The 57,671-nt window shown below is 42.5% G+C and carries 50 protein-coding genes and 4 pseudogenes; 39 read left to right on the forward strand and 15 right to left on the reverse strand.

Annotated features, from left to right (window positions below; all coding sequences use genetic code 11):
- Positions 1-64: 64 nt before the first annotated feature.
- Positions 65-382, forward strand: coding sequence for a P-loop NTPase (locus HWQ44_RS01820; protein WP_292714179.1), 318 nt, complete (start codon positions 65-67; stop codon positions 380-382).
- Here HWQ44_RS01820 and HWQ44_RS01825 read toward each other — a convergent pair.
- The 3 genes from HWQ44_RS01825 to HWQ44_RS01835 all read right to left on the reverse strand — a co-directional run bounded on the left by HWQ44_RS01825 (position 360) and on the right by HWQ44_RS01835 (position 2,670).
- Positions 360-941 (reverse strand): carbonic anhydrase, encoded by a 582-nt coding sequence (locus HWQ44_RS01825; RefSeq protein ID WP_292713992.1) that lies wholly within the window; start codon positions 939-941, stop codon positions 360-362. The two genes, HWQ44_RS01820 and HWQ44_RS01825, sit on opposite strands and share 23 nt — an antisense overlap.
- A gap of 142 nt (positions 942-1,083) precedes the next feature.
- Positions 1,084-1,950: a CmcJ/NvfI family oxidoreductase gene (locus HWQ44_RS01830; RefSeq protein WP_292713994.1), complete on the reverse strand. Its 867-nt coding sequence runs from the start codon at positions 1,948-1,950 to the stop codon at positions 1,084-1,086.
- Positions 1,951-1,998: 48 nt separating this feature from the next.
- Positions 1,999-2,670: a glutathione S-transferase family protein gene (locus HWQ44_RS01835; protein WP_292713996.1), complete on the reverse strand. Its 672-nt coding sequence runs from the start codon at positions 2,668-2,670 to the stop codon at positions 1,999-2,001.
- Between the two features lie 449 nt (positions 2,671-3,119).
- Here HWQ44_RS01835 and namA point away from each other — a divergent pair, with 449 nt between their 5' ends.
- The 3 genes from namA to HWQ44_RS01850 all read left to right on the forward strand — a co-directional run bounded on the left by namA (position 3,120) and on the right by HWQ44_RS01850 (position 5,280).
- Positions 3,120-4,187, forward strand: coding sequence for an NADPH dehydrogenase NamA (gene namA, locus HWQ44_RS01840; protein ID WP_292713998.1), 1,068 nt, complete (start codon positions 3,120-3,122; stop codon positions 4,185-4,187).
- A 137-nt stretch (positions 4,188-4,324) separates the two neighbouring features.
- Complete coding sequence (locus tag HWQ44_RS01845) at positions 4,325-4,447, forward strand: hypothetical protein (RefSeq protein WP_292713999.1); 123 nt, start codon at positions 4,325-4,327, stop codon at positions 4,445-4,447.
- A gap of 548 nt (positions 4,448-4,995) precedes the next feature.
- Positions 4,996-5,280 carry a hypothetical protein gene (locus HWQ44_RS01850; RefSeq protein ID WP_292714000.1) on the forward strand — a complete coding sequence of 95 codons (285 nt, stop codon included), beginning with the start codon at positions 4,996-4,998 and terminating at the stop codon, positions 5,278-5,280.
- A gap of 21 nt (positions 5,281-5,301) precedes the next feature.
- On the opposite strand, the gene HWQ44_RS01855 is transcribed toward HWQ44_RS01850, so the two are convergent.
- Positions 5,302-5,556, reverse strand: coding sequence for a tetratricopeptide repeat protein (locus HWQ44_RS01855; protein ID WP_292714002.1), 255 nt, complete (start codon positions 5,554-5,556; stop codon positions 5,302-5,304).
- Positions 5,557-5,660: 104 nt separating this feature from the next.
- Here HWQ44_RS01855 and HWQ44_RS01860 point away from each other — a divergent pair.
- The 8 genes and pseudogenes from HWQ44_RS01860 to HWQ44_RS01895 all read left to right on the forward strand — a co-directional run.
- A pseudogene (locus HWQ44_RS01860) lies at positions 5,661-6,038 on the forward strand (cytochrome ubiquinol oxidase subunit I); the annotation flags it as partial.
- Positions 6,039-6,248: 210 nt separating this feature from the next.
- Entirely contained in the window at positions 6,249-7,262 is a 1,014-nt protein-coding gene (gene cydB / locus HWQ44_RS01865) for a cytochrome d ubiquinol oxidase subunit II (protein ID WP_292714004.1), read from the forward strand.
- 157 nt (positions 7,263-7,419) lie between these two features.
- A complete protein-coding gene (locus HWQ44_RS01870; protein ID WP_292714005.1) occupies positions 7,420-7,665 on the forward strand; it encodes a hypothetical protein in 246 nt (81 codons plus the stop codon).
- A gap of 146 nt (positions 7,666-7,811) precedes the next feature.
- Positions 7,812-8,660 (forward strand): prohibitin family protein, encoded by an 849-nt coding sequence (locus HWQ44_RS01875; protein WP_292714007.1) that lies wholly within the window; start codon positions 7,812-7,814, stop codon positions 8,658-8,660.
- A gap of 350 nt (positions 8,661-9,010) precedes the next feature.
- Positions 9,011-9,427 (forward strand): DUF1824 family protein, encoded by a 417-nt coding sequence (locus HWQ44_RS01880; RefSeq protein ID WP_292714009.1) that lies wholly within the window; start codon positions 9,011-9,013, stop codon positions 9,425-9,427.
- Positions 9,428-9,498: 71 nt separating this feature from the next.
- Positions 9,499-11,427: an ABC-F family ATP-binding cassette domain-containing protein gene (locus HWQ44_RS01885; protein ID WP_292714011.1), complete on the forward strand. Its 1,929-nt coding sequence runs from the start codon at positions 9,499-9,501 to the stop codon at positions 11,425-11,427.
- Between the two features lie 525 nt (positions 11,428-11,952).
- Positions 11,953-12,630 (forward strand): response regulator transcription factor, encoded by a 678-nt coding sequence (locus HWQ44_RS01890; RefSeq protein WP_292714013.1) that lies wholly within the window; start codon positions 11,953-11,955, stop codon positions 12,628-12,630.
- A 4-nt stretch (positions 12,631-12,634) separates the two neighbouring features.
- Positions 12,635-13,924 carry an ATP-binding protein gene (locus HWQ44_RS01895; RefSeq protein ID WP_292714015.1) on the forward strand — a complete coding sequence of 430 codons (1,290 nt, stop codon included), beginning with the start codon at positions 12,635-12,637 and terminating at the stop codon, positions 13,922-13,924.
- Position 13,925: 1 nt separating this feature from the next.
- On the opposite strand, the gene HWQ44_RS01900 is transcribed toward HWQ44_RS01895, so the two are convergent.
- Entirely contained in the window at positions 13,926-14,210 is a 285-nt protein-coding gene (locus tag HWQ44_RS01900) for a peptidase (RefSeq protein ID WP_174708855.1), read from the reverse strand.
- Between the two features lie 412 nt (positions 14,211-14,622).
- Here HWQ44_RS01900 and HWQ44_RS01905 point away from each other — a divergent pair, with 412 nt between their 5' ends.
- Entirely contained in the window at positions 14,623-15,117 is a 495-nt protein-coding gene (locus HWQ44_RS01905; protein ID WP_292714020.1) for a DUF4363 domain-containing protein, read from the forward strand.
- A 556-nt stretch (positions 15,118-15,673) separates the two neighbouring features.
- Positions 15,674-17,374, forward strand: coding sequence for an iron uptake porin (locus HWQ44_RS01910; protein ID WP_292714022.1), 1,701 nt, complete (start codon positions 15,674-15,676; stop codon positions 17,372-17,374).
- Between the two features lie 233 nt (positions 17,375-17,607).
- Here HWQ44_RS01910 and HWQ44_RS01915 read toward each other — a convergent pair whose 3' ends face one another.
- The gene (locus HWQ44_RS01915; protein ID WP_292714025.1) at positions 17,608-17,829 is read right to left on the reverse strand and encodes a hypothetical protein; all 222 of its coding nucleotides are present in this window, start codon (positions 17,827-17,829) and stop codon (positions 17,608-17,610) included.
- 169 nt (positions 17,830-17,998) lie between these two features.
- Between HWQ44_RS01915 and HWQ44_RS01920 the strand changes: the two genes are divergently transcribed.
- On the forward strand, positions 17,999-20,200 hold the full coding sequence (locus tag HWQ44_RS01920; protein ID WP_292714027.1) for an NB-ARC domain-containing protein: 2,202 nt from the start codon (positions 17,999-18,001) through the stop codon (positions 20,198-20,200).
- 257 nt (positions 20,201-20,457) lie between these two features.
- Here HWQ44_RS01920 and HWQ44_RS01925 read toward each other — a convergent pair whose 3' ends face one another.
- On the reverse strand, positions 20,458-20,760 hold the full coding sequence (locus HWQ44_RS01925) for a helix-turn-helix transcriptional regulator (RefSeq protein ID WP_292714028.1): 303 nt from the start codon (positions 20,758-20,760) through the stop codon (positions 20,458-20,460).
- Complete coding sequence (locus HWQ44_RS01930; RefSeq protein WP_292714030.1) at positions 20,747-21,151, reverse strand: type II toxin-antitoxin system RelE/ParE family toxin; 405 nt, start codon at positions 21,149-21,151, stop codon at positions 20,747-20,749. Before HWQ44_RS01930 ends, HWQ44_RS01925 begins: the two co-directional genes overlap by 14 nt.
- Positions 21,152-21,378: 227 nt before the next feature.
- Between HWQ44_RS01930 and HWQ44_RS01935 the strand changes: the two genes are divergently transcribed.
- From HWQ44_RS01935 to HWQ44_RS01945, 3 genes are all read left to right on the forward strand, one after another.
- Positions 21,379-21,663: a hypothetical protein gene (locus HWQ44_RS01935; protein WP_292714032.1), complete on the forward strand. Its 285-nt coding sequence runs from the start codon at positions 21,379-21,381 to the stop codon at positions 21,661-21,663.
- 60 nt (positions 21,664-21,723) lie between these two features.
- Positions 21,724-22,119 (forward strand): hypothetical protein, encoded by a 396-nt coding sequence (locus tag HWQ44_RS01940; protein ID WP_292714034.1) that lies wholly within the window; start codon positions 21,724-21,726, stop codon positions 22,117-22,119.
- Positions 22,120-23,017: 898 nt separating this feature from the next.
- A complete protein-coding gene (locus HWQ44_RS01945) occupies positions 23,018-23,383 on the forward strand; it encodes a hypothetical protein (protein WP_292714036.1) in 366 nt (121 codons plus the stop codon).
- Between the two features lie 227 nt (positions 23,384-23,610).
- On the opposite strand, the gene HWQ44_RS01950 is transcribed toward HWQ44_RS01945, so the two are convergent.
- The gene (locus HWQ44_RS01950; protein WP_292714038.1) at positions 23,611-23,964 is read right to left on the reverse strand and encodes a Spx/MgsR family RNA polymerase-binding regulatory protein; all 354 of its coding nucleotides are present in this window, start codon (positions 23,962-23,964) and stop codon (positions 23,611-23,613) included.
- Positions 23,965-24,236: 272 nt separating this feature from the next.
- Here HWQ44_RS01950 and HWQ44_RS01955 point away from each other — a divergent pair, with 272 nt between their 5' ends.
- The 5 genes from HWQ44_RS01955 (at position 24,237) to HWQ44_RS01975 (ending at position 28,526) form a co-directional block, all read left to right on the forward strand.
- Positions 24,237-24,995 (forward strand): ATP-binding cassette domain-containing protein, encoded by a 759-nt coding sequence (locus HWQ44_RS01955; RefSeq protein ID WP_292714182.1) that lies wholly within the window; start codon positions 24,237-24,239, stop codon positions 24,993-24,995.
- Entirely contained in the window at positions 24,992-25,624 is a 633-nt protein-coding gene (locus HWQ44_RS01960) for an ABC transporter permease (protein WP_292714040.1), read from the forward strand. Before HWQ44_RS01955 ends, HWQ44_RS01960 begins: the two co-directional genes overlap by 4 nt.
- Complete coding sequence (locus tag HWQ44_RS01965) at positions 25,624-26,526, forward strand: glycine betaine ABC transporter substrate-binding protein (protein ID WP_292714042.1); 903 nt, start codon at positions 25,624-25,626, stop codon at positions 26,524-26,526. Before HWQ44_RS01960 ends, HWQ44_RS01965 begins: the two co-directional genes overlap by 1 nt.
- 742 nt (positions 26,527-27,268) lie before the next feature.
- A complete protein-coding gene (locus HWQ44_RS01970) occupies positions 27,269-28,210 on the forward strand; it encodes an XDD3 family exosortase-dependent surface protein (RefSeq protein WP_292714044.1) in 942 nt (313 codons plus the stop codon).
- A 187-nt stretch (positions 28,211-28,397) separates the two neighbouring features.
- Positions 28,398-28,526, forward strand: a complete 129-nt coding sequence (locus HWQ44_RS01975) for a hypothetical protein (protein WP_292714046.1) — start codon at positions 28,398-28,400, stop codon at positions 28,524-28,526.
- A 122-nt stretch (positions 28,527-28,648) separates the two neighbouring features.
- Here the strand turns inward: HWQ44_RS01975 and metK are convergent, their stop codons facing one another.
- Both metK and HWQ44_RS01985 read right to left on the reverse strand, forming a co-directional pair.
- Positions 28,649-29,923, reverse strand: a complete 1,275-nt coding sequence (gene metK, locus HWQ44_RS01980; protein WP_292714048.1) for a methionine adenosyltransferase — start codon at positions 29,921-29,923, stop codon at positions 28,649-28,651.
- A 263-nt stretch (positions 29,924-30,186) separates the two neighbouring features.
- Entirely contained in the window at positions 30,187-31,191 is a 1,005-nt protein-coding gene (locus HWQ44_RS01985) for a phosphoribulokinase (RefSeq protein WP_292714050.1), read from the reverse strand.
- A gap of 1,413 nt (positions 31,192-32,604) precedes the next feature.
- Between HWQ44_RS01985 and petH the strand changes: the two genes are divergently transcribed.
- From petH to HWQ44_RS02000, 3 genes and pseudogenes are all read left to right on the forward strand, one after another.
- Positions 32,605-33,951, forward strand: a complete 1,347-nt coding sequence (gene petH, locus HWQ44_RS01990; RefSeq protein ID WP_292714185.1) for a ferredoxin--NADP reductase — start codon at positions 32,605-32,607, stop codon at positions 33,949-33,951.
- Between the two features lie 231 nt (positions 33,952-34,182).
- A complete protein-coding gene (locus HWQ44_RS01995) occupies positions 34,183-35,469 on the forward strand; it encodes a homoserine dehydrogenase (RefSeq protein ID WP_292714052.1) in 1,287 nt (428 codons plus the stop codon).
- 162 nt (positions 35,470-35,631) lie between these two features.
- A pseudogene (locus HWQ44_RS02000) lies at positions 35,632-36,351 on the forward strand (Uma2 family endonuclease).
- 37 nt (positions 36,352-36,388) lie between these two features.
- Here the strand turns inward: HWQ44_RS02000 and HWQ44_RS02005 are convergent.
- The 3 genes from HWQ44_RS02005 to HWQ44_RS02015 all read right to left on the reverse strand — a co-directional run bounded on the left by HWQ44_RS02005 (position 36,389) and on the right by HWQ44_RS02015 (position 41,122).
- Positions 36,389-37,519 (reverse strand): CO2 hydration protein, encoded by a 1,131-nt coding sequence (locus HWQ44_RS02005; protein ID WP_292714054.1) that lies wholly within the window; start codon positions 37,517-37,519, stop codon positions 36,389-36,391.
- A gap of 129 nt (positions 37,520-37,648) precedes the next feature.
- The gene (locus HWQ44_RS02010) at positions 37,649-39,154 is read right to left on the reverse strand and encodes an NADH-quinone oxidoreductase subunit M (RefSeq protein ID WP_292714056.1); all 1,506 of its coding nucleotides are present in this window, start codon (positions 39,152-39,154) and stop codon (positions 37,649-37,651) included.
- A 111-nt stretch (positions 39,155-39,265) separates the two neighbouring features.
- A complete protein-coding gene (locus tag HWQ44_RS02015) occupies positions 39,266-41,122 on the reverse strand; it encodes an NAD(P)H-quinone oxidoreductase subunit F (protein WP_292714058.1) in 1,857 nt (618 codons plus the stop codon).
- A gap of 659 nt (positions 41,123-41,781) precedes the next feature.
- On the opposite strand from HWQ44_RS02015, the gene HWQ44_RS02020 reads away from it, so the two are divergent.
- The 12 genes and pseudogenes from HWQ44_RS02020 to HWQ44_RS02075 all read left to right on the forward strand — a co-directional run bounded on the left by HWQ44_RS02020 (position 41,782) and on the right by HWQ44_RS02075 (position 51,901).
- Positions 41,782-42,090 (forward strand): carbon dioxide-concentrating mechanism protein CcmK, encoded by a 309-nt coding sequence (locus tag HWQ44_RS02020; protein WP_012410633.1) that lies wholly within the window; start codon positions 41,782-41,784, stop codon positions 42,088-42,090.
- Between the two features lie 93 nt (positions 42,091-42,183).
- Positions 42,184-42,528 (forward strand): carbon dioxide-concentrating mechanism protein CcmK, encoded by a 345-nt coding sequence (locus HWQ44_RS02025; protein ID WP_010995041.1) that lies wholly within the window; start codon positions 42,184-42,186, stop codon positions 42,526-42,528.
- Between the two features lie 6 nt (positions 42,529-42,534).
- The gene (locus HWQ44_RS02030; RefSeq protein WP_094327600.1) at positions 42,535-42,837 is read left to right on the forward strand and encodes a EutN/CcmL family microcompartment protein; all 303 of its coding nucleotides are present in this window, start codon (positions 42,535-42,537) and stop codon (positions 42,835-42,837) included.
- Between the two features lie 95 nt (positions 42,838-42,932).
- Positions 42,933-44,939: a ribulose bisphosphate carboxylase small subunit gene (locus HWQ44_RS02035; RefSeq protein WP_292714187.1), complete on the forward strand. Its 2,007-nt coding sequence runs from the start codon at positions 42,933-42,935 to the stop codon at positions 44,937-44,939.
- A 148-nt stretch (positions 44,940-45,087) separates the two neighbouring features.
- Positions 45,088-45,864, forward strand: a complete 777-nt coding sequence (locus tag HWQ44_RS02040; protein ID WP_292714062.1) for a transferase — start codon at positions 45,088-45,090, stop codon at positions 45,862-45,864.
- A gap of 56 nt (positions 45,865-45,920) precedes the next feature.
- A complete protein-coding gene (locus tag HWQ44_RS02045) occupies positions 45,921-46,709 on the forward strand; it encodes a BMC domain-containing protein (protein WP_292714064.1) in 789 nt (262 codons plus the stop codon).
- A gap of 252 nt (positions 46,710-46,961) precedes the next feature.
- Positions 46,962-47,903, forward strand: coding sequence for a LysR family transcriptional regulator (locus HWQ44_RS02050; RefSeq protein ID WP_292714065.1), 942 nt, complete (start codon positions 46,962-46,964; stop codon positions 47,901-47,903).
- Positions 47,904-48,010: 107 nt separating this feature from the next.
- Positions 48,011-49,642 (forward strand): mucoidy inhibitor MuiA family protein, encoded by a 1,632-nt coding sequence (locus HWQ44_RS02055; protein ID WP_292714067.1) that lies wholly within the window; start codon positions 48,011-48,013, stop codon positions 49,640-49,642.
- Positions 49,643-49,901: 259 nt separating this feature from the next.
- Positions 49,902-50,072, forward strand: a complete 171-nt coding sequence (locus tag HWQ44_RS02060) for a ssl1498 family light-harvesting-like protein (protein WP_292714069.1) — start codon at positions 49,902-49,904, stop codon at positions 50,070-50,072.
- A 218-nt stretch (positions 50,073-50,290) separates the two neighbouring features.
- A pseudogene (locus tag HWQ44_RS02065) lies at positions 50,291-50,717 on the forward strand (hypothetical protein).
- A gap of 57 nt (positions 50,718-50,774) precedes the next feature.
- A pseudogene (locus HWQ44_RS02070) lies at positions 50,775-51,050 on the forward strand (peptidase M48 Ste24p); the annotation flags it as partial.
- A 68-nt stretch (positions 51,051-51,118) separates the two neighbouring features.
- Positions 51,119-51,901, forward strand: coding sequence for a COP23 domain-containing protein (locus HWQ44_RS02075; protein WP_292714071.1), 783 nt, complete (start codon positions 51,119-51,121; stop codon positions 51,899-51,901).
- 192 nt (positions 51,902-52,093) lie between these two features.
- Here HWQ44_RS02075 and HWQ44_RS02080 read toward each other — a convergent pair whose 3' ends face one another.
- Entirely contained in the window at positions 52,094-52,303 is a 210-nt protein-coding gene (locus HWQ44_RS02080) for a hypothetical protein (RefSeq protein WP_292714073.1), read from the reverse strand.
- 145 nt (positions 52,304-52,448) lie between these two features.
- Between HWQ44_RS02080 and HWQ44_RS02085 the strand changes: the two genes are divergently transcribed.
- Positions 52,449-57,494 (forward strand): CARDB domain-containing protein, encoded by a 5,046-nt coding sequence (locus tag HWQ44_RS02085; RefSeq protein WP_292714075.1) that lies wholly within the window; start codon positions 52,449-52,451, stop codon positions 57,492-57,494.
- Positions 57,495-57,671: the final 177 nt, after the last annotated feature.

The following is a 57,671-nucleotide window of genomic DNA, read 5'->3' on the forward strand; positions in this document are numbered from 1 at the left end:
TTCTACTACTTAACTTTTCGTTACATAGCTGTAAATTTTTCCGCCCACCTACTTACGACGTAATATATATATGTTTCGCCAAGTGGGTGTTCCTGTCCTTGGCATCATTGAAAATATGAGTTATTTAATTTGTGGTGATTGTGGTTCACGCACACCAATTTTTGGTAGTGGTGGGGGCGAACAATTAGCCACAGAATTACAAGCGCCTCTGTTGGGACAAATTCCCATTGACCCCCGCATTTGTAGCGGTAGTGATACTGGAAATCCGATTGCGATAAGCGAATACATTTCACCAGCAAAGGAGGTTTTTACACAAATAGCTATTTCATTAAATACTATTTTTACGTTACACAATAAAACTACGCAGCTTGACCAAGCTTAGTAGCTTCAGGAACTTCAATCAATTGCCCTGTTTTGATATCGTAGATATAGCCATAGATAGGAATTTCATTCGGAACTAATGGATGCAAACGAATCCGTTGGACATCTGTATAGACACTTTTGGCTTGGTCATCAATAGTCAACCAATTGATAAACTTGCCTTCGCTTGATCCAGATCCAGATCCAATATCTGACCAACCTCTTTCATCTAGCTTGGCTGTTTTGAGGCTACTAGAAAGTAAATTACTGATGATTTCATTAGTGAAGGTTTCCATCCCGCAATTAGTGTGATGAATTACAAACCATTCACGCGTACCAAGTAATTTATAAGAAATCACTAAAGAGCGAATTGCATCATCGCTAGCACGTCCACCTGCATTACGAATTACATGGGCATCTCCTTCAGCTAGTCCAGCAAATTTAGCTGGATCAAGCCGAGCATCCATGCACGTGAGAATTGCAAACCGGCGAGATGGGGGTATGGTGAGATTACCTTTATCACCGAATTTATCAGTGTAACTAAGATTAGCTGCCAGAACTTCTTCTACAATTTGGCTCATTTTGAGTTTATGTGGGCGATCGCTAGTAGGGGCACAAGGCCTTGCGCCCCTACGAACGGTGTGGTTCAAATACATGAAAACTGCTGTAAATTGTTTTACGCAGAGGCGCAGAGAGTAGGAGTTTGAGACAAGTTTTTGCGATCTATGCGGGGTAAAAGACCAATGTTCGGAGTTCGATGCTTTCTCGTGGGGGAGCGTTGGCTGGGCTGGTGGGGTCTTCAAAGGCTGTATGGGCCGCAAAACGGGCGTATCCGTCTTCTGCGGAGTCGAAGCATTTGATAAATAGTGCTTCGTCTCTGTGCATTTGCGGAAAGTAGAACCATTTATGTTGGGAGTTATACGTGACACCGTATGTCTCACCAACCCGATCGCGGTACACAAGATCGCCAGCTACAAGGTCTGTGGGTGCGATACTTTGCGCGTCACACAGTGCTAATGGTGACTCTTGAATTGGTTGTGCGATCGCTCGCCAAACATTGATGATGGCAAATCGTTGTTTTAATAGTGCATCAATGTCATCTATTCCCCGTGCTGCTAGTTCCAAACGGGCGCGAGTATAGCCTGATTTGGCGGTGAAGTCGTTATGCACACGCTTTGCGGGTTCTTTAATATTATTCTCACCTGGCTTTGACTGACCAGCATTACGCAAGGTGTGATCGAATATCACTACCTTAGTTCCGCCCGTCACCTCTTTTAATAATTGCTCGGCTTCTGGATAGTAGACGCGGCGTACTTCGTCTTCATCGTAAAAGTTGCGAACATTAGTATTATGTCCAGTAAAGGCGAATCCTTCTCGATCTAACGATATGTTCTCTGAGATAGAACGAGCATTGTAAATTGGCAGTTTGTATGTCTGATAAGTTGCATTCGTGCGGGGAATCCCGGCTGGCGGTTCGTAAGTATAGTTAACAGGTTTTTCTGCCGTTGGAATCAGGTAAGTGAGGTTAGCCTCTACGGATGGCAGATCCAGGGAAATCGGTCTGTCTATAACTTGATTATTTAAGCTCATAGGTTATCCCATTTTGGATTTTGGTTAATTTCTGTCAATCTATACGTCCTATTTTTGAGATGCACCAACGGGAACAGGTTCACCGAGAACTTTGGCGAATCTTTCCAAATAGAAGTCCACAGGGTTTGCTACTGCTTGGATTGAGGAGCGATCGCCTACCAGATTCCACCATGTCTGCAAACGAGGTGTTTCGGCTGGTAATGTGAATTTGCGGAAGTGTTCTAAGAGTGGTAAACGTTCAAACCAAGGATAGAAGCTGATATCAACTAGGCTAAACTGATCTCCTAATAAATAATCACCTTTGCCTAATCCTTCTTGTTCAATATATAGAAGTGCTTCTGTGAACTCCTTTCGTCCTTGTTCTTGTTCCTGACTATCTTTACCGCGTAAGAATTTGTTAAAAGCTGGGACAAAGCGAGTATTAGCGTAGTCTATCCAAATCCGAGCGATCGCTTTAGCTGCGGGATCGCGGGGTAATAAAGCTGGTTCTGGAAAAACTTCATCTAGATATTCATTGATAATGGCGGACTCGTAAATTTCCACATCCCCATGTTTGATAGCCGGAACTTTACCATAGCCCGAAATCTGCGTGTACCCGTCTGGTTTATTTTGTAAGTCAATTTCTATCGGAGTGAAGTCAATACCTTTTTCCAGTAAGACGACGCGAGTCCGTTGAGAGAAGGTAGAGGCTTTGGCGAAGTATAGTTGGATGTTGCTCATGAAATCTTTTCCTTGTAATAATCGTGACATGCAGACTATTTGAGATTGCACAACTCAACCTAAAGCAATAAAACAGAAGCTGTTCATGAGCGATCGCCCACTATGGATGAAAGAAAGCATTCTGTTTTCTGATTAGTGTAGTTAAATAATTGACTTGCAGGTATGTACGTCAGTTAGATGATATACTACAGTTTATCGGTCGATTTAATGTACTTTAAATAGTATACAGTCTTTATGAAAATATGCATACCTAATTATTAGTGTAACTAAATAAATAGCTAGACATAATCGGGTGTTTGTGCTGTGGGACTATTTTTGTTGGCTGTGGCGTTTATCACTCATTTCAGTGTGCGGAAGAGAAAATCTCCAGTTGTTTAATGCAAAATAGAATTCATGCTGCAAATCTCTCCCCAATTTATTTTACGTAGCAAGAGAAGGAATCAAGATTAATGGCACATCTGTTTGAACCATTCAAGATTCGTGAAGTTGTTTTTCGCAACCGCATTGCCGTTTCACCGATGTGTCAATATTCCAGTACAAATGGATATGCTAATGATTGGCACGTTATTCATCTAGCCTCTCGCGCAGTTGGCGGTGCAGGTATAGTGTTCACAGAGGCGGCAGCTGTAGAGCCGCGTGGACGCATTAGCCCCCAAGATTTGGGAATTTGGTCAGATTCACATATCGAAACTTTAGCCAAGATTGTGGCATTAATTCATAACTTTGGCGCTGTTGCAGGTATTCAACTTGCTCATGCAGGTAGAAAGGCCAGCACTGCCAAACCGAGTAAAGGAGGGAAAGCGCTGGATGAATCTCAGGAAGGTTGGCGTCCCTTAGTTTCGAGTAGTGCGATCGCTTTTAGCCAAGATAGCCCAGTTCCAGAAGCCCTCGGTCTTGAGGGAATTCAAGAAGTTATTAACGCCTTTGTCGAAGCTGCCAAACGTTCTCTACAAGCTGGTTTTAAGGTAGTTGAAATCCATGCTGCTCACGGTTATCTACTGCACCAATTTCTCTCACCCCTTTCTAACCAGCGTCAAGATGATTATGGTGGTAGCTTTGAAAACCGGACTCGTCTCCTTAGAGAAGTAGTTCAAGCAGTCCGAGAAGTTTGGCCCCAGACACATCCGCTTTGGGTACGCATCTCCGCCACCGATTGGGCAGACAATGGCTGGGACGTTGAGCAAAGTATCGCTTTAAGTGACAAACTCAAGTCTTTAGGAGTTGATCTCATCGATACTTCATCAGGTGGTATTATACCGGGCGTTAATATCCCAATTAAACCTGGTTATCAGACTCAGTTTGCCGAACGCATCCGCCGCGAAGCTAATATTCATACAGGAGCCGTGGGCTTAATTACATCCCCGGAACAAGCTGACGAGATTATTCGTACAGAAGTCGCTGATATAGTGCTGTTAGGACGTGAACTACTCCGCAATCCTTACTGGCCGCATCTGGCAGCCAAACAACTTGGACACGATAAACTCTGGCCTGTTCAATACGATCGCGCTTGGCTGTGATCTAATTACCAGCGATCGCTCTTGCTCATATTGGGGAATAGCACTAAGAAAAGCTATAAACTATGCTGCATAAGCATTAATGCGTTAATAGCAGTGGACGCTTGGCTGCGATCGCTATTTTTTGTAGGGGCTGTGAAATGGAAGCGCTAACGGTGGAGGGTTGCCCAGCTTATGAAATTGCTACCTTGGATTTGCGAGGACTAGAAAAAACAGAAGTAGAGAGCAAGTTATATCGTGTCCGGTTCAAGACTTATCATTAAGATGGCAGGGGAGCAGGGGACAGGGAGCAGAGGGAAAGAGGGTTTCCTGGTTTTTGCACAGATGCGGGAATTATAACTAATTAGGCGGACATGATATTAGCAGCCATTCGATAAAAATTATCTCACAAAATTTTACCTTCTCAACAATGGACTTGCTTTGATATTCGAGCAACTTATTTAGATAATCAACGCATCCGCATTCACATCAGTATAGACTTATTAATTGTGGAGCGAGTATTCGCATTGTATTTTAAAAGTGGAATAAACTTATATCACAAACCTGATTTATTATTATCACCACTAGATTTATCTTTTCGTGATTATGTAATTAATAAAAACACCTTATACCAATTTAATGTGAAGTTGCATATATCTCGAACCCCCTAAATCCCCCGATAAATTGGGGGACTTTGATAGATTTTTTTCCGGTTCCCCCCTTAATAAGAGGAGCCAGCGCGGTCTTCTCCCAAGGGGAGACGGGAGACGCCAGTCGCTCATGGAGGAAACCCCCATGAGCGACTGGCGTGGGCTAGGGGGGATCTAATTCTATGCAGCTTCATAAAAAATTGGTATTACAAGATTTAGAATTAATCAAGCAGTTCCAAGATTATTGGTTTAGTTGTTTAGACACTTTATCACCAGCACAACTAAAGCAACGAATTGCTGTGAATGCGACAGATAAACCAATCCCTGAAACAGCTTTACTGCATACTTTGGTTTTTGAACAAGTATCTTTGCGTCTAGAGCAGATGGCTGTAATTACTAGCGATCGCACTTTAACATATCTTGAAGTAGGCGATCGCGCAATTAATTTAGCACATCATCTGCAATAACTACGTGTTTATCCTAATCAATTAGTAGCAATTATGATGGATAAAGGCTGGGAGCAAGTTGTGCCTACTTTGGGCATCGTGGCTGCTGGTGCTATCTACCCATTGATCCTGGACGGCTCTAAAATCATTAGGTTTGAGAGCGATTACTTGATTATTGTCCGCATAGGCGTAGCCCAACCTAGGCATCGCTGCTTGATAATCCCCTTGTCTGTAGTATGCTAGTCCCCGATTGAAGTGTGCTTCAACATTGTTGGGGTTCAGCCAGGATACGTGCAAATTGGGACATTGTGAAAGGGTAGAAATGTTCCGTTACCATTCGGCTATGACCCAAAGATGCTTGCAGTGCAAATAAATATTTAAACAAATTCAGAGGTTAGTTGATGGATTTTCTCTCGGACACCGTTGTTCTATCGCGGATGCAGTTTGCACTGACGGCGATCTTTCACATGCTATGGCCTGTTCTCACCACTGGAATGGGGATTTATCTAGTCATCGTCGAAGGAATGTGGCTTAAAACACGCAATCCTGATTACTATCACCATGCTCGTTTCTGGGCAAAACTATATGTGTTGAATTTCGGCATTGGTGTAGCATCTGGCTTGCCGATGGAGTTTCAATTTGGCACGAACTGGGCACCATTTTCCGAAGCGGTAGGCGACTTTTTTGGCAGCATTTTAGGCTTTGAGGCTTCGATGGCATTCATGCTAGAAGCCGGATTTTTGGGGATTATGCTGTTTGGCTGGGAACGAGTAAATCCAGTGCGTCAAGGCCCTAACCTAGAGCTTTCGGTTCCAGGCATTGACACCCAACCTCCCGCAGAAACTACTCCGGCTGAATTTGTTCCAGATCAACGTCCTGTTGAAGCAGAGCAATGATGAGTGCTGTTAGCGGTAACGGGGCTTTAGCCAGTAATTTTTCTTCCCTACGGGACGCTACGCGAACACTCAGCACTATCAATAGATAATTGTATGGAGAATCTAGAACACTTTTTAGCACAAGTTTGGTTTGTCATTTTGGCTCTGTTTTTATTTCTCTACGTAATGTTAGACGGGTTTGATCTAGGCGTAGGCATCTTATCGCTAACCAGTTCCAATGACGACCGACGCGACATTTTAATGACGAGTTTGGGTAATATTTGGGATGCTAATGAAACCTGGTTGGTGTTGATGGGTGGTGCGTTGTTTGGGGCATTTCCTCTCGCTTATGGCACTATTCTGAATGCGCTCTACATTCCCATTTTTGGGATGATCTTTGGCTTGATTTTTCGGGCTGTGGCCTTTGAGTTTCGAGAACATTCTACAAACAAAGTGTTTTGGAATGTGGCGTTTGGAGTCGGTAGTTTTATGGCGGCGCTATTTCAAGGATTTGCCTTGGGCACCATTTTAGAAGGCATTAAGGTGGATGAAGCGGGTCACTTTATCGGCGGTATGTGGGATTGGTTCGATTGGCGATCGCTCCTAGTTGCTTTGACATTGATCCAGGGTTATGTATTAATTGGCTCCACCTATCTCATCTTAAAAACTGAGGGAGAACTGCAAACATCCCATTACCGCACAGCAAAACTCGCTGCTTGGACAACGCTTTTAGGTGCAATTTTAATCACGATCGCCACCCCTGTTGTGTATGAAAATGCCAGGGCAAAGTTATTTCACCAGCCAGAAGTATATTTATTTTCAGTCATTCCAGTGCTAGGTGTGCTGCTGATTGGGTTATTGATTCAAAGCCTGAACCGCAAAGCAGAAACTACCCCCCTAGTTTGGACTGTGCTGCTTTTTCTGCTTACCTTTGTGGGGTTAGGATTAGTTGTCTTTCCCTATATCATCCCCCCAGGTATCACCATTTATCAGGCAGCCGCAGCACCTAGCGCATTAGTCTTCATGATTATCTTCATTGGATTTCTGATTCCCATTATGTTGTTCTACAACATCTACAATTACATTGTCTTTCGCGGGAAAGTGGCAGACACACATTATGGAGAATAGGTGATACTAATTTGAGAAATGATTGTTGATTTTTGTCCAAAGTCCAAGATGGTAGTTTCTTCCCATCTAATTCTGGGGTAAGTTCTGGCTTTAACTATTATTTGGCGTTCGTTGTTCGCGCAGCCTCTCGCAGAAAAGAGAAGACATACCGAGTAAAATGCTTTCTCAGACAGCATTCAAGCGTTACATGAGCGTGTTTGATCGGTTCAGGTTTGGGCTACGAGTGCGATCGCGTTTACTTACCAGAATCTACCCATTTAAGTCATTTTTGGGTGTCAACGGTAAACCCGTGGTTGAATACGAAGTGCGGGAGGTAAGGCGAACCGAGCGCGATGCCTACGGCGGCAAGCTACGCAAAAATGGAGAAACCACCGTGAGGCGATTAGCCAATGAAGGGTTTTGAAATCTTGAAACTTTCAGTTACCCTGAAACTTAAACTAGTAACTGAGTTTATTCAAAGACTGGGGACTGAGGAGCAGAGAGAGAATAAGAAATAACTAATGACAAATGACTAATGACTAATGACTAACTCAGATTGGAGAGAGAAATTTGAAAAATCAGCAATTGGGTAATTGGCAAACCACAGTTTTTGGAATTGTGTTAGCAATACTAGTGATTATTGGGCTAAATTCCTTTATCATTATTAACCCAGGACAAGCAGGAGTAATCAGCATCTTGGGTAAAGCGAGAGATGGCGCTTTATTGGAAGGTATTCACCTGAAACCGCCTTTTATCACTGTGATAGATGTGTATGATTTAACAGTGCAAAAATTTGAAGTACCAGCGGAGAGTTCCACTAAAGATTTGCAAAATTTATCTGCGAGATTTGCAATTAACTTTCGCCTCGATCCGATAAAGGTAGTTGAAGTTAGAAGAAAACAAGGAACATTAGAGAATATTGTCTCAAAAATCATTGCTCCTCAGACACAAGAAGCATTTAAAATTGCCGCAGCCAGAAGAACAGTAGAAGAAGCGATTACTAAACGAAGTGAATTGAAAGAAGACTTCGATCAAGCGTTAGGCGATCGCTTAGACAAATATGGAATAATTGTGTTAGATACTAGCGTAGTTGATTTAGCATTCTCGCCAGAATTTGCCAGAGCAGTCGAAGAAAAACAAATTGCTGAACAACGAGCGCAAAGAGCCGTTTATGTAGCACGGGAAGCTGAACAAGAAGCACAAGCAGACATTAATCGCGCCAAAGGTAGAGCAGAAGCTCAAAGACTCTTAGCAGAGACACTCAAAGCCCAAGGAGGGCAGTTAGTTCTGCAAAAAGAAGCCATTGAAGCTTGGAAGACTGGCGGCGCTCAGATGCCCAAAGTCCTGGTTATGGGTAGTGACTCAAAAAACGGCGTACCCTTCATATTCAACCTTGGGAATGTCCAAAATCAACCGTAAAAGGGAAGTGGGCATGAGATAACAAGGTCTAAAATTATAGCATTTGCTCTGACCTCAGACAAATTTTACAATACATTGGAAGATTGCCAATCCCTTCTCCTGTCGGAGAGGCTGCACGCTCCTACGTCGCTAACGCTTCTCTACGAGACGCTGCGCGAACGCCAACAGCAGTAACTTATGGGGTAAAGCCCCAAGCAATCGTTCGCGTAGCGTGTCCTAGACAAGACTCGCTAGCGCCAAGTAAGAAAACCGCGTTGGCTTCACCAAAATCCCAAATCCCAAATGGTATAAGTTAGGCTAGCCCCAACTCAAACACAACAGAAAAATCAACAAAATCATAGTCGAAGTTTATGTCAATCCCCAATCCTCAGAATCTCACCGCCGAAGAAGCGAAAAAATTACTGAACAAATTCAACTGTCTAGACATTGCTCCTATCGTCAACTCATCAGAAAAAGTTGGAGTTCGTAATGCCTTAATTTTGCTCACCAAGCTTACTGATTACCAAATTTTAGGAATTTGTGCTGATACAGCAGAAGAAGGAATATTGGCGATGAAAACCTATTCTCTGGCTTTGGGTTATGAACCACCAAACAATTTACTTACACCCGAAGGCCCAGTTTATATCAAATTAAATGGTAAAAATGGCTTGTGTTATCTTGATTCCTATGATGGACATCATCGTGGTGTATTAGTATCTTGCCAGTCTTACGACGAAGATGGAATCAACGAAATGTATGGACACCTTCCCTTGGACTTATTTGTATAGAATTCGGTAATGTAGGTAAGGTATTTGCCTTGCCTACTCACTAATGAAAAATAATTAATGACTTCAATCTTATGAGTATTATTACACTACAATCAGTAAAAAAAGACTTTGGCATCAAGGAAATTTTAAAAGATGCTAGCTTTAGCCTTGATGCTACCGATAAAGTTGGATTAATTGGTACTAACGGTTCTGGTAAATCAACTCTATTAAAAATGATCGCTGGCTTAGAATCCATTGATAGCGGTCAAATTTTAACTAACTCCGGTTCTAAAATCATCTACTTACCTCAGCAGCCAGATTTAGATGAAAATCACACAGTTTTAGAGCAAGTTTTCGCTGACAGTGGCGAACATATTGCTATAGTGCGTGAGTATGAAGAACTTTCTAATAAATTGGCTCACTATCCAGATGATAGCCAACTGATGTCTCGCCTTTCTGTGGTGATGCAACAGATGGATACGAGTGATGCTTGGGAACTAGAAACTAATGCCAAAATCATCCTGACAAAATTAGGAATTTCTGACTTTGATGCCAAGATAGGCACTTTATCTGGAGGCTATCGCAAGCGCATTGCTTTAGCATCAGCTTTGCTATCAGAACCAGATGTTTTGCTTATGGATGAGCCGACAAACCATCTAGATGCTCTTTCTGTAGAGTGGTTACAAAGTTATTTAAATCGCTATCGCGGCGCATTGTTTTTGATTACTCACGATCGCTATTTTCTAGATCGCGTTACCAATCGGATCGTGGAAATCGACCGAGGCGACATTTACACTTATACAGGTAACTACTCATATTACCTCGAAAAGAAAGCTTTAGCTGAAGAATCTGCTGTAAGTAGTCAACGCAAACACCAAGGCTTGTTGCGCCGCGAGTTGGAATGGCTCAAAAAAGGACCGAAAGCCAGAAGTACTAAGCAAAAAGCTAGAATTGACCGCGCTCACGCTCTGCGGGATACTGAATTTAAACAAGTTCAGGGTAAAGTTGATATTTCGACAGTTGGTCGTCGCATTGGGAAAAAAGTTATTGAATTAGATAACGTTTCTAAGGCATACAATGGACGCACTCTAATTAATAACTTCACCTACGAATTTAGTCCAGAAGACCGCATCGGCATTATTGGCGCTAACGGTGCTGGTAAATCGACTTTAATGGATATTATTACTGGACAGGTTAAGCCAGATTCCGGCATTGCAGAAATTGGTACTACAATTCACATCGGTTATTTTGACCAACATTCGGAAGAATTGCTCACAGCATTGAACGAAAATCAGCGCGTGATTGACTACATCAAAGAAGAAGGTGAATTTATCAAAATTACCGATGGGACTCAGATTACTGCTTCGCAAATGTTGGAGCGGTTTTTGTTTCCTGGTAATCAGCAGTATGCCCCAATTAGTAAACTTTCGGGTGGGGAAAAACGCCGTTTATTTCTGTTGCGGGTTTTGATGGGTGCGCCCAATGTCTTAATTTTAGATGAACCGACAAATGATTTAGATGTTCAGACCTTGGCAGTATTAGAGGATTATTTAGAAGATTTTGCCGGGTGTGTAATTGTAGTTTCTCACGATCGCTACTTTCTCGATCGCACCATCGACACAGTATTTTCCTTTGAGGAAGGCGGTAATCTGCGGCAATATCCAGGTAATTACTCGATTTATCTGGACTATAAGAAGGCTGAAGAGGCGCAGCAACAAGCCGCTAATGCTAAGGAGAAGCCCAAAAATGTTGAAACCCAAAATGGTGCGGCTTCATCCAAGGATGGAGAGAATACCAAGCGGCGCAGATTATCCAATTGGGAGAAAAAGGAATTTGAGCAGTTGGAAGGTAAAATTGCCGAGTTAGAGGCTGAGAAAGCGGAAACAGAGAAAAAATTAGCGAATGTCTCACCGGGTAATTATAGCGAAGTGCAGAAATTGTACGATCGTGTAGAAAAGCTCAAGCACGCGATCGATGTGGCGACTGAACGCTGGTTAGAATTAGCAGAGATGGAGTCTTGAAATTACTAGCTAGTAGTCTGTCAAGCTAGTAATGAAAAGTTTGTAGTATAGCGGTTCTCGTTTTCGTGAGGTACACCCGTAGGGGCACAGCATGCCCATAGGTGTCAACTTAGGCATCATGTAAAAATAAGTTGTACAAATTTAATTTGGAATAAGCTGTCAGCCTTACTTTCCAATTAAAAGTGTTCAAGTTATTTTTGCGTGACTCCTTAACGTGAAACCGCTTGTCCGCCAGGAATTGAAATTCCCTGCTCATAGCTAAAGTCATCTAAAGATGACTAAATATCACCAAAAATCTTTAGTCTACTTGAGTAGACTTTCGCTATTAGCCTGGGAATTCATTCCCAGGCGGGCAAGGAGGCCAAGGGTCAAGCTATTTTTTGCTTAAGTTGACACCAATGGGCATGCCGTGCCCCTACACCTTGCGATATGATGTTGTACCGCATCTGAGTGGGAACCTTTATAAGCACTAAGGTAGGGAAGGGTGACTTTTGACTTCCGCTTTGCGGTACTAGTGGGGTAGTTATGAAAATCCTTTTAGTAGAAGATGAATATCGGATTGCAAAAGCACTTGCAGAAGTACTCATTGACCAAAATTATCTTGTTGATATTGCAAATGATGGTCAAGTGGGATGGGAGTTTGCTAAAGCCTTTCCTTATGACTTAATAGTGTTAGATTTAATGCTACCAAAATTGGATGGTATAACTTTGTGTCGGCAACTACGGCAAGCAGGCTATTCTATACCTATTTTGTTACTAACTGCAAAAGACAGTAGCACAGATAAAGTCATTGGTTTAGATGCCGGAGCAGATGATTATGTTGTTAAACCCTTTGATTTACAAGAGCTAATGGCTCGGATTCGCGCTTTATTAAGGCGGGGAATTACTATTTTACCCCCTGTATTTGAGTGGGAAAAGTTGCGTTTAGATCCAAGTAATTATCAAGTTACATATAATGGACAACCAGTACATCTGACTCCCAAAGAATATAGAATTTTAGAATTGTTTTTACGTCACAGCCATCAAGTGTTTAATCGCAACGAAATTCTGAAACATCTTTGGTCTTTTGAAGAGCCACCAGGAGAAGAAACAATCAAGGTTCATATTCGGAGCTTAAGACAAAAATTGAAATTTGCTGGAGCTAATGTTGATTTTATTGAGACAATATACGGTTTAGGTTATCGACTCAAACAAACTTTTTAAATTGATGCTTCAGGCTTTAGGCAGGCGGCTTTTATTTTCATATTTAGGTGTAATGGTAACAATTTGGGGGACTTCTACCACAATTGTTTACCATTTTTTGTCTTATAATCTTTATCAAAAATTAGATAGTGAAATTGCCACTTTAGCAAATGCAGCTTCTCACAACTTAATAGCAGCGCCAGTTGACAAAAAAGCAATTAATACTAAGATTCCTCGAATTTTAGATAATGATGATGGAGATTTAGATATTCCTTGGCAAGATTTACGTGAAAATCATCAAGGAGTAGAATGGTTTGATGCTAATGGTCGGCTATTGGCTAAGGCGGGAACCACTATTTCTCGAATGTCTTTTACTGCTAACTTTGACATCAGCCAACACCATAAAATTCGCAGTATTACTATTCCTGTTTATCTGCATAGTTCAAGTGGAAGAAAAAAAAAGCTCCAAGGCTATGTGCGGGTAAGTGAATCGACAGAAGAATTAGAAGAAGAACTAAATAGAGTTTTATGGGGATTTGAGTTAGGAGGATTGATTGTCATAATTCTTAGCGGCTTAGGTGGTTGGTGGCTAACAAGACAATCTTTACAGCCAATTGAGCAAAGTATCGAGCAATTAAAACAGTTTACTACCGATGCTTCTCACGAGTTGCGTAGTCCTTTAACAATTATTAAAACTTCGGTTGAAGTGATTATGAATTATCCAGAGAGAATTCATCCAGCTAATTTAAATAAATTGGAAGCAATATCATCTGCAAGTAATCAAATGACTCGATTAGTAGAAGATTTACTTTTATTAGCTCGAACTGATGCAGTCACAAGTCCTAAAATGATTGCATGGATCAATATTCCTTTAGATGAATTATTAGAGGATTTGGTGGAGTTTTTGGAACCGCAAGCAGTATCTAAGGAAATTACTTTCAAGTCAGAAATATCAACCGAAGTTTTGATCAAAGGTGAAGCTATTCAACTAAAGCGATTATTTTCTAATCTGTTGCAAAATGCCTTGCACTATACACCTAAAGGAGGGACTGTCATAGTTTCTCTAGTTAAACTTGAGCGGTTTGTAGCCATAAATGTTCAAGATACTGGTATTGGTGTTGCTCCAGAACACATTCCGTTAATTTTTAATCGCTTTTGGAGGGCAGATCAAGCTAGAAATCAGCGAGAGGGAGGCTTAGGTTTAGGATTAGCTATTGCATTAGCGATCGCTAGAACTCATGGAGGAGATATTACCGTCACCAGTGAAATCGGTGTTGGTAGCTGCTTTCAGGTACGTTTGCCATTAGCTTCTTAGTTTAATTATTCGGGTTTTGCCGAGTTTTTTTACCAAATAAACCAGACATATTTAATCCTGTCACCAACAATCCCAAAAGTCCTAATCCATTCAAAATTGGGTAGATTCCTTGCAGATGAAAGATTTCGCCTGTATGGATACTCAAGAGGAAGCTAGCTGGAACTCCTATACCAATAGACCACTCGCGGACAAAGGTTGTTAATATCCCAGTCAGCACGGTTAACATCAGTGGCACAGATAGGATGATGCCAAGGATACGATGATACTTACGAAATGAACGTTTCATGGTATTTTTCCGGTAGTAGAAACTTTTTCCCAATACAATGTAGGCTCAATATCACCAAAAATGCAAATGAGATGAGAAAAATCGAGTCTTGTCAGACAAGACTCGAAGTCAGCAATTGGTGTGAGGAGTCTTGATAGACTGCATTTTTAAGGTAAAGCATGACAAGTAAAAAACTCGGAAAGAGAAAATATTGCTTCTTTCCGAGTTTTTTACCTTGATAGCTTTAATATTTAAATGACAAAAATATGACCTAATATTTTTGTTCATAGTCAGCGTAAAATATGAACGCTAGTACAAGTCGGCGGAAATAAACCTACTATTTCATTACAGCCAGAAAGCCCAAAATGAAAGACTTTTGATTTCCGCTTTGCGGTACTAGTCTACATAAACGAGTTTTGATGAGGAGTTTAGAATGAATCGTTTTAATCCAGTACTGATAGTTGCTGCAATCAGCATGATGACTTTGGTTGGATGCAATAAGGGTGACGAACCTACTGCACAGACACCACCTGCTGGGAGTTCTATCGCCGATACAACAGCCACTCCTGCTGCGACAACTAGCCCTAGCGCAGCAACCACTCCCGCTGCGACAACCTCCCCTGGTGCAGTAGCCACTCCCACTAAAACAACCGAATTTCAAGGTCTACAGGGTGTTGTAACCAATACTAAGGCCGCAGTTGAGGCGGGAGATTTTACCAAAGCTAAAGGGGAATTTGATAAATTTGAAGATTTTTGGTCAAAGGTTGAGGATGGAGTGAAAGCTAAATCTCCCACTACCTACAAAGAAATTGAAGATAAAGCTGATGAGATTAAGGCAGGACTGAAAGCCTCTGCACCAAATAAACCAAAATTGTCAACAGCTTTAGTGGTTCTTAACAAGGATGTCACTAGTGTAGCCAAGCCTTAAGAGCCAAATACATAGACTGAGTATTTGTTGGCTAGGGTGCTAGTAGTACGTCAAGTTGAAATTGATGGATGAGCAAGTTTGTAGTAAGGACTTTAGTCCTTATTTTCTAAGCACTAAAGTGCTTACTACAAACTTTCAAAATTAACTTAGACATTGTACTAAGGGACTGACAAATAAAAAAATGTACAACTATTTATTGTGGGGTGGGCGACACGATAGCCCGTAGTCGAAGGCGGGCAAGATGCCATTAGTGTCAACTTAAGGTTAAAACCCATTTGTCAACGATAGGTTTTGTTATGAACGAAGTATAAAGGTGAACTTTTTTCTGAATTTTATACGCAAGCTGGGAGTGATGCTAATAAACAAAGCATTAATAGTCCCTGAAAAAGTTCGTTTTTTGTCCCTTTCAAACCAAATTGTTAAGCATAAATACTTATTGACATAGGAAGTTTGAGCTTAACTTGACACTAATGGCAAGATGCCCACCCCACAAGATTGGATAATTTATTTCTTGGAAGTCCCTAATCCTAATTAATTTTTTGTGTGAGAAATAAAAATGTTAAAAGCAAAATTTCTCTGGAGTTTTCTTCAGCAGGCTCCATTCGTTGTGCTTGTTGCCTCAGTTGTTGGTTATGGTGGGCTGGCAATAGCATCTCCTGCAAATAATACTACATCAAAACCTGAAAATAACCAAACAGAGCAATCTCTAGAGTCTCCGGCAACTGCTGATGCTGTCGCTCAAGTTACTTCTGTATCTCAATTATCAGATGTGCAGCCAACTGATTGGGCATTTCAAGCGCTGCAATCATTAGTAGAACGTTACGGCTGTATTGCTGGATATCCTAATAGTACATATCGCGGTAATCGAGCGATGACGCGATATGAATTTGCGGCGGGTTTGAATGCTTGTCTACAACGCGTCAATGAACTGATTGCTACCTCAACTAATGATTTGGTTAAGAAACAAGATTTAGCCACATTACAAAAATTGCAAGAGGAATTTACCGCCGAACTAGCAACCCTACGCGGTCGAGTTGATGCGCTGGAAACACGCAGTGCCGAACTGGAACAGCATCAGTTTTCTACCACTACCAAACTCAATGGTGAAGCGATTTTTGCAGTAGCAGGGGTTGTGTCAGGAGATAATGCTAGAGGAGGAAAAATCAATCGCAATCCTATTTTAGGCGATCGCGTCCGTCTCAACTTTGATTCTAGCTTTACAGGCAAAGATTTACTCAGAACCCGACTGCAAGCCACAAATCTGAATGCCTTCTCTGCAAATTCTACATTTACGCCAGAAGGTGACTTACGGTTTGCTGGCGGTACTTTTGATAATGGCAACAACAATGCTGTTGGGATAGATGCGCTGTTGTATCAGTTCCCTCTTACTCAGAAAACAAATGTCATTGTTGAAGCAAACGCAGGTGCAGCAGATGATTTTACTAATACAGTAAACCCTTACTTAGATGGAGATGGTGGTAGCGGCGCTCTTTCTCATTTTGGGACTCGCAACCCTATTTACTATCTAGTTAATGGTGCTGGTTTAGGAATTCAGCACCAGTTTAGCAAGAATCTAGAACTAAGTTTGGGGTATTTAGCTAACGATCCTGCTAATTCTCAAAATGGAAGTGGTTTATTCAACGGCGCTTATGGAGCCATAGCCCAGTTAACGGTCAAACCGACTGATAAATTCACCCTTGGTTTGACTTACGTTAATTCTTACAACAATGATTTCACTGCTAATGGTAGTACAGGTAGTAACCGTGCTAACCTGCGATCGGCTTTACTGAATAATCCCAATTTACCAGATGACTTAGCTGCATTTTCTGGTGCAGATTTACCAGTATCCAGTAATGCTTATGGTGCAGAAGCATCATTACAACTGAGTGATAAATTTATTTTGGGTGGCTGGGCTGGCTACACTAACACTCGGATCTTGGCAAGCAATGGCAGTGGAATTAATCGGGGAAGTCTTGATATCTGGAACTGGGCGGTTACTTTAGGATTCCCCGACCTTGGTAAAAAAGGGAATCTAGCTGGTATTGTGGTTGGCATGGAACCTTATGTAACAAGTTCCAGTGTTGCCCAAATTGGCAAAGACAAGAACAATTCCTATCATTTAGAAGCGTTCTACCAGTATAAGGTGAGCGACAATATTACCATTACTCCCGGAGTTATTTGGTTGACTTCGCCGGATAACAACAGCAATAACAATGATGCTGTCATTGGTGCATTGAGAACTACTTTTACTTTCTAAAGGTAAATCTGGATTTGTTAAGAGAGGAGTTTTGTCTTGAGGAAAACTCCCTAACACCCTACCCCTTCTTTGCTTGCGAAGAGTTGAGGGAAAGCGTAACCTTTGCGGGGTGGGGTTTTATTTTTTGGAAGTCATGGTGATGGCGATCGCACTTCCACAACACGCTACTATCTCTGATAAACTGCCTAGTTTACCGCCGTAGGCATCGCTTCTGCTTAACACACCCTACCCCTTCATTTTTTGCTTTTGAGCTTTGGAGAATCGTTTTTCTCCTTTTTATCCTGCAAGCTGCGAATTTTAACCAGCACTGAAATATATTGTTGAGTCATCCAAATCAACGCCTCAATGGATGAGTTACCTTGGTCAATCTGGCTTTTAGCTTGGAAGCCAATCAAGAATAGTTGCATTGCCAGCAACAAAGCAATGGTTTTACTGAGAATTTGACGGACTTGCATTTGGTTGTACCCCAAAGAGTTGTATAGATATAGGTTCTCTTTGGGGTTGTGTCCCTAAGCAAATACCCCAATGTCGCTGAAAATGCCTTAGAATCTGGATTACATGAGTTTGGGGTGGTAGTTTCAATCTGGGGTAGCCCCAAACTTCTTACTCAATTTTTTGGATGTAATGCCACGAGAACCTACTAAAGGCCCTGTAATTCAGAAACGAGTCAAGCGTCTGCTAGAGGCGTTGCTTTGTTTTATCGATGGGGAATTTGAGGATGGTAACTTTAAAATTGAGTTCGACTGGAAAGAAGCAGACAGCGCTAACCCCAAGCTGACTGTGCAGACTACGTTAGTCACGTTGGAGTTGCTGACCCAAAAAGACAAATATCCTGGCAAGTTAACTAAAGCGCAAATTCGAGAAGCGCTGAATTTGCTGAAGGATTTTTTGAAGATTCTGGAAGATAACCGTCTCCAAACTCAGGGTGTTGAAAACTGGCACTTTACAGTCAAGCTATGGTCAAGGAATAAAGAAAAGAACCTAAAACGATTTGATGAGGTATGGGAAAACAATAGACCACAGAAATCTAAAACTTTAGAGGCTAATTTTCAACAAGATGATGGAAAAGTCCAAGATTTAGGAGAAACTGTTAAATTACAGCCGCAAATTAATCAAGCAACTGAGAATTACCAGGGCTTAAATATTAAGGGTGGAAACTCTACAATTAACAACGTAACATTTAATAGTAACCAGATTTCTAATGCTGTACAGCAAGCTGGCAAACCGTTTCAAGCGCCACCCTTACCAGAACACTTTGTAGAACGTCCAGAATACAGCAACGATTTAAAGACTCGCCTTATCACAGAGTCATCAAGTAATCACACTTTGATAATTACTGCGATTCACGGTTTGGGTTCGGTGGGCAAATCTACTTTAGCTGCGGCTTTAGCCCATAATGCAGAAATACAATCTCGTTTTTGTGATGGCATTCTTTGGGCAACATTAGGTCAACAACCCAATGTGCTGGCTTTACTTAGTGGCTGGGTGCAAGCATTAGGAGACTATAGCTTTAAACCTACAAGTGTTGAAGCAACTTCCTCGCATTTGCGGACTCTGCTTTATGACAAAGCTGTGTTGCTGGTGGTGGATGATGCTTGGAATACCGAAGATGCACAAGCATTTAATTTTGGTGGTGCGCGTTGTCAAGTTTTAGTAACTACTCGTGAAGGTCACATTGCCGATGCCTTAGCAGCCAGTACTTACAGTCTGGATATAATGAAACCAGACCAGGCAATGGAATTGCTGACGAAGAAATTAAGACGCGAGATTACAGGCATAGAACGTCACTCAGCAGAAAATTTAGCCAAAGGCGTTGGTTATCTTCCCCTAGCATTGGAACTTGCAGCCGCCGAAGTTGCCTGTGGTACGACTTGGAATGAACTGTTGGCGGATATTCAGCAAGAAGTAGCCAGATTAACAAGTTTTGACCGACCAGAAGCCGAAGAAATTACTGATGAGGCTAGTTTAAAACGCCTGAGTTTAACCGCATCATTAAATTTGAGTGTCAAAAGAATGCCACCAGAAAAGCAGCAGCATTTCTCTTGGTTAGGGGTATTGCCGGAGGATGTCAACATTAATAAGATGATGGCGGCAACGCTGTGGCAGATGGATAAGCGTGATGCTGCCAAGATGTTGCAATATTTACGGAATAAAGCATTGAAATTGCTAGATATATTGCCAGAAGCCCTTGCTGCTGCCAGGGCGATTCAGGATAAGTCTTTGCGTGCCGATGCCTTTAGTGCCTTAGCTGAGAAACTGCCACCAGAGTTATTGCCAGAAGCCCTTGCTGCTGCTAGGGGGATTCAGGATGAGGATTCTCGTGCCGATGCCTTGAGTGCCTTAGCTGAGAAATTGCCAGATATATTGCCAGAAGCCCTTGCTGCTGCCAGGGCAATTCAGAATGAGTTTTTTCGTGCCAATACCTTGAGTGCCTTAGCTGAGAAACTGCCAGATATACTGCCAGAAGCCCTTGCTGCTGCCAGGGCGATTCAGTATGAGTATTCTCGTGCCAATGCCTTGAGTGCCTTAGCTAAGAAACTGCCACCAGAGTTGTTGCCAGAAGCCCTTGCTGCTGCTAGGGCGATTCAGGATAAGGATTATCGTGCCAATGTCTTGAGTGCTTTAGCTTCTGGTTTGTCACAAATGCCAACTGCCGAACTTTTTTCCCTTTGGCAAGATACACTTCATGAATTATCCCTTCGCACTCGCTCTAATTTGCTGCGAGATATCAAAGCATTGTTTCCAGTTATCTTTGCATTAAGTGGTGAAGCAGCAACGGCAGAAATTGCCTGTGCAATTTTTGATGTAGCGCGATGGTGGAAATAATTCGTAATTCGTAATTCGTAATTTAAGAGAGTTAAATTTAACTTGCATCTGTAGCCTGATTTTGGTCAATTGGTATAAGGGGATGCAGGATCTATAGTTTTAAGCGAAGTGCGATCGCCTTTTACAGCTACTCAACCATCAAGCAGGTATGGAATTTACAAACTCTCTCTGGTGTCGATGAGTTGGCGATCGCAATTAGTCATAAAATCATCACAGAAATTGTCTAGACTCTCGATGAGCGATCGCCATGATAGGTTTTAAGCAACTTCTTTAGGTGACATTTTAATTTCTACTTTTTGATTTAAAGCTGCTGCAATCCGAGCCAATATAGACAAAGAATGTCCCTCATAGTCAGCATCTTCCAATCGAGCAATAACTGACTGGGTAGTACCGACTAAATCAGCTAGTTGTTGCTGGGTTAGTCCCGCTTCTTTACGTGCATCGTAGATTATTTGAGATACCTGAGCATTTATTGATGATTCTCTAACCATCTCTTGTAATTCTGGATCTTCTTTCATCATTTTTTTAATGATTTTCAGTGCATCATTAGTTTTCTTCATCTGTTTCTTCTTCTGGTTCAATATAAGTATGAATTTCTGAATTGAGTATGAATAAATTTTTGTATGTTAATGCTAAATCAATTTCTCGATCTGGAACTTGGTTATCCTCTTTAATAATGGCATGAGCTAAAATCACTACGTTTTGACCATGAAAAAAATATAGAATTCTATACTGTACTCTGATGTGCTTGGCTCTTAGTTCATAAATACCATCACGCAGAAAATCTGCGGCGGGTCGTCTTAATTCAAAACCATACTCAGCTAATTGCTCAATTCTGGCGATGCAGTTTGCATATCCCTTACGATCTTGTTTAAGTAATTTGTTTAGCCACTTTAAGACTGGAACTTCTCCTCTATCATCCTGAAAGAAAATAATCCGTGTTTCTGGCATTGTCTGGGATAAGCTTACGCATACTACTAATTTTATCGCAAAAATGCGATTTTAGTGATTAGGCAGATGCTCTGCATGGCGGGCGAGACGCCCCACCCCACAAGAGTTAATTGAATATTTTTTTATTTGGAAGTCCGTTAAAAAAGTTTTGCCTATGCAGGAATATTCATTAACAAGCCATTTTGCGTTTATGCACTCCCTAAGTTACGGGAGCAGCTACAAAACTTATGGGAGCGGCTACAGAACTTATGGGAGCCGCTACAAAACTTATGGTAGCAGCTACAGAACTTATGGGAGCTGCTACAAAACTTATGGGAGTAGCTACAGAACTTACGGGAGCCGCGACAGAACTTATAGGAGCCGCTACAAAACTTATGGGAGCCGCTACAAAACTTATGGGAGCCACTACAGAACTTACGGGAGCTTATAAATACCAAAATCTAGTAACTAAACTACGAAAAATACTGATGTTAGTCCAAAATTTTAGTAAAAAAAATTGCGAGTTTTACTGAACCGGAACGCAGTTTAATTGAGGCAAGCTAGCTCTAGGAGCATCTTAAAGGAGTAATTTTATGTCTCGTAAAAAACGCACATCCCGCATTTTAGAAAAAGCTCAGTTAAGATCCGCCGGACTGAAATCAATTGTTCCAAGCGTCAAATTTGATGAAGATTATAGTCTAGAAAAATTAGTTGAGTCAATCGACCAGTTACGCAACAAAATTGATGTTTATAATACTGCTCTGTCTGTAGTTGACTCTTCTAAAACTGAAATTGAAGAGATGGAAAAAAACTTGAGTCAGCTTTCTGAAAAGATGCTGATGGTGGTTGCAATCAAGTACGGCAAAGACAGCCGCGAATATGAGATGGCGGGTGGTGTTCGCTATAGCGATCGCATCCGTAAAATCAGGTCAAGCCGCTTGAAAAATGTTGCAGAACAAGTATTAGATGAAAATAGTAAAACTGCATAGTGTGGCGCGGCAAGCCTAAAATGTTGCATTAGAGTTATCTGCATCAGTTTCAAAAAACCGATAAAGATGCTTAAGTTTGACATGAGCATCTTCAATATTGACATACTCCCCCGAATGCGATTCGCTAAATTCGGGGGATTTTAGGCTCAAACAGCAATTGCAAGCCGTGCCTGTATATAGCGGTTCCCATTCAGATGCGGTACAAAATTATATCGCGAGTTGTAGGGGCACGGCACTGCCTATTGGTGTCAACTTAAGCTAGAAATAGCATACTGATTGGGTGTTGTTCACCCGCCAGGGAATATAATTCCCTGACTAATTGCTCAAGTCTACTGAAGTAGACTGAAAATTTTCGCGCTATTTAGTCCTCTTCAGAGGACTTTAGTTATGAGACAGGGATTTACAATCCCTGGCGGACGTGCGGTTTCACGTTAAGTTGATACCAATGGGCACTGCCGTGCCCCTACACGTGTACTTCGCTAGATCGGGAAACGCTATAACATCGCTTCAACTGCACAAATATTCTTGGATGCATTCTCATCACGCCCATTCATTGACTGAGCAGTAATTTTACTGCATAACTAAGACAATAGTCCTGCAACAGCTAAATGCAAAAGTTGAACCTGCGAAAACAAGTCAAGTTTTGTTGTTTTAAAGTGACAAAAATAAAAGCAGTAGGCACAAGACACTACTAATTAACCTGAAGTTCACTTGATATAAATGAGTGACCTTGATAAATTACTGCTTCTACTAAAGTTGCTAATCTCGAACTTTTTCACATTTAATATAAGTACTTTTATTACTTTTGCATTACTCAGGTTTGTGAATTATGAACTATATAATTGTTCAACTTAAGTATTAAATAAAATAATTACCTATAGTTTAGGAAAGCAAAGACGTGAACCGTTTAAAAAAGCTATCCTCAATTGCGCTCCTGTTATTAGCCTTCATTTATCCACCTACCTTGGCTGAAGCTAAGGATAATACTCTCAACAATGTTCTCAATGAACAGAGTATTGACGCACAGACAAAATTAGTTGGAGAGCAAAGTGAAAAGTTTTTGTTAGCTCACCGACGGACTCGACGACGTTATCATAGACGACAACGGACTGGAAAATATTATTATCAACGCCAGCGGAATCGACGACATTATTATAGACGACGCTATCGCTCTATAGATTATCACGGACAGGGATATCGTCATGGAGAATGGGAACTTGTGCGCGATCGTCATGGACGATTAATGTATGATTGGCAGCGTTAATAGTGAACTTTACACCCAATTCCCCCAGAGAATCTTTATGCGTAAATCCTAATGTAGGCAGAGTTATTCGAGATAAGTAAAATGATTGAAAATGGGGAAAACTGAACTATATGAAGAAAATTAACTAGGCTAAAACCCTCTTCAATCATGCCTTCTGTCTTTCGGCTTAGTGCAGCAATGTAATTGATAATTTAACCCCGAACTCACCAAATCGCGTTACTCTCTGACTAAAGTCCTAATTTTTCTTGAACTACTGCCTCATCTTTAAAGCCAACCAGCACAGCTGTTCCATCTTTGACGAAAAGTGGACGTTTGAGAAGCATTGCGTCGTGAGTGAATGCGTCAATCCATTGTTCATCAGTCCAAATCTTCTTTTGATCTTCTAAAGCGCGGTAGGATTGGCCAGAGGTATTTCGCATGGGAGCAAAACCCAAAGACTTTACCCAGTTTTGAATTATCTCACGGGTCGGCGGAGTATCTTTGGTGTTGATAAACTCATAGTCAATGTTGTTGTGTTGGAGCCACGTCAAAGCTTTTTTGCAAGTGCTGCAATTGGGAATTCCATAGACTTGAATAGACATAAAACAATTAAGCAACAATCTCCATATATGACATAGCTGGTGTAACTTCTGCAATGCTCCTTGGCGGGTGGTGTCCGCAATAGCGGGAGCATCTGCAAAATCAGGTCGAGTCGCTTGAAAAATTTTGCAGAACAAACATCAAATGAAAGTGCTAACACTGCATAGAGGAGCTTAAAACAAAAGGCTTGAGCAACTTGTCTGGCAAATTGGGCGTTAGCACGCTAGCAAAATCAGCACATAATACAATAGCTAGCGTCCACCAAAAGCCACTCATGCCGCAAAATAACCAAACTGCCGTCGAATTCCGCGATGTCACTTTTAGCCGTAACCATCGCCCATTGGTGTCAAATCTCAACTTCACCATCCGTCAAGGAGAAGCACTGGTATTACTTGGGCGCAGTGGTAGCGGCAAAACCACCACAATGAAATTAATTAATCGCCTATTTACACCTACACAAGGCGAAGTTTTATTTGATGGTATTCCCACAACTCAATGGGATGAAATTAAACTGCGACGAAAAATTGGTTACGTCATTCAAGAAATTGGTTTATTTCCCCATTTTACAGTTGAACGCAATGTGGGTTTAGTTCCTTCTTTAGAAGGTTGGCAACCGAAACAAATTAAAATGCGGGTTTATGAATTGTTGCAATTAGTCGGCTTAGAACCAGCACAATTCGCCGGACGTTACCCGCACGAACTTTCGGGAGGACAAAGGCAAAGAGTCGGTGTAGCCAGGGCCTTAGCAGCAGATCCGCCAGTATTATTGATGGATGAACCCTTTGGCGCACTCGATCCAATTACGCGGCTAGAACTGCAACAAGAGTTTCGGCATTTGCAGCAAGAATTAGGTAAAACTGTTGTTTTCGTCACCCACGATATTCAAGAAGCCTTAGTTTTGGCATCGAGAATTGGTTTAATGTATGGCGGAGAATTGGTAGTATTGGGGACGACAGATGAATTTATGCGATCGCAACATCCAGAAAGCCTCGCTTTTCTACAATGTCTGCGTTCCCTGCAAGATACTTTATGAAAAATTTCTTCTTGGTTAAGTATGCCCCAGAAATTCTTCAGCATACTCTAGAACATCTATTTTTAGTAGGCATCGCTATCGGAATTGCCATCCTTGTAGGCATTCCATTAGGTATTTTGATTACACGTAAAACCTATCTCCGCCAACCAATTCTCGGCATAGCAAATATTTTTCAAACTATTCCTAGTTTGGCGCTGTTTGGCCTACTCATTCCTGTTCCCATAATTGGCGGAATTGGCGCAGTACCAGCAATTGTTGCCTTGACTGTATATTCTTTGCTGCCGATAATTCGTAACACTTACACAGGTATTACTAATGTCGATCCAGCAATTCGAGAAGCTGGAAGAGGCATGGGGATGACAGATAGACAATTGTTATTACAAGTTGAGATTCCCTTGGCAATGGGAGTAATTTTGGCAGGTGTGCGAGTCGCAACGGTAATCGCCATAGGTATTGCAACTATTGCCGCCGCAATTGGGGCTGGTGGTTTGGGAGTATTTATTTTTCGCGGTATATCAGTAGTGAACGATCAGTTAATTTTAGCTGGTGCAGTTCCAGCGGCGGTAATTGCATTATTAGCTGACTTTGCAATTGGCTGGATGGAGAATAAATTAAAAATTAAAAGTTAATGAAAAGATTTTTCACGCTTTGCTTTTTAAGTTTTGCCTTATTATTGGTAATTGTTGGCTGTACGCCGAATTTAAATAGTAATAACGGTGGTAATATTATTGTCGCTTCCAAAGATTTTACCGAACAAGATATTTTAGGTGAACTATTAGCACAGCAAATTGAAGCGACAACTAATTTAAAAGTAGCTCGTCGTCCCCGTTTAGGTGGTTCTTTTGTTTGTCATAGTGCTATTACTGCTGGTAAAATTGATGCCTATATTGAGTACACAGGCACAGCTTTTACTGCAATTTTAAAGCAAAAAGCAGTTAACGATCCTAAAGAAGTTTATGAGAAGTTAAAACAAGCATACTCCCAGCAATTCAATCTAGAAGTGATGCCAAGCCTAGGTTTTGAAAATACTTTTGCGATGATTGTTCGGGGTGAAGATGCCAGACGCTACAACATTGAAACTCTCTCTCAAGCTACTCAATATACACCGCAGTGGCGTGGCGGTTTTGGTTACGAATTTTTAGAACGAGAAGATGGTTTTCCCGGATTAGCGAAAACTTACGATTTACGTTTTGCCAAATCTCCGCAAATTATGGACTTGGGTTTAATATATCGCGCTTTGATTCAAAAACAAGTGGATATGGTAGCAGGTAACTCCACTGACGGACAGATTTCTCGCTTGGGTTTAGTTGTACTCAAGGATGATAAACATTATTTTCCACCTTACGAAACTGTGCCAATTGTCCGACAAGAAATATTAAAAAAATATCCCGAATTAAGAACAGCGATCGCACAACTAGCTGGAAAGATTTCGGCAGATGAAATGCGGCAGTTAAACTATTTAGTTGAAGGAGAATTACGTGATGTTAAAGATGTTGTTCAAGAGTTCCGCAAATCGAAGGGATTAGGTTAATTTCAAGGATAAGCAAGATGCGATCGCCTAGATGCTGACTCAATAATTGATGTTTAGAGTAGGTGTGACCGCAATATGGTTCGGTTAACAAATATTATCTGTTGAGGCAAGCAGGGGAGGCAGGGGGAGAAGAGAGGCAGGGGAGGAAGAATTACTAGTTAATAACTTTCTTCCTCTCCTCCTTCGCTGCTTATCCAAACCGTATTGGGTGTGACCGCGCATCGTTCCTCCCCGATGGTGGCTTGTGCGTGTTTGTAACGCTCTTGCATACAGCAAGAAAAGATGTAGAGAAAAAACTGTTGATAATACAATTCCTTATGAAGATGCACTTAATCTTAAAAAACGAACTGACAATAATATAAAGGAAGAGAGGGTTACTTCTTAAACGCAAGTTTATAAAGAATGAGTATAATATCTGATTTAGATATTCTGTACCGAGATACTGCCGAGATATGTTTTATTAAGCTCATGCAAAGCCAAAAGTGTCTCAAAATGCTCTAAATTGTTTGGGAGCGCAAATCGTAGAATCATAGATATGCTTGACTTTAGTCTCATTCTACCTCCACTTCAAGCGGGTGCATCAATAGCAATTTTTACTTTATATATAATTTGAGATTTGAGTTTGATAAAGTTTGAGTTAAATTCAGCAAATTATTAATTCAGAACAATCACTGTTTTCTGTTTTTAAAATTCAAATTACAAATGTAGAAGTCCAGAAGAATTTGAATTTAAAAAAATAGAAATGATGAAACCTAATTACTTATCTAATTTCCTGAAAATTAGCCTTACCACTGTTGGCATCTTCTGTGTCGCTGCTCAAGGAGCGTATGCTAGCGATTTAAAAGGAACCGCATTTAGCATATCTTTAGAGTGTTTGAATGACACTACTGGACTTTTGTTAGGAAAAAACTCTACTGATGCTAGTGGCTGGCAGTATGCATTTGATTCAAATAAAGATGGGATGAACGGCAACTACTGGGTTGGCTCTGCACCAGGACAGGAAAATCCCTATGATATCTACGGCATGGCTATTCAAGAAACTGATACCAGCGTGATTGTAGCTCTTAATGGCAATATGAAGTTAACAGGACAATCAGAAGCAGGCGCTGCTGGTGGTCAGATTGGTTATGGCGATTTGTTCTTCAATATGTCGGGTAAGTCCTTTGACGATGCCATGAGTAGTGGGGATTTGTTTGGTATTCACTTCTCTTCAGTAAATGCTTCTGGGGTACAACAGCTTGGTGTATATGGTGATGTTCAGGCAAAAACAGTTACTGATACTAAAGAAGGCTACACTATAAATACTTATGGAGGTTTGGCTGGCGGTCAGAATTCTTATGAGGGACAAGTAAAACAAGGTGGTGGTACTGTGGGCTATGGTGATTTGACCAGTAGCTACTTTACTAATAACGGAAAAGACAATACATTCAATCTCAATACCATCCTTTCTGGAAAATACCTCACTGGCATCTCTTTCCTTTCACAAGGAACTGTAACACAGCAGTTGTTAGCCACTGGCTATGATGCAACAAAATTAAAAGGTTCACAAACTATCGCCTTCCAGTTTAATAAGTCTGCAATTACCCAATCAGTTCCCGAACCTGGTAACATCGCTGGTTTTACAATTCTCGGCTTGGCTTTGGCTGGTAGCCAGCTCCGCAAGGGCCGCAGTTACAAGTTTTGAAGTTATATTATCAGGATAAATCAGATCAGTCTCAATTAATTCTTTTGATGCAAAACTTCCCTCAGCATTGGGCTGAGGGAAGTTAAAAAATGGGATATTTTCGATAAAAAGAATTTTTATTAGACTTAGAAGTCAACGTCGTGATTAATACTAAATCACCCTAAGATTGACAAATTTTTTATCAAATGTGGTTTTATTTGACCACAGTTCTGGCGCTGAATTCGGGACTGTAGTTGCACATTTTGAGCAAAAAAGTGATGAAGTAACCAATCCCTCTGCTTATACAGAACAGGTGCGATCGCGTATTGCACATTAGTTGAACCAATCTGTTTACTTTTCAATATTCAAGTGGCTAGCAAAAAATGAGGGCATAGGTAACTTGTTAAGTTGCCAATACCCCCACATAGATAAACTAAGTTTTTGGCGTAGTGTATCAGGCTAAGTCAGTGCTTGAGCAACTGCTGCCGAAAGTGACTCATTTGCTGCTTGCTTCAACAATTCGGCTTTATCGGTCTGTTCCCAAGGCAAGTCTAAATCAGCTCGCCCAAAATGACCGTAAGCCGCGACGTCCTGATAAAAACGTCCGCCTCGTTCACTTGGTAAGTTGCGTAAGTTAAAGGTATGGATGATCCCAGCTGGACGTAGTTCAAAATGCTGGTTGATTAATTCCAGCAAGGTTTCTTCATCCACTTTGCCAGTGCCAAAGGTATCCACCAAAATGCTTGTTGGTCGCGCTACGCCAATAGCATAAGATAGCTGGATTTCAACTTTGTCTGCCAACCCGGCGGCGACAATATTTTTCGCCACATAGCGAGCCGCATAAGCAGCAGAACGGTCTACCTTCGTGGGGTCTTTGCCGGAAAAAGCGCCACCACCATGCCGTGAATAACCACCGTAGGTGTCAACGATTATTTTCCGTCCTGTCAAACCAGAGTCTCCCTGAGGGCCACCAACGACAAATTTACCGGTGGGGTTGACTAAAAAACGTGTTTGATCATTAGGCTTAACGTCAATATCGCCAAAAACAGGTTCGACTACTGCTGACCAGAGGTCTTGTTTAATTTTGGCTTGTACACCCGCCTCATCCGTAATTTCCCCAATACTGGCTGTATGCTGGGTAGAAATTAGAATAGTATCAATACCGACAGGGTGTCCATCTTCGTAGACTACAGTTACTTGGGTTTTACCGTCAGGACGCAGGTATGACAATTCACCTGTTTTGCGGACTGCTGCCAATCGGCGAGCAATGCGGTGGGCGAGACTGATGGGTAAGGGCATCAGTTCTGGTGTTTCGTTGCTGGCAAAACCGAACATTATACCTTGATCGCCCGCCCCAATTTTGTCGAATAGCTCATCACTATCTTGCTCGCGGGTTTCTTGGGCAGTGTTAACGCCTTGGGCAATATCGGGTGATTGTTCGTCTAAAGCCAGCAGAACGCTGGTACTGTTAGCAGAAAAGCCATTATCGGCATTGGTATAGCCAATTTCGGCAATTTTTTTGCGGGCGAGATTGACGAAATTCACATTGGCTTTGGTGGTTATTTCACCAGTGATTAGCACCAAACCAGTATTAACTACTACTTCGGCGGCAACACGGCTGCTTGAGTCTTGTGTCAATAGAGCATCCAGAATGGTATCAGAAATCTGATCGCAGATTTTATCTGGATGACCTTCGGTGACTGACTCGGAGGTAAATAAATATCGACGAGACAAAGGAAATTCCTCCATCGAGAGTTTTTTCGTTGACCAAATGTGAGTATTTAGTTCAACTACTAATTTATGAAATCATAACAATATTTATACTTCAGTCGTTAGTATCTTCTTGATATTGATAAAAACCGCTAACTATAAGGTAAATATCCGTAAATAAGATAAATATATGCTAATTATTTTGTAGTGAAAACGTATTTAATAACACAAAAAAAAGGGGGACACCCGGAAGCGTCCCCACAAGCTTTGACACAAACACTGCTGCTTTAAACCTGAACCGCTAACTTTGCTTCCGTAGCTGTCAACCGCTCATAAGCAGCACGCATTTTCAAACCTGTAAGCACTTGGAAGAAACCAGTACCATTATTGGAACCTGGATACTCGCGGTGCTGGAGTAACAAGTGAGTCAATTCACCCTGATATTTTGTGGATGTATTGCTGAGATGGGTTTCGATATAAATGACTTCTTCCAAGTTGTCAAATTGGCCATCCACCTCTAGTACTGAGACATAACGACCATAGTAAACATCTGAACCGTAGTAGAGTTGCATACCAGGATAAGAACAGGTCAGCTTGCGTCCACAGGGAGTCCAATTAATTGTTGAACCTTCATCAAATAGGTAGGTTGGATCAAAGCCTTCCTTACCTTCCCGCTGGAGCATACGTACCCTTAAGACTCTACGCTCGGTGTCGTTTTTGATCAAGTTCGTGGGTAATACCTGGAGAACCACATCAGCAAATTCTCTTTGTGGTTCGATAAATTTATCAAAGTCAGGTTTACGGGAATTGATTTGCGCTAAGACATCTTCGTAGCGATGACCGCGTTCAGCCATATCTCGCTGGATTTTCCAGGCAATTTTGACTTCATCGCTAATATCAAAATAAACACTGAAGTCGATTAGCGATCGCACCCGCTCATCATATAAAGGATGCAGCCCTTCAACAACTATAATGTGATTCGGCTCTATCCGCTCTGGCGGATCAATCAAGCCGGTTTCGTGGTTGTAAATCGGCTTATCAATCGCTTGACCACTTTTGAGCGCTTTAATTTGCTCATACATCAGGTCAAAATTGTTTGCTCTGGGGTCTAGTGCCGTTATCCCAGTTTCTTTACGCTGTTTGCGATCTAAGGAGTGATAATCATCTAAGCAGATGACCGTCATTAAATCTTCACCAAACAAATCTATCAAACGACGCAAAAACGTAGATTTACCGCACCCAGAGTCTCCCGCTACTCCAATCAGTACCACGCGTTCCGGCTTACTTGTCATAAATCTCCTCTAAAAATACTAAAGTTGTGTCAATAATTTTTCACACAGCAGATTCTGAAGCCAGGAGTTTACCCCTTTGGTTTATCCTGCGTTCTTGCTACCTAGCACATCTATAAGACACCAAGCGGGTAGGCAACAAAGTAATCAGGAGGCAGGAGGCAGGAGGCAGGAGGCAGAAGTAACCCACGTTTAAAAGCGTGAGACTTAAGCTGTAGATGCCTTGAATCTCGCGGCACTTTTCGCTCAATACAATTCTTATTTTTAAACTGGGCTTTTGACCTAGAAATAAAAAAATTTTATTCATGCTTCTTTCCTCCTGCCTCCTGCCCTTTGCCTCCTGCCTACTCTTTTAAGTTGCTACTCGTCGGACTAGCCTGAATGTTGGTGCCGGTAAGTATTTAATCCTAGTGGTATATTTGATTTTAACAGAAGGGGGTATCCCATACAAGATTACTGTCAAGAAGAATTAGCGTGGTTCATCAATCATTTTTTTGTTAATTTAGTTGTTAATTTAAAAATGGGGATCAGCACCGCCCATCAGTGTTGCACCTTTATCAGTCTGCTACTTGTGACTCTATATAATCCAGACTATAAGGTATAATTTATTATTACCGCGAATTTTCTATCTTCCTAAATTGTAATTCCTGCTCGACAATACTTAATATATTCAAAGTAAAATCTATCCAACGAATGAGGAAACAACTCGCATTAGTCAAATTATCGGCTGTAAATTTATAAATATGCTCATATAGAAGCGTTGACGTTATGGCAAAGTACTGATAAAAGGTTGACAGATTTTTCACATCAAGTGAAACTAATTACAGTTGCTTGAATTACGATTCTCTATTTCGTTATGTTTGTAGCTGGAGTTGTCCTAGTCATGTAATTATCCATAGACAGGTAATGAGGATAGCTAAAAACATTCCACCAGAGTAGTAGATTTGGAAAAGTAAAACCAATCGGAAGAAAACCTTCCGAGATTGGTATTATCTAATTTCAACCCTTGGAGTAAGCAAGCACAACGGTAGCTTTTGGAGGTAAACTCAGCGCTAGCTTCCACCAATCAAAGCAGCCCTTCGACAATATCTGCTATTGTGAGTTGCTCATTGGGTAGTAAGGTAAAAAGCTATCTCCCTAATGGGGGTGGTAGTAAACTAAAAAAAGATTAAATTGACTCATTATTAACATTCTCCACAAGACTTATCCTTTACTTTAGAAGGTGAACAGGTGTGTTTTTTGCTATGCCTGCATGTCTTTGGTGAGTGTACTTAGCAAGGCATTAATTTAATGATGCCGTTTTTCCTTGTTTCTCCAGTTTTGTGAAACGAAAATCCGGTAAACTAAAGCTGGCATGGGATGGGAATAGTTTTTTTTTGAAAAACGGTTAAGTAAATTATCGGAGTGGTAGAACGAATGTACAATCAAGGTGCTGTTGAGGGTGCTGCCAACACAGAATTAGGTAGCCGCATCTTCCTTTATGAAGTGGTGGGTTTGCGTCAGAGCGAAGAAACTGATCAAACTAACTACCCAATTCGGAAAAGTGGCAGTGTGTTCATCAGAGTGCCTTACAACCGCATGAATCAAGAAATGCGACGTATCACTCGTCTAGGCGGCACAATTGTTAGCATCCAGCCTGTAACTGCTCTAGAGCCAGTTAATGGTAAAGCCTCACTTGAGAATGCTACAAGCGAAGTTAGCGAGTTAGCTACATCTGGGGAAACTGCTAACAGTGAAGGGAATGGTAAAGCCACACCTGTAAATACTCATAGTGAAACCAAAGGTTTTGCTAAACCACCAGCTGAAGAACAGCTCAAGAACAAGGACAAGAAAGGCAACACCATGACTCAAGCGAAAGCCAAAAAAGACCACGGTGACGTTCCTGTTAACACTTACCGTCCCAATGCTCCGTTCATTGGCAAGGTAGTATCTAATGAACCCCTAGTCAAAGAAGGTGGGATTGGTATTGTTCAACACCTCAAATTTGACATTTCCGCCGGGGATTTGAAGTATATAGAAGGTCAAAGTATTGGGATTATTCCCCCAGGATTAGACAAGAACGGCAAGCCAGAAAAACTTAGACTCTATTCCATCGCCTCAACTCGTCATGGCGATGATGTGGATGATAAGACAGTATCACTGTGCGTCCGCCAATTGGAATACAAGCACCCAGAAACTAGCGAAACAGTCTATGGTGTTTGCTCTACACACCTGTGTTTCCTAGAACCAGGAGCAGATGTAAAAATTACAGGGCCTGTGGGTAAGGAAATGTTGTTACCCGATGACACTGATGCTAATGTGATCATGATGGCAACCGGAACAGGTATTGCCCCGATGCGAGCTTATCTGTGGCGTCAGTTTAAAGATGCAGAAAGAGCAGCAAACCCAGAATACCAATTTAAAGGATTCTCTTGGCTAATATTTGGTGTGCCGACAACTCCAAACCTTTTATATAAGGAAGAACTGGAAGAAATTCAACAAAAATATCCTGAAAACTTCCGCCTCACACCTGCCATCAGCCGCGAACAAAAAAATCCTCAAGGCGGTAGAATGTACATCCAAGACCGCGTAGCAGAACATGCTGATGAATTGTGGCAGTTGATTAAAAATGAAAAAACCCACACCTACATCTGCGGTTTGCGAGGTATGGAAGAAGGTATTGATGCAGCCTTAACTACTGCTGCTGCTAAGGAAGGCGTAACCTGGAGTGATTACCAGAAGCAACTCAAGAAAGCTCATCGCTGGCACGTAGAAACCTACTAAATTAGTCATTAGTTTTAGACAAAGGACGAAGGACAAATGACGAAGGACAAATGACGAAGTTATGAAATAGTAGGGTGGGCAATGCTCACCCTACAATTGTTTTGTTATGAATATTGTAAATAGCTGAGGAAAGAGTTCTCTGTTCTGAGTGGCCAAGTACTAAGTACTGATAACTACTCAGCACTCAGCACTCAGCACTCAGCACTTAAAAATAAATTAGGTGCAAAAATTGTGGGTGTGAAACTAGGAATACTCGGATTAGGCACCGTGGGAACGGGAACAGTGCAGTTGTTGCAAGATAGCGCTGGGCGTCACCCATTGTTGCAAGAGATAGAAATTTATCGGGTGGGAGTGCGATCGCTAGATAAACCCCGTGCAGTAGAATTGTCTACGGAAGTCTTAACTACAGATTTAGAATCTATTGTCAACGATCCAGCAGTAGATATAGTTGTCGAGGTGATGGGCGGACTAGAGCCGGCGCGATCGCTCATTCTCAAAGCTTTAAGTAATGGTAAGCATGTAGTTACAGCTAATAAAGCAGCGATCGCCCGTTTTGGGGCAGAAATTTTCACAACTGCCAATCAAGCCGGCGTATACGTCATGCTAGAAGCCGCTGTGGGTGGTGGTATTCCGGTGATTCAACCCCTAAAGCAGTCTTTGAGTGTTAACCGGATTCACACTATAACAGGCATCGTGAACGGTACAACGAACTACATCCTGACACGGATGCAAACAGAAGGCAGCAACTTCAATGATGTTTTGGCTGATGCCCAGCGATTGGGTTATGCTGAGGCTGACCCCACGGCTGATGTCGATGGCTTAGACGCAGCTGATAAAATTGCCATCCTCGCATCATTAGGTTTCGGTGGACGCATCAACTTACAAGATGTTTATACTGAGGGAATTCGGCAAGTCAGCAAAACAGATATTGCCTACGCTGAAAAATTGGGATTTGTGATTAAATTGTTAGCGATCGCTAAACGTGACACTCCCGCATCTCCGCTCTCCGTCAGAGTTCATCCTACCTTAGTGCCGCAAGCTCACCCTTTGGCTAGCATCAACGGCGTTTACAATGCCATTCTTGTCGAAGGAGAACCCGTCGGGCAAGTCATGTTTTTCGGCCCTGGTGCTGGTGCTGGTGCAACCGCCAGTGCTGTGACATCAGATATTTTAAATTTAGTTGCTGTCCTCAAAACCAATACAGCAGTTGCAAATCCATTATTAGCTTGTGCACATCAAGAATACTGCCAAATTGCGCCGATGGCAGAATTGATAACTCGGTTTTACGCCCGTTTTCTCACCAATGACCAACCTGGAGTTATCGGGAAATTGGGGACTTGCTTTGGTAACTATGGCGTTAGCTTAGAGTCAATTGTCCAAACAGGCTTTCAAGGGAAACTAGCAGAGATTGTGGTTGTTACCCATGATGTGCGGGAAGGCAATTTTAGGCAAGCTTTGGCAGAAATTCGGGATTTGTCAGCAATTGAAAGCATTCCCAGCTTACTACGTGTACTTTGAGATTAGTCGGGAGTGAGGCTCCTCAACTTGCTTTGCTCCAATTCTTAATTACCTCAAAGGATTACAATCTCCATTTTATACAAACCAAGCTGTGAGTAAAACTTGGTTAACTACGCAAGCTAAACTAAAAAATAAACTTCACCCCAGCGCGAGGCTAGACCTATGACCTCTGCAATCGACTCATCCACCGCCCTCACTCCTTTCCCCGACCATACGCAGCTTCCTGAGTCTGATGGTACTTTCGTGTTCGCGGAGCGTGCCGAAGGCAAAAACTTTCAGGAACATCCCCAAAGCATTCTCCTAACGGACTCGATTAAACCGATATTGCAAAAACGTCATCCTGATGGGCAATACTGTATTGGTCAAGATAGCGGTATCTAGTGGCGCATCACTGACCCCCCAGAAAAAGGTGCAGAAGCTCCCGACTGGTTCTATGTAGGAAATGTACCACCTACTCTGGATGGACAAACGCGCAGGTCTTATGTACTATGGCGAGAGTTTATTGCCCCATTGATTGCATTGGAATTTGTTTCTGGGGATGGTAGTGAGGAGCGAGATAAAACTCTTTGGAAGGGGAAATTTTGGATTTATGAGCAAGTGATTCGTCCTCCCTTCTACGGTATTTATGAAGTGAATAAAGCCAGCGTGGAAGTTTATGAATTAATTGGTGGACAATATCAGTTGTTAATAGCAAATGAACGTGGACATTATCCCATACATCCTTTAGGGGTTGAGTTAGGAATTTGGCAGGGACAATATCAGAATATGGAATTACCTTGGCTACGCTGGTGGGATTTGCAAGGTAATTTGTTGTTGACTGGTGAGGAAAGAGCCGATCGCTTAACTGCCCAATTGCGTAGACACGAAGTGGCTTGTCGTTAGACATCGCTAGGCATCGAACCAGAAGTCTAATCTTTACCTATTTATTCACATCCAGCAACCGCGAAGTTTGTAACCGACTCATCCACTTCTCTAAATAAACTCGATTACCTTTTTGCTCATTTGGATCTTTAGTATCCAAAGGATGAGGCATCAGTCCCAAAATCGTTGCTGTCGTCACGCAAAACATCGATTTTTGGAAACTTATGCAAATTTGGACTCGCAAATCATCTTCACCCCGGAGACTGCGACGATAAATTTCATGCAAATACTCTGGAAGATAATGACGCATATCCTGCATCAACAAGGTAGGAGGAATACCTGCGCCGCCGATGGGCAAAGGATCGGCATACAATGCGCCATACTGAAATCGAGTTTGATCTGGAGGAATTTGATAACCTTGAGCGTTGTATGAAACTGTCCCGTGGAAAGGAGTTCCTCGGAAGAATACTGCTTCTACATAAGGGATAGCTGTATCTGCTAAGAAAGTCAAACCAACACTTTTGGGAATGATTTCATAGACTTCATTCCGAATTTTGACGGTGTAGGTAATTGGGTTTGATGCATTTGCCACTAACCCAGCTTTAATGTGTTCTACAACTTGCGGAATCGATTTGATTTTGCCTTGATCGTAGAGGTCTGATAAGCTGAGGAAGATATCAGCCATGACTCGCCAGAATTGACCTAAACCAGTGTAGTAAGCAGAGACGCGCAAGTGTTCTGTCAAGAAATCTGGAAACAGTTGGTTAATACCGAGAATGAATGGATTATTTTTAAATTTTGCGGCAATAACGGCTTGCGCTCTTTCTTGAAATTCTGGTGTATCTAAATACGTATCTAGTCCGCCGCCACCATGCCACATCATGCCTTTCATGCAATACTCGGCATATTCAAAATTAATTCGGTCATGCCACCAGTGACGGAGTAATTTCTGCAAAGAAACCTTTCCATTAAAGTATTTAAAAAATGGGAAAAATACTAAAAACTGATGCTCGGCAATATAGTTAAGATTTTTTGAGTAGGCATCTAAAACTACGCCATAGCTTTTAAGAATACCAACAACTTCCAGCACATTTTCTGGACTATCGGGGAGTAATGCATCTCCTTTTTGCAGGCGTTCAATATACTCAGCTAAAGGATTGTGAATAGCTTTCTTTTTAATAGTTACCATTGCCATCTCTCCAAAAAGTATAGGGATTGGGGCATTGGGCATTGAAAAGAGGCAGAGGGGCGGGGTGCAGGGGGCGGAGGGGAAAACTCTTCTCCCTTGCTCCCTGCTCCCTGCTCCCTTGCTTCTTCCCTAGTCCCCAGTCCCCATTGCTTTATCCAAAGACACTGCTACTACTACGTTTTGGCTATTCACCATTGCTGTAATTGTTGGTTCAGTCCAGCGCACTAACCAACCAGGTTGAATGCCAAAAATCACAATCAGCACAGCTAAAATTACCGCTGGGATGCGATCGCTCCAATACACACGTGGTAAGTTGGCAACTGATGCAGACAGGCGGCCAAAAAAGGCGCGGTTTACGAGAATTAAGAAGTAAACCGCTGTTAAACCTGTACCAAGCATACATAGCAAGGTTTGCACTGGGAAAACTGGAAAACTTCCTCGATAAACTATGAATTCGGAAATAAACCCTAGCATTCCCGGTATACCAGCGCTAGCCATGACTCCGACAATCATCAAGCTACCGATTACCGGCATACCCCGTTCTGGATTCAGCAATCCTTGGATGATTTCTAAATCACGGCTTCCGGCTTTTTTATACACAACCCCTACCAGCAAAAATAGCATTGCCGAAATCAAGCCGTGGCTAATCATTTGCATCACAGCACCCAACACACTTAAAGGTGTAGCCGCTGCCGCCGCTAAAAGCACGTAACCCATGTGTCCAATAGAACTGTACGCCACCATTTTTTTCATATCGGTTTGGGCGATCGCACAGGATGAACCATACAACACACTTACCACTGCCCAAGTCGCCAACCAAGGAGCCACATAAGCCCAAGCTTCTGGTAACAAGTTCATGCCAAATCGCAGTAAGCCGTAAGTTCCCAACTTCAATAGCACCCCAGCCAAAAGCACTGAAATCGGTGTGGAAGCTTCAACGTGAGCATCTGGCAACCAAGTATGGAAGGGAACTAAAGGAATTTTAATCCCAAAACCTACCAAAATTCCCCCTAGCAGTAATAGCTGTGTTGCTAGTGGTAAAGTTGTCGTGTTCAAGGTTGCTAGTGCAAAGTTAGAGGAGCCACTCAGCCAAACCATGCCAAGGAAACTTGCTAAAATTAGGATTCCCGAAACGGCTGTATAAATGAGAAATTTGGTAGCAGCATAACCCCGCTTGGCACCACCCCAAATGGCTATCAGCAAATACAGCGGAATCAGTTCCAATTCGTAAAACAGGAAAAATAGTAGTAAATCCTGTGCTAGAAAGGCTCCTGTCACCCCAGCGCTTAATAATAGTATCAAAGAGTAATAAAATTTAGGACGCTGTAGGGATTCATCGCTGCTATAGATGGCAATGGCAGTTAACAATCCATTTAAAACCAGCAACGGCAAAGATAAACCATCTATCCCAAGGTTATAGTTCAACCCCAAAGCATCTACCCAAGGGATAGATTCGGCAAACTGTTGAGTAATTTCCCCTGGATGGAACTGAATTGCTAGTACGATTGTCCACAAGAAAGCGATAGTAGCAAAGACCAAAGCTACCCCACGGGCGAATTTCCCACTGATGCCAGAGGGCGAGAAACCAATTAAAGCTGCGCCGATTAACGGCACTAGAATTAAAACACTAAGCATAAGTAGGTATGGAATGGGGAATGGGGAACTCGGGGCCCCCTCTGGGGATTAGGGGCAATGGGGAATGGGAAAAAACTCTTACCCAATCACAAATGACAAATGACCAAATCTTTAAAAAGGCAATTTATCTAGTAAACCCAATGACCAGCTGATGAAAAAACCCAGGACGCTGACAACTGCTAGGATGGTCAACATATAGCCCTGAGATTGCCCAGAAATGCTGTACTTTAAGGTTTGTCCGCCGAGAATTGTGGCAAACCCAACCAAGTTTACTAAACCGTCAACCAAGTAGCGATCGCTCCAAGCAGAAATTTTAGATAGCAGTGCTACTGCACTCACCACGGTTACAAGATAAACTTGGTCAATATAAAAATCATAACCTAACAAGTCTTGCACAAATCTCCACGCCAAGATTCTGGATCTTGACCAAGCTTTGTGCAGATGAACTGTACACCCTAGACCTACGCCGACTACCGTAGAACCAAACAACGCTAACGCCACATACCAATTAATACTTTCCCAATCGGGTAGCAAGTACCATTGCTGTAGCATCAGGGGTAGAAGCAGAGTCAAGACTGTGAGAATTACCATTGGCAAGGCCATCTGCCAACCTACTTCTGGGGTGCGACGGGTCTTTTGTTGCGGTTTCCCCCAGAAGACTAATCTAAATACTCTGGTCAAGTTCAATGCTGTCAAACCATTGACTAATATTAAAACCCCAATTACCCAAGGGCTAATATTCACGAAACCGTCAGCCCATGCTAGCATTGCCCAGAAGCTTCCTAGTGGTAGCACTGTTACCATCCCGGCTGAACCGACCACAAAGGCAGTGGTGGTGGCTGGCATCCGTGACCACAAACCGCCCATTTCGGTTAAGTCTTGGCTTTGGGTAGTCAAGATGACTGAACCAGAACTCATAAATAATAATGCTTTGGCGATCGCATGAGCTAACAGCAACATCAAGGCTACACCACCTTGCTGTAACCCCACCGCCAAAAACACTAAGCCCATATATGCACTGGTGGAATGAGATAGCGATCGCTTAATGTCAATTTGAGCTATGGATACTAATGTTGCCCCAATTGCTGTCACCGTTCCCATGACTACTAAGGCATTCAACGCAACTGGCGACAGCGCTAACAATGGTTGAAATCTATACAGTAAATAAGCACCACCAGCTACTACCAGCGAGTTTCGCATTACCGAAGCCGGGTTGGGGCCTTCCATTGCCTCATCTAACCACAGGTGCAGTGGAAATTGGGCACATTTCCCAGCAGGCCCAGCAATTAACGCCAACCCCAGCAATGTCGATGTCATTGGACTTAAATTAGCTGTTTGCGCCCACTCATATAAATCGGAAAAGTTCAAACTGCCGGCTAAGGTCGAAAGCGTCACCACACCCATCAGCAGCAACAAGTCCCCTACCCGTTTAGTCCAAAATGCATCCCGGGCCGCCGTTACTACTAGGGGTTGAGCATACCAAAATCCCACCAACAAGTAAGTCGAAAGCGTCAGGACTTCCAAAAGGGCATAACTGAGAAACAAAGAATCACTGATTGCTAGACCACTCAACGCCGCTTCAAAAAATCCCAGTAACGCAAAAAAACGCGCCAACGACCAGTCCTTTTCCATGTAACCCAGAGCGTAAACTTGTGCCAGTAAGCTTAACCCCGTAATTAGAACTGTTGCCCCAATACTGACTGGCGACAGTTCTAAGGCAAAAGATAAGTCTAAATCCGCAGCTTTGAACCAATTGACCAGTAAGTTTTCTGGTTCTCTATCCCAGATACTTTTAAATACAAACAGGCTATGGGTAAAAGCGACAACGGTTGTCAACAAATTGATATATGCCGCAGGTCTTGGCCCTGTCCGCTGAATTATTCCTATTCCCCACGGCAAGGTCAAAATTGCACCCAATAAGCTATAAAAAGGCACAAACCAACTTGTTGAAAATAGAAATTGATCCATTTAAATTTCCCTTGACGACTCAGCCTTGATTTTAAAAAAGCTCTAAAACAATTATTTATTTAATAAAATTAATTTACCAAAATACCGATGTTTTTTTTAATATTGTTTCAGCTACATTACAGCGAGTACTTTTACCTAACTTTACCCTATTTAACATAAGTAAAATATAACTTTACATAAGTAAAAGCATTTACTTGCCTTAACATCACCGACCTTTTTACATTTGTATTTCTACTTTAAGCAAAGTAATTTATACGATATATTTGAAAAAATTATCTATTTTTCACCTAGTCATTGTACACATAACAATATTTGAGGAAAGATAGATACAGCAAAAGGTTTAGCCGACGCTTGTCCCTCGCCAGATAGAATTAGCCTTGGTTATGAATGTCGTTTTGTAAATGTAATAAAGAAATTATAAAGCATAAGCGACCTCTCTAGGAATCAGTAAACTTTAATTGCTCAGAAGCACAGATAAACTTTTGTTAAGTTTTTTAAAACTTTCTTATCATAAACTATTATAGTAATTTATATTGCCAGGGACGCCAAGCTTTCCTATGCTTAATTTGGAAGTGTTTTCTTAGCTATAAGATAAAGCCCTCCCCGTCAAAAAAATCAAACGACAGTACAGATTGCATTAATTTTGTAGGAGTTCTGCGATGCCAATTGCAGTTGGGATGATTGAAACGAAGGGCTTTCCAGCAGTAGTGGAAGCTGCTGATGCGATGGTGAAAGCCGCCCGTGTCACTTTAGTAGGGTATGAAAAAATTGGTAGCGCTCGTGTCACCGTGATAGTTCGGGGAGATGTATCAGAAGTCCAAGCTTCTGTAGCAGCTGGGGTTGAAGCGGCGAAAAGAGTCTTTGGTGGTGAAGTGTTATCCACTCACATCATTGCTCGTCCTCACGAAAACCTGGAATACGTGTTGCCGATACGTTATACAGAAGCGGTAGAACAATTCCGTACTTAAAAGCTGTTTAAACAAAGTAATTAACGCTCTTTATCTGAAAAGAGCATCACTTTTGTCCAAGGCTAAAAAACTTTGAAATAGGGATTAAAACTAATGTCAATTGCAGTGGGAATGGTTGAAACGCTAGGCTTTCCAGCAGTGGTGGAAGCTGCTGATGCAATGGTGAAAGCTGCCCGCGTCACTCTGGTAGGTTATGAAAAAATCGGTAGTGGTCGGGTGACGGTAATTGTTCGGGGTGACGTTTCAGAAGTGCAAGCTTCTGTGGCCGCAGGTGTTGAATCTGTAAAGCGAGTCAATGGCGGACAAGTTCTGTCTACTCATATCATTGCTCGTCCTCACGAAAACTTGGAATACGTTCTGCCAATTCGTTATACCGAAGATGTAGAGCAGTTCCGGGAAAATGTGAATGCAATTCGTCCTTTTGGTAGAAGACCGTAATTTGTAATGCAAATTGCCAAAGTTCGCGGCACAGTAGTTAGCACCCAAAAAGATCCAACTCTTAGAGGTGTGAAACTACTATTGTTACAATTAGTAGATGAAAACGGCAATATCCTACCAGAGTATGAAGTAGCAGCAGATATTGTGGGAGCAGGAGTAGATGAGTGGGTACTCATCACTCGTGGTAGTGCCGCTCGTCAAGTTGTTGGCAATGAACAGCGTCCATTGGATGCAGCAGTGGTGGCGATCATAGATACTATTTACGTTGAAGATCGCCTCATTTACAGCAAAAAAGATCAATATCGATAGTCATTAGTCATTGGTCATTAGTCATTAGTCATTAGTTCTCGACAAATGACAAAGGACAAATGACTAATGACAGACAACACAGGAGGAATCTCGCGATGGCAGTCCGCAGCACGGCGGCACCCCCAACCCCGTGGTCAAGGAATTTAGCTGAGCCCAAAGTCCATGAAACTGCCTTTGTACATTCATTCTCCAATATAATTGGGGATGTACGAATAGGTGCAAATGTAATCGTTGCTCCGGGGACTACGATTAGAGCGGATGAAGGCACACCTTTTTATCTGGGTGAAAACACTAATATTCAAGATGGTGTTGTCATTCATGGGTTGGAGCAAGGCCGAGTAATTGGCGATGACCAAAATAAATACTCAGTATGGATTGGTAAAAACGCTTGCATTACCCACATGGCTCTAATTCACGGGCCAGCTTATGTAGGTGATAATTCCTTCATTGGCTTTCGCTCTACGGTGTTTAATGCCAGGGTGGGTAGAGGTTGCATCGTGATGATGCACGCTTTGATTCAAGACGTAGAGATTCCCCCTGGTAAATATGTACCTTCGGGAGCGATAATTACCAGCCAGCAGCAAGCCGATCGCTTGCCAGATGTGCAAGATCAGGATAAAGAATTTGCTCATCATGTGGTTGGGATTAATCAGGCATTACGAGCTGGTTATCTCTGTGCTGCGGATAGCAAATGTATAGCACCCATTCGGGATGAAAACGCTAAATCTTATACAGGTAATGGTATTACTGTTTTAGAGTTGGAAAGGAGTAGTGAAGTGTCGAGCAATAGCTTGGGTGCAGAAACAATAGATCAGTTGCGGTATCTATTGGAGCAAGGATATAAAATTGGTACGGAACATGTAGACCAAAGACGGTTCCGTACGGGTTCTTGGACTAGTTGTCAGCCAATTGAACCGAGATCCATCGGTGAAGCGATCGCAGCATTAGAAAGCTGTTTAAAAGACCATAGCGGCGAGTATGTCCGACTGTTTGGCATTGACAAAGGTAGACGGCGTGTGCTAGAAACCGTCATCCAACGTCCAGATGGTGATACGAAACCAGCTACCAGCTTTAAAGCTCCGACCAGTCGTGGCAATAGCAGTTACAGCAGCAGTAATGGTAACGGTAACGGTAACGCTTCTAGCAGTGGCAAAGTCAGTGGCGAAACACTAGAGCAAATCCGCCAACTATTGGCAGGTGGTTACAAAATTGGCATGGAACACGTAGATGAGCGTCGTTTCCGCACTGGTTCCTGGACTAGTTGCAAGCCTATTGAAGCAACTTCCACAAATAAAGTCATCTCCGCCTTAGAAGAATGTATAGCAAGCCATCAAGGCGAGTATGTGCGTTTAATCGGTATTGATACTAAAGCCAAACGGCGGGTATTAGAGACTATTATTCAACGTCCAAATGGTCAAGCAGCTTCCTTTGGCGGTCAGAAATCATTTACTACTAATGCAGCACCCTCTGCTACGGGAACAGCTACCAGTAACCGCTTGAGTTCTGAAGTAGTAAACCAACTCCGGCAATTATTGGCTAGCGGGTCTAAAATTAGCATTGAACACGTAGACCAACGGCGGTTCCGGACAGGTTCCTGGACTAGTACTGGTCAAATTCAAGCCTCCTCAGAAAGAGAAGCGATCGCAGCTGTAGAAAGACAGCTCGGCGAATACGAAGGGGAATATGTACGCTTAATTGGTATTGACCCTAAAGCCAAACGGCGAGTATTAGAGACTATTATCCAACGTCCAAATGGTCAAGTAGCCTCCTCTGGCAGTCAGAAATCATTTACTACTAATGCAGCACCCTCAGCTACTGCGACAGCAACAGCTACCAGTACGCGCTTGAGTAGTGAAGTAGTAGACCAACTGCGGCAATTATTGGCTGGCGGCTCTAAAATTAGCATTGAACACGTAGACCAACGGCGGTTCCGGACAGGTTCCTGGACTAGTACTGGTCAAATTCAAGCCTCTTCAGAAAGAGAAGCGATCGCAGCCGTAGAAAGACAACTCGGCGAATACCAAGGGGAATATGTGCGCTTAATTGGTGTTGACCCCAAAGCCAAGCGTCGCGTATTGGAAACGATTATTCAAAGACCATAGCAGTGCTGAGTTAAAAGTGCTGAGTGCTGAGTTAACAAGATTTTGGAACATACTTATTTACTCGACACTCAACACTCAGCACGGGCTAAACGCCGCGCTACCGCTAACACCACTCAGAACTACATCCGGCTTCCGAGGTTAAATTTCCATGTCTGTGCCGCTACTGCGCCTCAGCAATAACTTTGATTCTTCTTATATTAGTGGTGAGGTGACTATTCATCCAAGCGCGGTACTTGCACCTGGGGTGATCCTCCAAGCGGCTGTAAACAGCAAGATCATCATTGGGCCAGGGGTCTGTATTGGTATGGGGGCAATTCTCCAAGTCCATGAAGGCACCCTAGAGGTAGAAGCAGGTGCAAACCTGGGAGCCGGGTTTTTGATGGTTGGCAAGGGCAAAATTGGAGCAAATGCTTGTATTGGTTCAGCAACAACAGTTTTTAACTATTCGGTTGAACCTGGGCAAGTAATACCACCTGGATCGATTTTAGGAGACACCAGTCGGCAAATTGCTCAAACAAAGCAGCCGGAATCATCTACGAATAACCCAACTACTCCAAGTACGCCACCGCCAAAGGAAGAGGAAAATGACTCTGGTGGAGTTAAGGAAAAGGTAATTTCCTCGACTAACTTCTCAGCTTCGGCTTTTGTAGATTTCAAACAAAACAAGTCGATTTCTTATTTCAAATCTCCCGCCACTCCAGAAAGCCAGTCTCCTCCGGTAGAGGAACCGCCTAATGATGCTGACTCCACCTTGGGCGAAGCCGCCCAACCGTCTACAGAACATAACTCAGACGCCAGTCAGCTAGCCGCAGAATCCCCTAACGGTTTTGGAACTCAAATTTATGGACAAGGGAGCATAAGCAGACTGTTGACTACACTGTTTCCTCATAGACAATCCTTGAGCGACTCAAACTCTGACGATTAGTCCGAGTAAGTGTTAATTGTAAGTTGTCGGCTTTTTCCGTATTTTGGAGAATTCACATGGAAACATATAATCAACGGTCTATTCGCACCATCCAGGGAGCGAGTAATCAAGAAACCTTTCAGGATACTGCTTTGGGTTTAGTTTCTACCCGCAGCTTTCCGGCGATCGTTGGGACGGCGGATATGATGCTGAAATCAGCGGGAGTTCACCTGGTTGGGTATGAAAAAACTGGTAGTGGTCATTGTACTGCGATCGTCCGGGGTGGAATTGCTGACGTGCGTCTGGCGGTAGAATCGGGTGTGCAAACGGCTGAACAGTTTGGTCAGTTGGTTTCTAGTTTGGTGATTCCTCGACCTTATCCCAACCTAGATATAGTGCTTCCTATCACAACCCGTTTCACTAAATTGATGGAAGAGGGCAATTACAGTCGTCTGAGTAATCAAGCAATTGGTTTGGTAGAAACGCGAGGATTTCCCGCGATGGTAGGAGCGTGTGATGCCATGCTCAAAGCTGCTGATGTTCATTTAGCAGCTTATGAAAAAATTGGTGCGGGTTTGTGTACAGCTATTATTCGGGGTTCCGTAGCAAATGTAGCGGTAGCAGTGGAAGCGGGAATGTTTGAAGCAGAACGCATTGGGGAATTGAATGCAGTGATGGTAATTCCCCGACCGCTGGACGAAATGGAGTTAACCTTGCCATTAGCAAGCTGCTGGATAGAAGAACGCGAACCGTTAAACTTACCTGTGAATATTAAAGAACAAGTTGCCGAAATCGAGGTACTGAGATTACCAGATTTAACCAAGCTACCTACAAAAATTAAAGAAGAATTATGGAATGATGAATGATCAATGATGAATTGTGGATAAATCTACATTCAGCATTCAACATTCATCGTTTAGATGGAAGGCATTTTATGCTTTTGCTGTTCCGATAATAGCTTCTTCAATCCATAAGTAAAATATCTTTCTTATAATAGAAGTGATAGAGTTTTATCTATAGATAAAACTCGTAACTTTCTGTGAGCATGGCTATATCATTTGCCAGTGTTCAGCAATACTAGTTTTATATCTATTAATCGCTATATAGGAGAATCACCCTTGAACCAAGCGACGCTGCACCAGTTAAAGGTGTTCGAGGCGGCGGCACGGCACAGTAGCTTTACTCGTGCTGCTGAGGAATTGTTTCTCACCCAACCTACCGTTTCTATGCAGATTAAGCAACTCACAAAATCGGTGGGGTTGCCATTATTTGAGCAAGTGGGAAAGCGATTGTATCTGACGGAAGCAGGACGGGAATTATTTGCCACTTGTCGCCAGATTTTTCACAATATAGCCCAGTACGAAATGAAGGTGGCAGATTTAAAAGGGCTAAAACAGGGCCAATTAAAGTTGGCAGTGATTACAACAGCTAAATATTTTATTCCACGTTTGTTAGGGCCCTTTTGCGAACTTTATCCAGGGATTGATATCTCGCTGCAAGTAACGAATCACGAACAAATTTTGGAACGAATGAGTCAGAATCTGGACGACTTATATATTATGAGTCAAATTCCAGACAATATAGATGTGACTTGCGAACCATTTTTAGAAAACCCTTTGATAGTCTTTGCACCGACTAATCATCCATTATCCAAGGAAAAAAATATTCCTATACAACGTCTGTCTAATGAACCTTTTATTATGCGGGAACCAGGTTCAGGAACTCGTCGCGCCGTCCAAAAGCTATTTGAAGAACAAGGAGTTACGGTAAAAGTCAAGCTAGAATTGGGAAGTAATGAAGCAATTAAACAAGCGATCGCAGGTGGTTTAGGAATTTCTGTTTTATCTCGTCATACCTTACTATTAGACTCCTCAGAGTTTAGTATTTTAGATGTACAACACTTTCCCATTCAGCGAAATTGGTACATGGTTTACCCATCTGGCAAGCAGCTATCTATCGTCGCTCGTGCCTATTATGAGTATCTACTAGCTGCGGCAAAGAATTTTGTCGAGCAAAATGCTGATCCTGTTTCTAGTCCGCTTGAACCAATTCACGGGTAAGATAATTCGTAATTAGTAATTACGAATTCCCTAAAGGGGTTGACGGTTAGACCGGGAAACATTGACAATTAACCAGCAGAATCATTAAAAATGGGGGAAAACTGGCAGTGGTTAACCCGGAAATACCGTCTTGGCGCAAAACAGTACAAAGCGAGATTGTAGCTGTTACCGTGTATTCTGATAGAGCATTGGTTACACGGCGGGGTGTAGTTGATTTAACAGGAATTGAACAGGAATTAGTAATTACCCCAGTGCCAATGACTCTAGAAACTGAGTCTGTGAGGGTTAGTGGTACAGGTACGGTAGGGGTGCGCTTGGTGGGAGTTAGTAGCGATCGCATCTACACTACTGAACCTGTAGCGGAGCGAGTCGCACATTTGACAAGGCAAATTCAGCAATTAGAAGCAGAAAAACGCCACTTGCAAGCCCAAGTAGATGCTTTAGCATTGCAGTCTAGTTTTATCGCCGGCTTACGGGAAAAAACAGAAGAACCCTTTTCACAGAGTTTGTCGCGGAAAAATCTCAGCCTCAGCGAAACTTTGGATTTCCTCAACTTTCTCGGAAGCCAGTATAGTGAATATGCGATCGCATCTGGAGAGTGCAAAACCCAACAGCATGAATTAGACAAACAACTGCAAGCACTCCACACCTCATTGCAAAAAATCCAAACGCCCCATCCCAAAGAGAGTTTTAACTTAGTTGTAGCAGTGGAAGTAGCGGGTGAAGGCGAATTTGAGTTAGAGGTGTCCTATATAGTAAATCGCGCTAGTTGGAATCCGCTTTATGACTTGCGCTTTAGCACTACCAGAGATATTGTACATCTGAGTTATCTTGCAGAAATCACTCAAAGCACTGGCGAAGATTGGATTGGTGCAAATCTCACCCTTTCTACCGCTAAACCGGGATTAGGTACACTTCCACCCAAACTTGAACCCTGGTATATTGATGCTCCACGTCCACAACTGTTACAACGACACCGATTTACTGCCCAGCCACCACTGCTGCCTAGCATACCAGAACCACCTGCTTCTGCTGCCAGAGCAGATTGGCAAGAACAAGATGAAGTTGCAGAGGATAGTCTCATCCCAGCAGAAACCGTTACAGCAGAAGTATCTAAAGAAGGGAGTGTAGTTACCTTTAAACTGAATGGCGGTGGTAATATTCCCAGTGATGGCGCACCCCATAAAACTACGATTTTCAATGATGATTATCCTTGTAGCTTCGATTATGTAGCAATGCCGCGCTTGGTAAGTTTTGCTTATCTACAAGCGAATGTGAAAAATAATCCCAACGGTGCGACTTTGTTACCAGGTAAAGCGAATATTTTCCGCGACAACGTTTTTGTCGGCACTACTGGGTTAGAGAACATTGCGCCAGGGCAAGAGTTTAAACTTAACTTAGGAATTGACGAAGGTTTAAAAATTGAGCGCGACTTAGTTGAGCGCCTGGTAGATAAAAGATTAATTAGCAACCAGCGCCGGATTACTTATAGTTATCGGTTGATTGTTACTAACTTACTAGAGAAAGAAGTAAATCTAAAACTAACTGAACAATTGCCAGTTAGCCGCAACGAGCAAATTAAAGTCCGTCTCAGTCGCAGCAACCCACAAATTCAACTTGGTGAAATGGGGATTTTAGAATGGCTGTTAACTCTTCCAGCCCAAGAGCGACGAGAGATATATTATCAGTTTAATGTTGAACATCCGCCTAATTTAATGGTAGTTGGGTTAGATGTTTAGGGAATCTTAAAAAATAAATTCTCTAATTTTAATATTTAGTAGGATGCGTTACTTCGTTAACGCACCTTCTTTATTTGATTTCTTACGGTGCGTCGTAACCTCCGGCTTTCGCTGGCTGAAACCGCTTCGTCAAAATCCGCGATCGCTGATAAGTCAGTTTTATGATTAACATCAGTCTTTTTTTTGTCAAGCCCTGTTGACGATTTGTAACAAAACTGTTATATTTTGTTACATAAGTAAACAAAGAAGAGAAAAAACTATGTACACCACCACTAACGAAGACGGCATTCTCAACAACTATGCAGCAGAACCCCAGATGTACTACGCTGAGTACCCAGCAATTTGGGAACAACGTAAATACGTTATACAAAGTGTTTTTGCCACTTTAATCGTCACCACTTTAGTTTTAGTTGGTTTGAGTGTTAGCTAAGATTTTTTGATTTCAACTATCGCGGTATCTCATCGTTAATCTCACTTCTCGACTTTACCTCGGCTAAATTAGCCGGGGTTTTTTGTGTTTTATGTATCCCAAACAGTGAGTACTTTATTGCGTTGTAAAATAACAAGCCTAGTCTGTCGCAGGCATCGCCTGACAACAAACCACTGGTCAGCCATAAAATAAAGACAAATCAATAAAAGGGGGTGTTTATGGCAACCCAACTCGGTGAAGCTAAATCTTCAACAGAACTGGTAATATCTTGGGAAGCATTGCCCGCAGATTTTCACTTAGAGGATGAACCAGTGGAAAATACAGGTCAGCCACTATTGGCTGGTACTTTGCGCGAAAGCCTTGAGATCAGTGGTTTCATCAGAATTTTACCAACTCGAAAACAGGCGCTACGAGTTAAAGCAACCTGATGAAAATGGTCGTCATTGGATTGATTCAATGGGTTTATTTCTAGGAACTTGGCAAGGAACAAAAGAAGCCAGGACTGGTTACTGGTTGCGCTGGTGGGATGAGGCAGGTAATTTGTTACTTTGGGCAGTGGAACAAATTGAACAGGAACACCAGCAAAAAGAACGGCTAATTGCCTATTTACAATCTCAAGGTATTGATCCAAATAATTTGCCATAGCATATACAGACAAAATTCTCAAGTATTTGAGCACAAGCGCCTGAGTTTACAAAACGTACACGCCTAATTGTTGCGACTGACTACGCTGCTGATGGTTTACGTAACTTAACGGTGACATTAGAAAAACACCAGAAAAATATTCCTCTTAGTTGGTTATCTTCGCACCTAGGTGGTGGTGAACAAGTGGGTGATTTAGAAAACCTGATTACCCGTAATAGCTACAACCTTTACGCTTACGAAGGAGTGGGGCATCATACAGAAATTCAAGCACGGGCGGAAAAGCTACTCGCAGAGAAAAAAGCAAGAGAGGAAAAAAAATTGTGTTTTTGCTGAATCAAAAACCAGAATTATTCGTCACTTAAACTATCAATTCCCTACCTATTTCTTCTGGAGGATGATTTATGTCATCACAAATGCTGCGATTGATGTCTTTGGGTATTCTTGGCTTATCTTTGTGTCTGGGTAATTCCGCAGCAATGGCACAATATGATTCTACTAGCGACGGTGTAGTAGTACCAACAGTACCATCAGGCGGCACATCAGCACCAGTCCCAATAGACACATCTACAGGCATACCACCTTCACCCTCAGCTGACGGTACAACTCGATTTACCTGTCAGACTTACAATGGACAGTACACTGTCATGTATCAGCCACAAAGTCAACCAGGACAATTCTTTCCTTGGGCAGCACCTGCGGCTTTGGGCGGTGGTTGGGACGCACAAAGGCGTTGTGCAGCAATTGCTAGCCGTTTAGAACTTTATCGCCCAGATGGCTTACAAGAACTCCAGACAGCCGTAGAAAATAACGAAAATATTGTTTGCGTCACAACTGAAACTAACCCAACCTGTAGAATTGTGCTGACAGTCCCCCGTGGAAAAGATCCCTATGTTATCCGCAATAGCATTTTTCAGAACTTGACTACTGCTGACAGTGGACAACAGACTATAGCCGTTAACACTTATGGCGATCGCAGTAGTGGAGGTAACGAAATATATAATTTAGGACGTACACTTCTAGGCAGTGGCAATAATCGGGTTAGTTCATCTAGAAGCGGGATTAATCTCAAACCTTTCCTTGATGCCAAAGATGGCGGTACCGGAAACAATTTGCGGAGTGGAGTAGCAATTCGTCGTCAGTCTCAGCCTAACTCTGTTCGCTTAAATCCTCGTAATTTCCGATAAGCGATAGTGGCTTTTAATACAAAATGACTTTCAAATAAAAAATATCCAACTACTTAATATGGGGCGGACATCTTGTCCGCCTTTTTTTATGGGCGAGGGAGAACCCATAGCAAATATTTGTTGTTTTAACCTTTTGCTAGCTGTTTCTTAATATTACTGAGATAATTTGAGGTTGCTGAATATGGATTAATACTAGTAAATTATGTAGTTTTTTACACTAATCAATGTTTTTTTGAGCGTGATCTTGCGATCGCTCAAAACATCAGTACAGCCTAATCCTCGAATGTAAAATTCATCTTTGCATTCAACATTTTTTGCTGGCAAAAAAATGGCATTTACATTCCCAAGTATCCGCGCTCCCAGATTTTGACAAATAGAATCTACATCTATCCTAATTCTCATTATTTAGGAAGCTAAGTACAAACTTTGAAGGCTGCTTGTTTTTAGGAATTGCACCAATAATTCTTCTACAGATGTCTTCACGGTGAAATCCTTCAAGTTAGATTTACTACACAAAACTTCTTCAGTAAAAACACACTATTTATTTATGGCATCAACAATTCTTACTCCTGGCGATATAGCACTTATTGGTTACATTAATAACGGTAGCCCTGACTCCTTTTCTTTTGTCAACCTAGCGCCTATTGGTTCAGGTACAGTCATTTACTTCACTGATAACGGCTGGACAGGTTCAGGATTTAGGGGAGTGAGTAGCACTGATGCTGATGGTAGTGAGAACTTAATCAAATTCACTGCTAATGTTGACCTCCCTACTGGTACAGTTATCCGCAGCATTGATACCTCCTCACCCAATTTCACTTGGAGTAAATCGGGGTCAGTTGCACCACCTGCATCAGGCAGTTATGCGGATCTTTCATTTGCCCAAGGGACTGGCACATCTGGCGGCGATCAAATTATTGCTGTGCAATCCACAGGTACAAGCCCGTTACTATCAGATTTTACAGCTATCTCTCAAATTGACTACACTGGTGCATTTGAAGATGCAACCACTTCCAATACTGGTAATGTAGCACCGGGGTTATCTCAAGCTGGTAACACAGCAGTTCTGTTCAATAACTCGGCGACTTATGCAGCATTCAATCTTAATACACTCAGTAGTGGTACTAAAGCTGATTGGTTAGCGGCAATCAATAATGCCGCTAACTGGACTTTTGCCAGTAATACTACTTTACCGACTGGTAGTATTACTGTTTCTGGCGGTGCGGCTTCCCAACCAGACTTTACTATCAGTCAAACTGACTCTCCCGATCCGGTAATTGTTGGCAACCCCCTTACCTATACGATCAGCGTAAATAACAGTGGTACTGCCAATGCCAGCGGCATTACAGTCCAATACACCTTGCCTAATGGTGTAACCTTTAACGGTACAACCGTTGCCAACGGCTTCACTGCTAGCGTATCTGGTGGTATCGTGACCTTTTCTGGTGGCAGTATTAATGCTGATAGTAATGCTACCTTGACTGTTAACGTCACCCCTAATTCTCCGGGTACTCTCACCAGCGGCATCGCAACAGTAGACCCCAATAACACGATCGCTGAGAGCAACGAAACTAACAATACTGCCACTGCAATTACTACCACAGTTAATAATGTAGTGGTAGGACAAGCGCCAACTATTCAACTAGACACAGCCAGCACTACAGACTTGTTAGATGCTAACGGTGCTTTGTCTGCGACAGGGACGGGGGCAATTAGCGGCGTCATCGGCAATGTTAATGATCCGGCAAATACACTGGGCGTAAACTTTGCGATCGCTGACTCTGATACCCCTGTAGAAAATTTGACCGTTACAGTTACAAGCAGTAATGCCGCAGTGGTTCCTAACGGCAATCTAACGCTGACGGGGACTGGAGTCAGCCGCAATCTGAAAATTAATCCTGTAGGTGTTGGTAATGCAAATATTACAGTAACCGTCAGTGATGGTGCTAGTACTGCTAATTATGCGATCGCTTATGCAGCATCGGCGAATAATGGTACTGCCACAACTCAATTTTTAACAGGTACGAGTGATGCTTCTACAGCTATTCCCGTGGGTGGCACATTTTTCTTAGAAGCCGATGACGAAAATCAAGTCTTGCGCCTCTATGATGACAGCAAGTCGGGACTGCCTGTAACTGGCTTTGACTTCACAAGTTCTCTAGGGCTTACCCAGACTGACGGTTCTGGCGTGTTACGAGAAGTGGATCTTGAAGCTTCTACCAAGGTAGGCAATCGCATTTTCTGGTTAGGGTCACAAAGCAATAGCGATGATGGGAAAAATCGTCCTAATCGCGATCGCATTTTTGCCACAGACATCACTGGTACGGGAGCATCCACCACACTCAGTTATGTTGGTCGCTACAACTTTTTAAAGGAAGACATCATCAACTGGGATGTCAATAACGGTCATGGTAAGGGAGCAAATTACTACGGCTTGGCTGCCAGTGCTGCAACTAATGTCGGCTCAAAGCAAGCGGACGGCTACAATATTGAAGGTTTGGAAATTGCCCCCGACAATACCACAGCCTATATTGCCTTCCGCGCCCCTCAAGTTCCCCTCTCTGGACGCTCCAACGCGCTCATCGTTCCCGTTACCAACTTTGCTAGCCTGATATCAGCTAGCGGTGGTGGTGTTCAAGGCTCGGCACAATTTGGCGCTCCTATAGAATTAGATTTAGGTGGTCGAGGTATTCGAGAAATTCGCAAGAATGCCAATAACCAGTATGTGATTATTGCTGGCCCAGCAGGAGACGCAGGAGCAGCCCCCAACGATTTTCGCCTCTACACTTGGGATGGCAACCCCAACAGCAAACCGCAATTGCGGGCGGCAACATTCCCTGTCAGCTTCAACCCAGAAGGAATTATCACCATCCCTGATAACTTAACAAATACCTCTCAAATTCAATTCGTCAGTGATGATGGCAACAGCGTTCTCTACAACGACGGTACAGCAGCCAAAGATTTATCAGAGAACAATTTCAAAAAGTTCCGCACCGATAGCATTACACTCGGCGCTGTAGTCTTCACTCCTCGCATTCATGACATCCAGGGTGCAGCTCATATCTCTCCATTAAACGGGCAAAAAGTCGCTGATGTAGCGGGAATTGTCACAGTCCTAAAATCTAATGGCTTTTATTTGCAAGACCCCAACCCAGATAGCGACGATCGCACCTCGGAAGGTATTTTTGTTTTTACCTCATCAGCACCAACTGTGCAAGTGGGCGACTCTGTACTAGTTGGCGGTACGGTGAGCGAGTTCCGTCCTGGTGGTGCTACCAGTGCCAACCTGACTACTACAGAGATTATTAGCCCCACGATTGCCAAACTTTCCAGTGGTAATGTTTTGCCAACTGCCATAATTCTAGGTAATGGCGGCAGAACCATTCCAACGTCGGTAATTGATAACGACACTACTGGTAATATCGAAACTGGAACAACCACCTTTGACCCTGCCCAAGATGGCATTGATTTCTACGAAAGCTTGGAAGCAATGCGAGTACAGGTAAATAATCCTGTGGCAGTTAGTCCGACTAATTCTTTTGGGGAGATTTGGTTACTGGCAGACAATGGCGCAAATGCCACCGGACGCACAGCACGTGGTGGTGTCGCGATTAGTCCCAATGATTTCAATCCAGAGCGGATCCAAATTGATGATACTCTGTTTACTTCTGGTAGCTCACCGCAGGTTAACGTCGGTGCGACATTCAGCACGATTACAGGTGTGGTTGATTATAGTTTCAGCAACTACGAAGTTCTGCCCACCTCAGTAACAGTGACTTCTAACACGCTGACCAAGGAAGTTACTAATTTAACTCCCACCACTGACCAATTAACAGTTGCTACCTTCAACGTCGAAAACCTTGACCCCGGTGATGGTGCAACCAAGTTTAACAACCTTGCCAGCCGCATTGTTAATAATCTGAAATCACCAGATATCATTAGTCTCGAAGAAATTCAGGACAACAACGGGCCGACGAATGATAGCGTAGTTGATGCCAGCACCACCTTCCAAACATTAATTGATGCAATTACTGCTGCTGGTGGCCCCACATATCAATATCGCCAAATTAACCCAGTAGACGATACGAATGGTGGTGAACCTGGTGGAAATATTCGAGTGGGTTTCTTGTTTAATCCCAATCGTGTCAACTTTGTAGATCGCCCCGGTGGTACTTCCACTTCTAACACCACAGTCAGCAACGTTTCTGGTGTTCCTACAGTTTCTAATAGTCCTGGTTTGATTGACCCCACCAATTCCGCCTTTACTAGCAGTCGTAAGCCCTTAGTTGGTGAATTTACTTTCAACGGTAAAACTGTTTATATAATTGGCAACCACTTTAATTCTAAAGGTGGCGACCAACCGCTATACGGGCCAAATCAACCGCCAACCCTCACTAGTGAAGTGCAACGTCAGCAACAAGCCACGGTGGTAAAAAACTTTGTTGAAAGTATTTTAGCAATCAACCCCAATGCCAATGTAGTAGTAGCGGGTGACTTAAATGACTTTGAGTTCTCCAACCCCGTCAGCATTTTAGAAAGCGCTGGACTGACTTCCCTAATTAAAACCCTGCCTCAAAATGAGCGTTACACCTACAACTTTGAAGGTAACGCCCAAACCCTTGACCACGTTTTAGTTAGTAACAACCTACGCAGCAAGCTAGATGGGTATGATGTAGTTCACGTCAACTCGGAATTTGCCGATCAGGATAGCGACCATGACCCTAGCGTGGCTCGGTTTAATCTGGCTAAAAACAATGCTCCCACAGTACAACCGCTTGACGACCAAATCATCTCTACTAATAAACCCTTCTCTTTCAACGTCAGTAACAAATTTGCTGACATCGATCAAGGCGATACCCTCACCTACAGCGCTACAGGCTTACCCACTGGATCTAGTATTGTTGCTAATACTGGTGTGATATCTGGTACTATCTCCCAAATTGGTATCTTCGGAGTCACAGTTACAGCTGCTGATGGCCAAGGCGGTAATGTTAGCGATACCTTTGACCTGACTGTTGCCAATAACAAGGCGACATCTGGCAACGATATCATCTTTGTCAGCGAACTTACTGGTTTGAACAAATACATAGTTAATGCTCTAGCTGGGAGCGATCGCGTCATCGGCACTAATAACAATGAGTTAATCGACGGTGGAGGAGGCAATGATTACCTTGATGGTAAGGGAAGCATAGATGTACTCCTTGGCGGCGATGGCAATGACACAATTTTAGGTGGACTTGGCAGTGACGCACTTTCTGGGGGCAATGGTAATGATCACCTGATTGGTTGGGGAGGTGGCACAAACGAAATCGACCTGCTCAACGGCGATCAGGGTGCAGATACTTACGTCTTAGGTGATGCCGCTTCAGTTTTCTATACCAATTCTCGCAACAGTGACTACGCCGATATTGTCAACTTCCAAGTAAACGATCAGATTCAGCTTAAGGGAGTTGCTAACAATTACTCACTAGGGTCAGTTAGATCGGCTGTAGGCATTTTCACTAACAATGGAGCAGAATTGATTGCTGTTGTGGAAAACGGGTTAAACCGCAATACCAATTTGGCAACAGATACTCGTTTCGTCTTTGTTTAACGCAGATTTAAGCAATCGCTCTTGAGGAAACTTGAGAGCGATCACTTGACTACAAGGCGTAGAGAAATTTATGAAAAAACGAACCGCATACCCCTTCGGGGAAGCAAGCTACGTGCAGCGTCTCGCAGAAAAGGGCGCAAAAGAATAAAAGTTTTAAAGAGTTCTTGCGTAAGTTCT

This window comes from Nostoc sp. JL34 (assembly GCF_017114945.1).
Lineage (GTDB): Bacteria > Cyanobacteriota > Cyanobacteriia > Cyanobacteriales > Nostocaceae > Nostoc.

What these genes read in the sequence shown, in the direction of transcription:
- HWQ44_RS01890 (WP_292714013.1), top strand. Translation starts at nt 11,953, where the DNA reads ATGAAAATCCTTTTAGTAGAAGATGAATATCGGATTGCAAAAGCACTT.
- HWQ44_RS01895 (WP_292714015.1), top strand. Translation starts at nt 12,635, where the DNA reads ATGCTTCAGGCTTTAGGCAGGCGGCTTTTATTTTCATATTTAGGTGTA.
- HWQ44_RS02075 (WP_292714071.1), top strand. Translation starts at nt 51,119, where the DNA reads ATGTCATCACAAATGCTGCGATTGATGTCTTTGGGTATTCTTGGCTTA.
- HWQ44_RS01935 (WP_292714032.1), top strand. Translation starts at nt 21,379, where the DNA reads ATGGGAGCGGCTACAGAACTTATGGGAGCCGCTACAAAACTTATGGTA.
- HWQ44_RS01950 (WP_292714038.1), bottom strand. Translation starts at nt 23,964, where the DNA reads ATGTCTATTCAAGTCTATGGAATTCCCAATTGCAGCACTTGCAAAAAA.
- HWQ44_RS02010 (WP_292714056.1), bottom strand. Translation starts at nt 39,154, where the DNA reads ATGCTTAGTGTTTTAATTCTAGTGCCGTTAATCGGCGCAGCTTTAATT.
- HWQ44_RS02015 (WP_292714058.1), bottom strand. Translation starts at nt 41,122, where the DNA reads ATGGATCAATTTCTATTTTCAACAAGTTGGTTTGTGCCTTTTTATAGC.
- HWQ44_RS02060 (WP_292714069.1), top strand. Translation starts at nt 49,902, where the DNA reads ATGTACACCACCACTAACGAAGACGGCATTCTCAACAACTATGCAGCA.
- cydB (WP_292714004.1), top strand. Translation starts at nt 6,249, where the DNA reads ATGGAGAATCTAGAACACTTTTTAGCACAAGTTTGGTTTGTCATTTTG.
- HWQ44_RS02025 (WP_010995041.1), top strand. Translation starts at nt 42,184, where the DNA reads ATGTCAATTGCAGTGGGAATGGTTGAAACGCTAGGCTTTCCAGCAGTG.
- HWQ44_RS01960 (WP_292714040.1), top strand. Translation starts at nt 24,992, where the DNA reads ATGAAAAATTTCTTCTTGGTTAAGTATGCCCCAGAAATTCTTCAGCAT.
- HWQ44_RS01825 (WP_292713992.1), bottom strand. Translation starts at nt 941, where the DNA reads ATGAGCCAAATTGTAGAAGAAGTTCTGGCAGCTAATCTTAGTTACACT.
- HWQ44_RS01915 (WP_292714025.1), bottom strand. Translation starts at nt 17,829, where the DNA reads ATGCAAGTCCGTCAAATTCTCAGTAAAACCATTGCTTTGTTGCTGGCA.
- HWQ44_RS02005 (WP_292714054.1), bottom strand. Translation starts at nt 37,519, where the DNA reads ATGGTAACTATTAAAAAGAAAGCTATTCACAATCCTTTAGCTGAGTAT.
- HWQ44_RS02035 (WP_292714187.1), top strand. Translation starts at nt 42,933, where the DNA reads ATGGCAGTCCGCAGCACGGCGGCACCCCCAACCCCGTGGTCAAGGAAT.
- HWQ44_RS01835 (WP_292713996.1), bottom strand. Translation starts at nt 2,670, where the DNA reads ATGAGCAACATCCAACTATACTTCGCCAAAGCCTCTACCTTCTCTCAA.
- HWQ44_RS01900 (WP_174708855.1), bottom strand. Translation starts at nt 14,210, where the DNA reads ATGAAACGTTCATTTCGTAAGTATCATCGTATCCTTGGCATCATCCTA.
- petH (WP_292714185.1), top strand. Translation starts at nt 32,605, where the DNA reads ATGTACAATCAAGGTGCTGTTGAGGGTGCTGCCAACACAGAATTAGGT.
- HWQ44_RS01920 (WP_292714027.1), top strand. Translation starts at nt 17,999, where the DNA reads ATGCCACGAGAACCTACTAAAGGCCCTGTAATTCAGAAACGAGTCAAG.
- namA (WP_292713998.1), top strand. Translation starts at nt 3,120, where the DNA reads ATGGCACATCTGTTTGAACCATTCAAGATTCGTGAAGTTGTTTTTCGC.
- HWQ44_RS01830 (WP_292713994.1), bottom strand. Translation starts at nt 1,950, where the DNA reads ATGAGCTTAAATAATCAAGTTATAGACAGACCGATTTCCCTGGATCTG.
- HWQ44_RS01970 (WP_292714044.1), top strand. Translation starts at nt 27,269, where the DNA reads ATGATGAAACCTAATTACTTATCTAATTTCCTGAAAATTAGCCTTACC.
- HWQ44_RS01965 (WP_292714042.1), top strand. Translation starts at nt 25,624, where the DNA reads ATGAAAAGATTTTTCACGCTTTGCTTTTTAAGTTTTGCCTTATTATTG.
- HWQ44_RS02045 (WP_292714064.1), top strand. Translation starts at nt 45,921, where the DNA reads ATGGAAACATATAATCAACGGTCTATTCGCACCATCCAGGGAGCGAGT.
- HWQ44_RS01955 (WP_292714182.1), top strand. Translation starts at nt 24,237, where the DNA reads ATGCCGCAAAATAACCAAACTGCCGTCGAATTCCGCGATGTCACTTTT.
- HWQ44_RS02020 (WP_012410633.1), top strand. Translation starts at nt 41,782, where the DNA reads ATGCCAATTGCAGTTGGGATGATTGAAACGAAGGGCTTTCCAGCAGTA.
- HWQ44_RS02085 (WP_292714075.1), top strand. Translation starts at nt 52,449, where the DNA reads ATGGCATCAACAATTCTTACTCCTGGCGATATAGCACTTATTGGTTAC.
- HWQ44_RS01885 (WP_292714011.1), top strand. Translation starts at nt 9,499, where the DNA reads ATGAGTATTATTACACTACAATCAGTAAAAAAAGACTTTGGCATCAAG.
- HWQ44_RS01930 (WP_292714030.1), bottom strand. Translation starts at nt 21,151, where the DNA reads ATGCCAGAAACACGGATTATTTTCTTTCAGGATGATAGAGGAGAAGTT.
- HWQ44_RS01880 (WP_292714009.1), top strand. Translation starts at nt 9,011, where the DNA reads ATGTCAATCCCCAATCCTCAGAATCTCACCGCCGAAGAAGCGAAAAAA.
- HWQ44_RS02030 (WP_094327600.1), top strand. Translation starts at nt 42,535, where the DNA reads ATGCAAATTGCCAAAGTTCGCGGCACAGTAGTTAGCACCCAAAAAGAT.
- HWQ44_RS02080 (WP_292714073.1), bottom strand. Translation starts at nt 52,303, where the DNA reads ATGAGAATTAGGATAGATGTAGATTCTATTTGTCAAAATCTGGGAGCG.
- HWQ44_RS01925 (WP_292714028.1), bottom strand. Translation starts at nt 20,760, where the DNA reads ATGAAGAAAACTAATGATGCACTGAAAATCATTAAAAAAATGATGAAA.
- HWQ44_RS01850 (WP_292714000.1), top strand. Translation starts at nt 4,996, where the DNA reads ATGCAGCTTCATAAAAAATTGGTATTACAAGATTTAGAATTAATCAAG.
- HWQ44_RS01905 (WP_292714020.1), top strand. Translation starts at nt 14,623, where the DNA reads ATGAATCGTTTTAATCCAGTACTGATAGTTGCTGCAATCAGCATGATG.
- HWQ44_RS02040 (WP_292714062.1), top strand. Translation starts at nt 45,088, where the DNA reads ATGTCTGTGCCGCTACTGCGCCTCAGCAATAACTTTGATTCTTCTTAT.
- HWQ44_RS01985 (WP_292714050.1), bottom strand. Translation starts at nt 31,191, where the DNA reads ATGACAAGTAAGCCGGAACGCGTGGTACTGATTGGAGTAGCGGGAGAC.
- HWQ44_RS01870 (WP_292714005.1), top strand. Translation starts at nt 7,420, where the DNA reads ATGCTTTCTCAGACAGCATTCAAGCGTTACATGAGCGTGTTTGATCGG.
- HWQ44_RS01845 (WP_292713999.1), top strand. Translation starts at nt 4,325, where the DNA reads ATGGAAGCGCTAACGGTGGAGGGTTGCCCAGCTTATGAAATTGCTACC.
- HWQ44_RS01940 (WP_292714034.1), top strand. Translation starts at nt 21,724, where the DNA reads ATGTCTCGTAAAAAACGCACATCCCGCATTTTAGAAAAAGCTCAGTTA.
- HWQ44_RS01910 (WP_292714022.1), top strand. Translation starts at nt 15,674, where the DNA reads ATGTTAAAAGCAAAATTTCTCTGGAGTTTTCTTCAGCAGGCTCCATTC.